The sequence below is a fragment of the Pseudomonas sp. ABa2 genome, from assembly GCF_056676075.1.
This window is the reverse complement of the sequence record NZ_CM155239.1, coordinates 2,724,980-2,782,650: the sequence shown is the minus strand read 5'-3', so window position 1 is coordinate 2,782,650 and position 57,671 is coordinate 2,724,980. Positions and strand designations below refer to the sequence as shown.

General features: G+C 59.2%; 39 protein-coding genes, 3 tRNA genes, 3 rRNA genes and 1 pseudogene (2 of these 46 running past the window's edge). 30 read left to right on the top strand and 16 right to left on the bottom strand.

What is annotated here, in order from left to right; all coding sequences use genetic code 11:
- From thrS to AC1G9C_RS13415, 15 genes are all read left to right on the top strand, one after another.
- Positions 1-1,291 carry the 3' portion of a threonine--tRNA ligase gene (gene thrS / locus AC1G9C_RS13485; protein WP_480407824.1) on the top strand. Its footprint begins 632 nt before the window's first position, so only the last 1,291 of its 1,923 coding nucleotides appear in the window; the start codon falls outside the window, past its left edge; its stop codon occupies positions 1,289-1,291.
- Positions 1,291-1,842, top strand: a complete 552-nt coding sequence (infC, locus tag AC1G9C_RS13480) for a translation initiation factor IF-3 (protein WP_177342863.1) — start codon at positions 1,291-1,293, stop codon at positions 1,840-1,842. Before thrS ends, infC begins: the two co-directional genes overlap by 1 nt.
- A gap of 60 nt (positions 1,843-1,902) precedes the next feature.
- Positions 1,903-2,097, top strand: a complete 195-nt coding sequence (rpmI, locus tag AC1G9C_RS13475; protein ID WP_031302581.1) for a 50S ribosomal protein L35 — start codon at positions 1,903-1,905, stop codon at positions 2,095-2,097.
- A gap of 29 nt (positions 2,098-2,126) precedes the next feature.
- Positions 2,127-2,483, top strand: coding sequence for a 50S ribosomal protein L20 (gene rplT / locus AC1G9C_RS13470; RefSeq protein ID WP_003243409.1), 357 nt, complete (start codon positions 2,127-2,129; stop codon positions 2,481-2,483).
- Positions 2,484-2,578: 95 nt separating this feature from the next.
- On the top strand, positions 2,579-3,595 hold the full coding sequence (gene pheS, locus AC1G9C_RS13465) for a phenylalanine--tRNA ligase subunit alpha (RefSeq protein WP_122107038.1): 1,017 nt from the start codon (positions 2,579-2,581) through the stop codon (positions 3,593-3,595).
- A gap of 42 nt (positions 3,596-3,637) precedes the next feature.
- Entirely contained in the window at positions 3,638-6,016 is a 2,379-nt protein-coding gene (pheT, locus tag AC1G9C_RS13460; protein WP_480407823.1) for a phenylalanine--tRNA ligase subunit beta, read from the top strand.
- A 3-nt stretch (positions 6,017-6,019) separates the two neighbouring features.
- Positions 6,020-6,322, top strand: a complete 303-nt coding sequence (gene ihfA / locus AC1G9C_RS13455) for an integration host factor subunit alpha (RefSeq protein WP_003243414.1) — start codon at positions 6,020-6,022, stop codon at positions 6,320-6,322.
- The gene (locus AC1G9C_RS13450) at positions 6,303-6,659 is read left to right on the top strand and encodes a MerR family transcriptional regulator (protein WP_021441988.1); all 357 of its coding nucleotides are present in this window, start codon (positions 6,303-6,305) and stop codon (positions 6,657-6,659) included. The genes ihfA and AC1G9C_RS13450 overlap by 20 nt, the downstream gene beginning before the upstream one ends.
- A 76-nt stretch (positions 6,660-6,735) precedes the next feature.
- A tRNA-Pro gene (locus tag AC1G9C_RS13445) sits at positions 6,736-6,812 on the top strand.
- A gap of 238 nt (positions 6,813-7,050) precedes the next feature.
- Complete coding sequence (locus tag AC1G9C_RS13440) at positions 7,051-9,798, top strand: DUF499 domain-containing protein (protein ID WP_480407822.1); 2,748 nt, start codon at positions 7,051-7,053, stop codon at positions 9,796-9,798.
- Positions 9,798-10,817, top strand: a complete 1,020-nt coding sequence (locus AC1G9C_RS13435) for a hypothetical protein (protein WP_480407821.1) — start codon at positions 9,798-9,800, stop codon at positions 10,815-10,817. The genes AC1G9C_RS13440 and AC1G9C_RS13435 overlap by 1 nt, the downstream gene beginning before the upstream one ends.
- Before the next feature lie 207 nt (positions 10,818-11,024).
- Positions 11,025-11,237, top strand: coding sequence for a hypothetical protein (locus tag AC1G9C_RS13430; RefSeq protein WP_480407820.1), 213 nt, complete (start codon positions 11,025-11,027; stop codon positions 11,235-11,237).
- A gap of 10 nt (positions 11,238-11,247) precedes the next feature.
- Complete coding sequence (locus AC1G9C_RS13425) at positions 11,248-14,520, top strand: DUF1156 domain-containing protein (RefSeq protein ID WP_480407819.1); 3,273 nt, start codon at positions 11,248-11,250, stop codon at positions 14,518-14,520.
- Positions 14,520-15,032: a hypothetical protein gene (locus AC1G9C_RS13420; RefSeq protein WP_480407818.1), complete on the top strand. Its 513-nt coding sequence runs from the start codon at positions 14,520-14,522 to the stop codon at positions 15,030-15,032. The genes AC1G9C_RS13425 and AC1G9C_RS13420 overlap by 1 nt, the downstream gene beginning before the upstream one ends.
- A gap of 9 nt (positions 15,033-15,041) precedes the next feature.
- Positions 15,042-17,810: a DEAD/DEAH box helicase gene (locus AC1G9C_RS13415; protein ID WP_480407817.1), complete on the top strand. Its 2,769-nt coding sequence runs from the start codon at positions 15,042-15,044 to the stop codon at positions 17,808-17,810.
- A gap of 9 nt (positions 17,811-17,819) precedes the next feature.
- On the opposite strand, the gene AC1G9C_RS13410 is transcribed toward AC1G9C_RS13415, so the two are convergent.
- On the bottom strand, positions 17,820-18,122 hold the full coding sequence (locus AC1G9C_RS13410) for a hypothetical protein (protein WP_480407816.1): 303 nt from the start codon (positions 18,120-18,122) through the stop codon (positions 17,820-17,822).
- 106 nt (positions 18,123-18,228) lie between these two features.
- On the opposite strand from AC1G9C_RS13410, the gene AC1G9C_RS13405 reads away from it, so the two are divergent.
- The 4 genes from AC1G9C_RS13405 (at position 18,229) to AC1G9C_RS13390 (ending at position 22,716) form a co-directional block, all read left to right on the top strand.
- Complete coding sequence (locus tag AC1G9C_RS13405; protein WP_480407815.1) at positions 18,229-19,332, top strand: hypothetical protein; 1,104 nt, start codon at positions 18,229-18,231, stop codon at positions 19,330-19,332.
- Positions 19,329-20,579, top strand: a complete 1,251-nt coding sequence (locus AC1G9C_RS13400) for a hypothetical protein (protein WP_480407814.1) — start codon at positions 19,329-19,331, stop codon at positions 20,577-20,579. Before AC1G9C_RS13405 ends, AC1G9C_RS13400 begins: the two co-directional genes overlap by 4 nt.
- A 2-nt stretch (positions 20,580-20,581) precedes the next feature.
- On the top strand, positions 20,582-22,405 hold the full coding sequence (locus tag AC1G9C_RS13395; RefSeq protein ID WP_480407813.1) for an Hsp70 family protein: 1,824 nt from the start codon (positions 20,582-20,584) through the stop codon (positions 22,403-22,405).
- A 137-nt stretch (positions 22,406-22,542) separates the two neighbouring features.
- A complete protein-coding gene (locus AC1G9C_RS13390; protein ID WP_480407812.1) occupies positions 22,543-22,716 on the top strand; it encodes an AlpA family phage regulatory protein in 174 nt (57 codons plus the stop codon).
- Between the two features lie 292 nt (positions 22,717-23,008).
- Here AC1G9C_RS13390 and AC1G9C_RS13385 read toward each other — a convergent pair whose 3' ends face one another.
- The 9 genes from AC1G9C_RS13385 to AC1G9C_RS13345 all read right to left on the bottom strand — a co-directional run bounded on the left by AC1G9C_RS13385 (position 23,009) and on the right by AC1G9C_RS13345 (position 33,932).
- Entirely contained in the window at positions 23,009-26,140 is a 3,132-nt protein-coding gene (locus tag AC1G9C_RS13385; protein WP_480407811.1) for a helicase C-terminal domain-containing protein, read from the bottom strand.
- Positions 26,130-27,989 (bottom strand): phospholipase D family protein, encoded by a 1,860-nt coding sequence (locus AC1G9C_RS13380; protein ID WP_480407810.1) that lies wholly within the window; start codon positions 27,987-27,989, stop codon positions 26,130-26,132. The genes AC1G9C_RS13385 and AC1G9C_RS13380 overlap by 11 nt, the downstream gene beginning before the upstream one ends.
- On the bottom strand, positions 27,979-29,157 hold the full coding sequence (locus AC1G9C_RS13375) for a DUF6361 family protein (protein WP_480407809.1): 1,179 nt from the start codon (positions 29,155-29,157) through the stop codon (positions 27,979-27,981). The genes AC1G9C_RS13380 and AC1G9C_RS13375 overlap by 11 nt, the downstream gene beginning before the upstream one ends.
- A 602-nt stretch (positions 29,158-29,759) precedes the next feature.
- Positions 29,760-29,942 carry a hypothetical protein gene (locus AC1G9C_RS13370; RefSeq protein WP_480407808.1) on the bottom strand — a complete coding sequence of 61 codons (183 nt, stop codon included), beginning with the start codon at positions 29,940-29,942 and terminating at the stop codon, positions 29,760-29,762.
- A gap of 9 nt (positions 29,943-29,951) precedes the next feature.
- Positions 29,952-30,449 carry a RadC family protein gene (radC, locus tag AC1G9C_RS13365; RefSeq protein ID WP_480407807.1) on the bottom strand — a complete coding sequence of 166 codons (498 nt, stop codon included), beginning with the start codon at positions 30,447-30,449 and terminating at the stop codon, positions 29,952-29,954.
- Positions 30,421-31,371 (bottom strand): recombination directionality factor, encoded by a 951-nt coding sequence (locus AC1G9C_RS13360; RefSeq protein WP_480407806.1) that lies wholly within the window; start codon positions 31,369-31,371, stop codon positions 30,421-30,423. Before AC1G9C_RS13360 ends, radC begins: the two co-directional genes overlap by 29 nt.
- 89 nt (positions 31,372-31,460) lie before the next feature.
- Positions 31,461-32,465 carry a YqaJ viral recombinase family nuclease gene (locus AC1G9C_RS13355; RefSeq protein WP_480407805.1) on the bottom strand — a complete coding sequence of 335 codons (1,005 nt, stop codon included), beginning with the start codon at positions 32,463-32,465 and terminating at the stop codon, positions 31,461-31,463.
- Positions 32,466-32,540: 75 nt separating this feature from the next.
- The gene (locus AC1G9C_RS13350; RefSeq protein ID WP_480407804.1) at positions 32,541-33,509 is read right to left on the bottom strand and encodes a DUF932 domain-containing protein; all 969 of its coding nucleotides are present in this window, start codon (positions 33,507-33,509) and stop codon (positions 32,541-32,543) included.
- Between the two features lie 93 nt (positions 33,510-33,602).
- Positions 33,603-33,932, bottom strand: coding sequence for a hypothetical protein (locus AC1G9C_RS13345; protein WP_480407803.1), 330 nt, complete (start codon positions 33,930-33,932; stop codon positions 33,603-33,605).
- Between the two features lie 142 nt (positions 33,933-34,074).
- Between AC1G9C_RS13345 and AC1G9C_RS13340 the strand changes: the two genes are divergently transcribed.
- Positions 34,075-35,625: a toxin-antitoxin system YwqK family antitoxin gene (locus tag AC1G9C_RS13340; RefSeq protein WP_480407802.1), complete on the top strand. Its 1,551-nt coding sequence runs from the start codon at positions 34,075-34,077 to the stop codon at positions 35,623-35,625.
- 476 nt (positions 35,626-36,101) lie between these two features.
- Here AC1G9C_RS13340 and AC1G9C_RS13335 read toward each other — a convergent pair.
- Positions 36,102-36,282, bottom strand: a pseudogene (locus AC1G9C_RS13335) (transposase); the annotation flags it as partial.
- Positions 36,283-36,536: 254 nt separating this feature from the next.
- On the opposite strand from AC1G9C_RS13335, the gene AC1G9C_RS13330 reads away from it, so the two are divergent.
- Together AC1G9C_RS13330 and AC1G9C_RS13325 are read left to right on the top strand one after the other, a co-directional pair.
- Positions 36,537-36,764 (top strand): helix-turn-helix transcriptional regulator, encoded by a 228-nt coding sequence (locus tag AC1G9C_RS13330; RefSeq protein WP_480407801.1) that lies wholly within the window; start codon positions 36,537-36,539, stop codon positions 36,762-36,764.
- Positions 36,765-37,004: 240 nt separating this feature from the next.
- Entirely contained in the window at positions 37,005-38,015 is a 1,011-nt protein-coding gene (locus AC1G9C_RS13325) for a YagK/YfjJ domain-containing protein (RefSeq protein WP_480407800.1), read from the top strand.
- A gap of 28 nt (positions 38,016-38,043) precedes the next feature.
- Here AC1G9C_RS13325 and AC1G9C_RS13320 read toward each other — a convergent pair whose 3' ends face one another.
- Together AC1G9C_RS13320 and AC1G9C_RS13315 are read right to left on the bottom strand one after the other, a co-directional pair.
- Complete coding sequence (locus tag AC1G9C_RS13320; protein ID WP_480407799.1) at positions 38,044-38,862, bottom strand: hypothetical protein; 819 nt, start codon at positions 38,860-38,862, stop codon at positions 38,044-38,046.
- Positions 38,863-38,971: 109 nt separating this feature from the next.
- Entirely contained in the window at positions 38,972-40,315 is a 1,344-nt protein-coding gene (locus AC1G9C_RS13315; RefSeq protein WP_480407798.1) for a tyrosine-type recombinase/integrase, read from the bottom strand.
- 483 nt (positions 40,316-40,798) lie between these two features.
- Between AC1G9C_RS13315 and recC the strand changes: the two genes are divergently transcribed.
- From recC to rrf, 8 genes are all read left to right on the top strand, one after another.
- A complete protein-coding gene (gene recC / locus AC1G9C_RS13310; RefSeq protein ID WP_480407797.1) occupies positions 40,799-44,215 on the top strand; it encodes an exodeoxyribonuclease V subunit gamma in 3,417 nt (1,138 codons plus the stop codon).
- Positions 44,212-47,844: an exodeoxyribonuclease V subunit beta gene (gene recB / locus AC1G9C_RS13305; protein WP_480407796.1), complete on the top strand. Its 3,633-nt coding sequence runs from the start codon at positions 44,212-44,214 to the stop codon at positions 47,842-47,844. Before recC ends, recB begins: the two co-directional genes overlap by 4 nt.
- Positions 47,841-49,868: an exodeoxyribonuclease V subunit alpha gene (gene recD / locus AC1G9C_RS13300; RefSeq protein ID WP_480407795.1), complete on the top strand. Its 2,028-nt coding sequence runs from the start codon at positions 47,841-47,843 to the stop codon at positions 49,866-49,868. The genes recB and recD overlap by 4 nt, the downstream gene beginning before the upstream one ends.
- 566 nt (positions 49,869-50,434) lie before the next feature.
- A 16S ribosomal RNA gene (locus AC1G9C_RS13295) occupies positions 50,435-51,970 on the top strand.
- Between the two features lie 85 nt (positions 51,971-52,055).
- Positions 52,056-52,132 (top strand) — tRNA-Ile (locus tag AC1G9C_RS13290).
- Positions 52,133-52,154: 22 nt separating this feature from the next.
- Positions 52,155-52,230 (top strand) — tRNA-Ala (locus AC1G9C_RS13285).
- 258 nt (positions 52,231-52,488) lie between these two features.
- Positions 52,489-55,380 (top strand): 23S ribosomal RNA (locus tag AC1G9C_RS13280).
- Between the two features lie 170 nt (positions 55,381-55,550).
- Positions 55,551-55,666: ribosomal RNA gene (rrf, locus tag AC1G9C_RS13275) — 5S ribosomal RNA — on the top strand.
- The 16S, 23S and 5S rRNA genes sit together here with 2 tRNA genes alongside, the layout of an rRNA operon.
- 218 nt (positions 55,667-55,884) lie before the next feature.
- Here rrf and queD read toward each other — a convergent pair.
- The 3 genes in view from queD to AC1G9C_RS13260 are tightly spaced (at most 54 nt apart) and all read right to left on the bottom strand, a layout consistent with a single transcriptional unit that may run on beyond the window.
- On the bottom strand, positions 55,885-56,241 hold the full coding sequence (gene queD / locus AC1G9C_RS13270; protein ID WP_021444059.1) for a 6-carboxytetrahydropterin synthase QueD: 357 nt from the start codon (positions 56,239-56,241) through the stop codon (positions 55,885-55,887).
- Between the two features lie 54 nt (positions 56,242-56,295).
- The gene (locus tag AC1G9C_RS13265; protein WP_480407794.1) at positions 56,296-57,132 is read right to left on the bottom strand and encodes a hypothetical protein; all 837 of its coding nucleotides are present in this window, start codon (positions 57,130-57,132) and stop codon (positions 56,296-56,298) included.
- Positions 57,133-57,181: 49 nt separating this feature from the next.
- Positions 57,182-57,671, bottom strand: partial view of a patatin-like phospholipase domain-containing protein gene (locus AC1G9C_RS13260; RefSeq protein ID WP_480407793.1) — the 3' end only. The gene runs 590 nt beyond the window's last position; the window shows 490 of its 1,080 coding nt (coding positions 591-1,080); the start codon falls outside the window, past its right edge; it ends in the stop codon at positions 57,182-57,184.

Sequence of the window (57,671 nt, the reverse complement as noted above, 5' to 3'; positions counted from 1 at the left end):
TGAGCAGCTGCAGCGCATCTATGGCACCGCCTGGGCGGACAAGAAGCAGCTGGCGGCCTATATCCAGCGCATCGAAGAAGCCGAGAAGCGCGATCACCGCAAGATCGGCAAGCGCCTGGACCTGTTCCATACCCAGGAAGAGGCGCCGGGCATGGTGTTCTGGCATCCCAATGGCTGGACCCTGTACCAAGTGCTCGAACAGTACATGCGTCAGGTGCAGCGCGAGCATGGTTACCTGGAGATCAAGACGCCGCAGGTAGTCGATCGCAGCCTGTGGGAGAAGTCCGGGCACTGGGCCAACTACGCCGAGAACATGTTCACCACCGAATCGGAAAGCCGCGATTACGCGATCAAGCCGATGAACTGCCCGTGCCACGTACAGGTATTCAATCAGGGGCTGAAGAGCTATCGCGAGCTGCCGATGCGCCTGGCCGAGTTCGGTGCCTGCCACCGCAACGAGCCGTCCGGGGCGCTGCACGGCATCATGCGCGTGCGCGGCTTCACTCAGGATGACGCGCACATCTTCTGCACCGAAGAGCAGATGCAGGCCGAATCCGCCGACTTCATCAAGCTGACCCAGGCGGTCTACGCCGACTTCGGTTTCACCGACATCCAGCTCAAGCTGTCCACTCGTCCGGAAAAGCGCGTGGGTTCCGACGAGCTGTGGGATCGCGCCGAGGCGGCCCTGGCGGCGGCGCTCGACAGTGCCGGGCTGGCCTATGACCTGCAGCCGGGCGAGGGCGCCTTCTACGGGCCGAAGATCGAGTTCTCGCTGAAGGATTGCCTGGGGCGCGTGTGGCAGTGCGGTACTCTGCAGCTGGACTTCAATCTGCCGGTGCGCCTGGGCGCGGAGTACGTTTCCGAGGACAACAACCGCAAGCATCCGGTCATGCTGCACCGGGCGATCCTCGGTTCCTTCGAGCGCTTCATCGGCATCCTCATCGAGCACTACGAAGGGGCGTTCCCGGCCTGGCTGGCGCCGACCCAGGCGGTGATCATGAATATCACTGACAAGCAGGCCGATTTTGCCCGCGAAGCAGAGAAAACTCTCAACCAAAGCGGTTTTCGTGCCAGGGCTGACTTGAGAAACGAAAAGATCGGCTTTAAAATCCGCGAGCATACCTTGCTCAAGGTTCCCTATCTCTTGGTTATTGGAGATCGGGAGGTTGAGACACGATCCGTTGCTGTGCGCACCCGTGAAGGCGTCGATCTGGGCTCCATGCCCCTCGAGCAGTTCGCCGCGCAATTGCAGCAAGCGGTTTCCCGGCGTGGTCGCCAAGATTCGGAGTAATAACTATTAAGCGTGAAATGAGACAGGATAAGCGGGCCGCTCCCAAGGCGCCGATCAACGAGAACATCACCGCACGTGAGGTTCGCCTGATTGGTGCGGACGGCGAGCAGGTTGGTATTGTTTCGATTGATGAGGCATTGCGCGTGGCTGAAGAAGCCAAGCTGGATCTGGTAGAGATCTCCGCTGACGCAGTCCCGCCGGTTTGCCGCATCATGGACTACGGCAAGCACCTGTTCGAAAAGAAAAAGCAGGCTGCTATTGCGAAGAAGAATCAGCACCAGCAACAGATCAAAGAGATCAAGTTTCGTCCAGGGACGGAAGAAGGGGATTACCAGGTAAAACTACGCAACCTGGTACGTTTCCTTGAAGATGGGGACAAGGCCAAGGTATCGCTACGATTCCGCGGCCGTGAGATGGCCCACCAGGAACTGGGCATGGAGCTGTTGAAGCGGGTCGAAGCCGACCTCGCCGAACTCGGCACCGTTGAACAGCATCCTAAGCTGGAAGGACGCCAGCTGATGATGGTCATCGCTCCCAAGAAGCGTAAATAACCTCCCGGGCACTGGCAGGCCTGATGGTTATCAGTTGTTAATGAATGCGGAGTACCAAACATGCCAAAGATGAAAACCAAGAGCGGCGCTGCAAAGCGCTTCCTGAAGACTGCTTCGGGCTTCAAGCACAAGCACGCTTTCAAGAGCCACATCCTGACCAAGATGTCCACCAAACGTAAGCGTCAGCTGCGCGGCAGCTCGCTGATCGGCCCGTCGGACAAAGCTAAAGTCGAGCGCATGCTGCGCGTTCGTTAATCGGTCAAGATATTTAGAGGTAATTACTCATGGCTCGTGTTAAGCGTGGCGTTATCGCTCGTGCTCGTCACAAAAAAATCCTGAAGCTCGCCAAGGGCTACTACGGTGCGCGTTCGCGCGTGTTCCGCGTCGCCAAGCAGGCGGTGATCAAGGCAGGCCAATACGCCTACCGCGACCGTCGTCAGCGCAAGCGTCAGTTCCGTGCTCTGTGGATCGCCCGTATCAACGCCGGTGCTCGCGTCAACGGTCTGTCCTACAGCCGTCTGATCGCTGGCCTGAAAAAGGCGTCGATCGAAATCGACCGTAAGGTCCTGGCCGATTTGGCAGTGAACGAAAAAGCGGCGTTTGCTGCGATTGTCGAGAAAGCTAAGGCCGTTCTGGCTTAAGTCCCCCGACAATCACCGGGCTTGCCCGGTGGCAACGTCAAAGATAGGGGAAGAGCCTTCAAGCTCTTCCCCTATTTCGTATCTGGAGTCCGTACATGGAAAACCTGGATGCATTGGTCTCGCAAGCGCTAGAGGCCGTGCAAAACACCGCAGACGTCAACGCCCTGGAACAACTCCGGGTTCAGTATCTCGGCAAGAAGGGCGAGCTGACCGCCCTGATGCAGACCCTGGGCAAGCTGTCGGCCGAGGAGCGTCCGCAGGCTGGCGCCCTGATCAACGCCGCCAAGAACCAGGTTCAGGACGCCCTGAACGCCCGCAAATCCGTGCTTGAGCAGGCCCTGCTCGCCGAGAAGCTGGCGTCCGAGCGCATCGACGTGACCCTGCCGGGCCGCGGCCAGGCTTCTGGCGGCCTGCACCCGGTCACCCGTACCCTCGAGCGTGTCGAGCAGTTCTTCACCCATATCGGCTACAACGTCGCCGAGGGCCCGGAAGTCGAAGACGATTACCACAACTTCGAAGCCCTCAACATCCCCGGCCACCATCCGGCGCGGGCGATGCACGACACCTTCTATTTCAACGCCAACATGCTGCTGCGCACCCACACCTCGCCGGTGCAGGTGCGCACCATGGAGTCGCAGCAGCCGCCGATCCGCATCGTCTGCCCCGGCCGCGTCTATCGCTGCGACTCCGATATCACCCACTCGCCGATGTTCCACCAGGTCGAAGGCCTGCTGGTCGACGAGGGCATCAGCTTCGCCGACCTCAAGGGCACCATCGAGGAGTTCCTCCGGGTGTTCTTCGAGAAGCCGCTGGGCGTGCGTTTCCGTCCGTCCTTCTTCCCCTTCACCGAGCCCTCGGCCGAAGTCGACATGCAGTGCGTGATGTGCTCGGGCAAGGGCTGTCGCGTGTGCAAGCAGACCGGCTGGCTGGAAGTGATGGGCTGCGGCATGGTGCATCCGGACGTGCTGCGCATGAGCGGCATCGATCCGGAGAAATACTCCGGCTTCGCCTTCGGCATGGGCGTCGAGCGCCTGGCCATGCTGCGTTATGGCGTCAATGACTTGCGCCTGTTCTTCGATAACGACCTGCGGTTTCTGGCGCAATTTCGCTAGTACCGCCTTCGTCATCGAATTCGTTTAAGGAGAACAGACAGTATGAAATTCAGTGAACAGTGGCTGCGCAGCTGGGTGAACCCGGACGTCTCGCGCGACGAGCTGGTGGCCCGCCTGTCCATGGTCGGCCTGGAAGTGGACGCGGTGATCCCGGTCGCCGGCCAGTTCAGCGGCGTGGTGGTGGGCGAGATCCTCAGCGCCGAGCAGCACCCGGACGCCGACAAGCTGCGTGTGTGCCAGGTCAGCAACGGCAGCGCCAACTTCCAGGTGGTTTGCGGTGCGCCCAACGCCCGTGCCGGCATCAAGATTCCCTTCGCCATGATCGGCGCCGAACTGCCGGGCGACTTCAAGATCAAGCAAGCCAAGCTGCGCGGCGTGGAGTCCCAGGGCATGCTCTGCTCGGCCTCCGAACTGCAGATCAGCGACGACAACAGCGGCCTGATGGAGCTGGCGGCGGATGCTCCGGTCGGCCAGGACATTCGCGCCTACCTGGGCCTGGACGATGCCAGCATCGAAATCGGCCTGACCCCCAACCGCGGCGACTGCCTGTCGCTGGCCGGCCTGGCACGCGAAGTCGGCGCCATCTACGCCGCCCCGGTAACAGCAGTCTCCGTCACCCCGGTCGCCGCTGCCCATGACGAAGTGCGTCCGGTTGAAGTGCTGGCGCCCAAGGCCTGCCCGCGCTACCTGGGTCGTGTCATTCGCAACGTTGACCTGTCCAAGCCGACCCCGCTGTGGATGGTCGAGCGCCTGCGCCGTTCCGACATCCGCAGCATCGACGCCGCCGTCGACATCACCAACTACGTGATGCTCGAGCTTGGCCAGCCGATGCACGCCTTCGACCTCGCCGAGATCAACGGCGGCATTCGCGTGCGCATGGCCGAAGAGGGCGAGAAGCTGGTCCTGCTGGATGGCCAGGAAGTCAGCCTGCGCGCCGACACCCTGGTGATCGCCGACCACGAGCGCGCCCTGGCCATTGCCGGCGTGATGGGCGGCGAGCACAGCGGTGTGAGCGGCAAGACCCGCGATCTGTTCCTCGAGAGCGCCTTCTTCGACAACATCGCCGTGGCCGGCAAGGCGCGCTCCTATGGCCTGCACACCGATTCCTCGCATCGCTTCGAGCGCGGCGTCGACTCGCAGCTGGCGCGCAGCGCCATGGAGCGCGCCACTGCGCTGCTGCTGGAGATCGTCGGCGGGGACGCCGGCCCGATCATCGAAGTGGCCAGTGCGGCCGACCTGCCAAACGTCGCGCCGATCACTCTGCGCGCCGAGCGCATCAGCCAGATGCTTGGCCTGGACATGGACGGCGCCGAAGTCGAGCGCCTGCTCAGCGCGCTGGGCCTGGGCGTGACCGCCGAGGGCGCCGGTCAGTGGCAGGTCAGCGTGCCGAGCCACCGCTTCGATATCAGCCTGGAAGTGGACCTGATCGAAGAGCTGGGTCGTCTGTACGGTTACAACCGCCTGCCGGTGCGTTACCCGCAGGCGCGCTTGGCCCCGCAGGCCAAGGCCGAAGCCCGTGCCGAGCTGCCGGCCCTGCGTCGCCTGCTGGTGGCGCGCGGTTACCAGGAAGCCATCACCTACAGCTTCATAGATCCCAAGCTGTTCGAGCTGTTCAACCCAGGCGTCGTCCCGCTGCAACTGGCCAACCCGATCTCCGCCGATATGGCCGCCATGCGCTCCTCGCTGTGGCCGGGCCTGGTCAAGGCGCTGGAGCACAACCTCAATCGCCAGCAGTCGCGCGTGCGTCTGTTCGAGAGCGGTCTGCGTTTCGTCGGCCAGCTCGAAGGTCTCAAGCAGGAAGCCATGCTGGGCGGCGTGATCAGTGGCGGCCGTCTGCCGGAAGGCTGGGCCAATGGCCGGGAGAGTGTGGACTTCTACGATCTGAAGGCCGATGTCGAGGCGCTGCTGGGTTGTGCCGGCGCTGCCGATGCCTTCAGCTTCGTGCCGGGCGAGCATCCGGCGCTGCACCCGGGTCAGACCGCGCGCATCGAGCGGGAGGGGCGTCTGGTCGGTTTCATCGGTGCCCTGCATCCGGAACTGGCCAAGACCCTCGGTCTGGATCAGCCGGTGTTCCTCTTCGAGTTGCTGTTGGCCGAAGTGGCGGTCGGGCGCATGCCGGTGTTCAGCGAGCTGTCGCGCTTCCCCGAAGTACGCCGCGACCTGGCACTGCTGGTCGATCGCGAACAGCCGGCCGAGGCCGTGCTCGCCGCCATTCGCGAGGCGGCGGGCGAGTGGCTGACAGACCTCAAGCTATTTGACGTCTATCACGGTAAAGGCATTGATCCGCTTAGAAAAAGCCTGGCAGTCGGCTTGACCTGGCAGCATCCATCGCGCACTCTTAATGACGATGAGGTGAGTACTACTACGCAAAATATCCTCACCTGCCTCGAACAAAGGTTCAACGCCACGTTAAGGAAGTAGCGTATGGGGGCTCTGACGAAAGCTGAAATGGCGGAACGTCTGTACGAAGAGCTCGGCCTGAACAAACGGGAAGCCAAGGAGCTGGTGGAGCTGTTTTTTGAAGAGATCCGCCAGGCTCTGGAGCTGAACGAACAGGTCAAGCTTTCCGGGTTCGGTAACTTCGACTTGCGCGACAAGCGCCAGCGACCCGGCCGCAACCCGAAAACAGGAGAGGAGATCCCGATCACGGCTCGCCGTGTGGTCACCTTTCGTCCAGGGCAAAAACTGAAGGCCAGGGTCGAGGCATATGCTGGAACCAAGTCATAACGACGAGCTACCGGCGATACCCGGCAAGCGCTACTTCACCATCGGCGAAGTCAGCGAGCTCTGCGCGGTCAAGCCCCATGTCCTGCGTTATTGGGAACAGGAGTTTCCACAACTCAATCCGGTCAAGCGGCGGGGTAACCGCCGTTACTACCAGCGCCAGGACGTGCTGATGATCCGGCAGATTCGCGCGTTGCTCTACGATCAGGGCTTCACCATCGGCGGGGCGCGTCAGCGCCTCTCCGGCGACGAGGCCAAGGACGACACCACCCAGTATCGTCAGCTGATCAAGCAGATGATCGTCGAGCTCGAGGACGTGTTGCACGTCCTGCGGAAATAGGGCAAAAGAAAAAGTTGCCTTAATTCAAAAGCTTAATGTATAGTTCTTCCCGCTTTCGGTAACACGTAAGCATCGTCGGGGCGTAGCGCAGCCCGGTAGCGCACTTGCATGGGGTGCAAGGGGTCGAGTGTTCGAATCACTCCGTCCCGACCAAAAAACCCTAGAAAATCCAACCACTTAGCGGTGGTTGGATTTTTTTATGCCCGATGGTTTTGTTGCGATTCCAGGAAAATGGCTTTCTGGTTGCCAATTGGTTGCCAATTGAGATTGGCTTATCCATGATGTCTTTTTGGCTATTTGGTCACAAAAGCCGAGCCCAAGGTCTCATGTTGGTAGTGCAAGGTGAATAGCCAGAGCCTGAGGGCCCAATTTTTGTTGGGGAGCTTGAATAATGCTTGGATTGACTTTACGGGAAGAGTTTCGAGGCAAGCGCCTCAAAGGGACAGCAATCGAGCTCTCCAACGACGCAAATACTGGTGCGACGCAAATTGCCGCACAGCAGTTTCTTGAGATCACCTATCCGACCCATGACCTGTTAAAGGGCATTGAGGCCGTAGGCCCTAACCAGGGGCGTCCGGTGGTAGTGATCGGGGAGCGTGGTCTGGGTAAGTCCCACTTGATGGCTGCTCTTTATCACGCCGTTAACGATCCAGTATCGACTGGGGCCTGGCTAAACGGATGGGCTGCCACGCTAGGTGATGCCCATGTCAGTCAGATCGCTTTGCGCAATGGAATGTTGGTCATTGGCGAGAGCCTTCACCGCCAGCGCTACAAATTTTTGTGGGATTTGTTGTTCGAGCGCCATCCTCGCGGCGAATTCATCAAAGGTAAGTGGGAGGGTATGGGGGCGGCCAAGACCGATATCCCATCTGACAAACTCATCGTTGAGCTCCTAGAGCACACGCCAACAATGTTGCTGCTGGATGAATTCCAGACCTGGTACGACGGCCTGACAAATACTAAGCAGTACCCATGGAAGAACTGGGCGTTTAACTTCATCCAGATCCTTTCGGAGATTGCCAAAGAGCGGCCAGATTTGTTGGTGCTCGTGATCTCCGTCCGTAATGGTGGCAGCGATGCCTACCAGCAGGTACACCGCGTTAATCCTGTAGCCATTGACTTCAAAGCGGGGGGCAATGCTGAGCGCATCCAGCAGGATCGGCGGCGAATGTTGCTGCACCGTTTGTTCGACAACCGTCTTCAGATAGCTGACGGCACTATTGAGTCATTGGTCGCCCAGCACGTCTCAGAATACTTCCGCCTGCTTGATGTGCCGCCGGCCGAGCAGGAGCGCAAACGCCGCGAATTCACCGAGTCTTGGCCTTATGCACCACACCTGTTGCGTCTGCTGGAGGAACAGGTGCTGATAGCCACTGACGCGCAGGAAACGCGCGACATGATTCGTATCCTGGCCAACCTTTACAAGAGCCGTGGCGAAGCAGTGCCTGTGCTCACCGCCGCCGACTTCCGGCTGGATGACGATGCCTCGGGCATTGGCGCGCTGTTGGACTCGGTGTCCAACGAGCACCATCGCACCCTGCGAGAAAAGGCACAGCACAACATCATCTCGGTAACCGAGGCAGTGTACGACCATGCAGATCTTGCGCCGCACTTGCAAGAGATTGTGGGCGCACTGTGGCTGCGGTCGATTGCCGTTGGCAATCTTGCCGGGGCCGATCCAGCCACGCTGCAGGTTGACATCACGCGTAGCAAGCCGGTAGACGGTAATGCCTTCCAGGTTGAACTGGCGACGATTATTGAGAACAGCTTCAACATCCATCAGGACGGCCCACGCCTGGTCTTCCGTGAGGAAGAAAACCCACGGGCCAAATTGATGGCTTGTGCCCGTAACGACAAACTGTTCACCGATGGCTCTGATCAGGCGCAGCTGGCCAAGCAGATTCGCTACGTAATCGGCGGCAGCGACGAGGTCGCAATAAACTTCCGTGTAATTGCATTGCCGAGATCCTGGCAGACAGACCCATGGACACCACTTGACGAAGCCGAGCAGCCTGAGCGCTGGGATGACCGTCTGCCCGTCCTGGTACTACCGGAAGAGCCGGAAAAAATTGATCAGGCACTTGGCCGCTGGCTCAAAGATCACCTGCAAAAGCGTCGTAACACCATTCGCTTCCTGCTGCCCAGATCTGGTTCCACCAATGCATTCCTGGATCGAGATCTGCTCATCCTCGCACGCGCTGAAATGAAGGCGCAGGAGTGGAGCGGCCAGAGCCCGGAATACAAAAAACTGCACAAAGAGTTCGAAGGCACCCTGCGTGAAAACCTTAAGAGGCGCTTCGACCGTTTCGCTGTACTGCACCGCTATGATCACCAGAGCCCACTGCAATCCCTTTTCAGTGTCGAGCATCTGAAAAAGCAAGGAGCACAAATCCCCGAAGGTATCGAGGAAACGCTGACCAACGATCTTTTCGTGCCTGAAGACTTCGAAGACCTCGTGCTCGAGGCCGCCTCGGAAAATGCGCCCCTTGGCAAGCTACTGCGCGAGCTGCAGGAACCCCGCCCGGCTGGCCAGGACTGCATCCCCTGGCTGGGTGAAACCACCATGAAGGAGCGCATCCTGCGCCTATGCGCACGCGGCAAGATCGCCATCAACCTGCGTAATTTGGAGCATCTGCAAACCCACGCAGGCGAAGACGAGGAATCGGCGTGGCGGCGCTTGCGGCCCAAACTGTCCTACACCGGGCGTCAACTGGATGAAGTTTTCCTCATGGAGCCCTCGGCCGTGCCCGCTACCGGTGGCACTACGCCACAGGTGCCGCAATTACCCGCAGCTGGAACCGGAGGCGACATCTTTGGGGGGGGCACCGCTTCCGGTGTACAAGAACCGCACCCCGGTACTTCGCCCGAGCCAGCCCCAGCACCTGGCGAAATCTTCGGTGGTACTGGCAGTACTACCAAACTGCGCATCCCGCTCTCCAACCCGCCAACCTCGCCGCTCAACCTGATCGGCAAGCTTGAAGGATGGGGCATTGGCCCAGCCACGCCCGTGGCAGAGGTCTCGATCAGAGTGTCTGCTGGTCAAAGCACGCAGATTACCGGTGCTCAGCTCAAGGAACTGCTCAAGAAGTTGCCAGACGGAATGACTTTCGAGCTGAGTCTTGAGAAGGAGGACAGCTGATGGCACTCGATGCAGCAATATTGCAGCGCCTAACTCAAGGTTCCGCATCGGATGCGTGGCAATTCATTATTGAGCGCACGCTTGATATCGCTTCACGACCATTGGCCGAGGGCAACGCACCGGGCGAGGTCGTCAAGCGCGACCGAGAGATCGGAGAGCTTGATCTGTTTCTCGCTTCCAGTGGTTGGGATCTGTGGCAGTGTTTCGGTCAACCCGAGATCAGCGCTGTCGAGCGCACTTCCGATCGTCTAGCTCGTTGGTGGGCCGAGCCGAGCTATGGCAATAACGCAGCCCGTGCTGTGCTGGTTCTGGATGCCTTGAGCTTGCGGGAGCTGCCTTGGTTGCTGCAGGGCGCCAAAGAGCGCGGTTTTACTCTGCAAGGTGTTACAGCTACCGCCTCTGAGTTGCCTAGTGAAACCAACCAATTCGCCCGTGCACTGGGCTTGGCAAGTCGCAGTCAATTGCAGGCCAACGGAGGTGGCTTAGCTCACAAGCTGCAACCGGCTCAGACCGAGACCATCGATCTACCTTGGAAGGACTGTGAAAGTCTGGTTCTCAGTGCGTCCGGGGCGAAGAACTGGGTGTTCTGGCATCACTGGCCGGATGCCAAGCTGCATGACTATGGCGCAGGCCAGGGGCTTGAGCTGCTGACCAAGGACGCAGCGCAGCAGCTTTCCAGCGAGGACTTTTGGGCCTTTGTTGAGCGCCTGGCTACTGGGCGGCGCTTGGTCATTACCTCGGATCACGGCTACGCCGCCACGGGTTACTTCCCCGATGCCGATGGTGAGGTCGCCGCCCACCTCAAACAGACTTTTTCCAGCGGGCGTAGTAATGCTGGTAATGGTGACCCTGGCCCCTTCGTTCCTCCGGTTGCTTTGCAAATTCAGAGTCCTCACGGGGCTCATTTGTTGGCTATGGGACGAAGAAAATGGCGTAGCCAAGGCGGTTACCCGACTCTGACGCACGGAGGCCTCTCGCTGTTGGAGGTGTTGTCGCCATTTGTTGAGCTGACCAAATAGGCGGGCACGATATGGCGGTAGCAGATTTGCCTGACGAGCTCTTCAACGAAATACAGGGCGCTTTTCGTAAAGCTCCGGTGCTCCTTGTCGGGTCTGGATTCTCTTGCGGCTATGGCCTTCCTGGTATGGGAGCTCTGGCAGAGCACTTGCAAATACCGTTGACGACGTGCTGACCACAGATGAAGCAAAAAATATCTGGAGGGGCTGATGGAGGTGCTACCGACGTTGGATGTGGGCGAGGCTGTGGTGGTGGGCGATGCCACCCTGCTGTCGACTCGTATCAAGATGTCGAAGCCCAAGCACGAACCACGTAGTGCAACGATCCGCTTCTGGACCCGTTGGGCCGCCCCAACGGCACAAGTCGATCTGGTTGCCGCCGTAGAAAACATGCGCCACCAGTCCCGCGCACAAGAAGATTAAGGAAATTTGAATGGCCACTAAAAAAGAACTACTCGCGCAGGAAGTCGCCAAGGCTGTTGGGGCAGGTAAGGCGGTTGCGCTTGAGACCGTCGACTTCAACGATCCGAATCGTCCCAAGACTTGCCTGGAGGTGGACTTCCCGATCCTGCCCGTCAATCAGGTGGCGATCATCGAGGGTAATGCGGGCAAGCCGATTTACCAGATGTCGAAGTGGTGGGCGCGTCGTCGTTCCAGTGTTTTCCGCTCCATGCTGCTCGCAGCGGCGACCAAGGCCCCAGAAGACAAATCGCACGCAGCCAAGCTGGTTTGGGAAAACTACTACGCGAACCACCAGAAAAAAGGTGCGTTTAAGAACCTGAAGGTGGCCGATATCTTCATGGGCGGCGGCACCACGCTGGTTGAAGGCTCACGTCTCGGCATGCAGATGGTTGGTAACGACCTGAATCCGGTCGCCTGGTTCGTGGTCAAGCAAGAGCTGGCCAACGTCGATTTGGAGGAAGTAAAGCGCCTTCTCGCCGATATCGAGGCTGAGGTCAAGCCGCAGATCATGCCGTACTACTACTGCGACGGCCCAGAAGGTGAAAAAGGTACGTGGACGCACCTACCAACCCAGAAGGTAATGCCAGCTGATTTCGACCCACTGACTATTCCCCGCAACGAGCGCAAGGACTACCACTACGAAGGCCCGGAGATCATCTACACCTTTTGGGCCAAGCACGGCCCTTGTCAGGTGACCGGCTGCGGCCACCGAACGCCAATCATGACCAGCCCTGTGATGGCGGTGAAGGCCCTCACCGTCAAGCACTGGGAGCACGCTTGCGGCAAATGTGGGGGACAGTTCCATATTGAAGCTGACGCAGCGCGAATGGCTGCTGATGTACCGCTATTCGTGGCGCCTACGGAGCAGCCCTATGCGGTGCTTGATCCTGTATCGGGCGTTACCTGTCCTCACTGCGGAGATATTGCAGCAGCCAATATCCACCCCAAAGACGGATTGGCTATTGCCGGCTCACGCGGCCAGATCAAGCTGGGTAAGGGTAAGAACAAGAAGGTTGAATTGAGTCTGCTGGTGCATCCGCAATGGTTGGCCGGTTCACCCAGGCAGGATGAGAATAACCACGTCTATGGTGGCTCACTCCAGGATGACCTGGCCGCGACCTCGCGCTGGGGCAGGGTGCGTGCCTCCAAGATTCGCTTGTTGGAGGTTCGTGGAACATTGCCGGAGGAGGTGACCTGCCCGGAAACCAAGGTCACTTTTTCCCCCGAAAATGGCACGGTTCCAAAAAAATCCCACTACGCTTGCGCAGCCTGCGGCACTGTGCAGGATGTATTGACCACCATCAAGGCTACCGGCAAAACCGGCCCGATGGCTGGTTACGCGGTTCATGGTTACGCGCCCGGGCGCGATGAGGCGGGTAAGCCCTACAGCGGTCGCTTTTTTGCTGCCTATGACCAGACATACACCCAGCAGTATGAAGCGGCGTTCGTGGAGTGGGAGGCACGTAAGGAGGGTGACTTAAAAGATTACTGGCCACGCTCTGAGCTTCCTTACGGCTTCATGACGCACATGAACAACGGGGGGCTACCAAATCATGGTTTCACGCATTGGTGGACGATGTTCAATCCACGCCAGTTGCTGGTACATGCGCAACTACTCAAGGCAATTGTTGAAAACGGTGACTATGACTGGACGGTGAGGGAGTTTGTGCTCGGGGCTTTTCAGCAATATTTGCGCAATCAAAGCCTGTTCACTTTATGGAATGTTCAGGGTGACAAGCTCGAACCACAGTTTGCGAATAACAACTATCACCCGAAATCGACTGTAGTTGAAAACTGTGTTTTTCCAGCATTGGGGCGTGGCAACTGGGCCTCAAGCTCCGAAGGTATTATTGAAGGCCGCGAATGGGCGATTCAGCCCTGGGAAGCCGTAAGCACCGAAGCATTGACGCGTCGCGAGCCACTGCTGGCGAAGCAGTTGAGCGGAAAGAGCGAAAAGGTCTTTCCCGGCGACCCTGTGCTGGACGTGGCGGTGCATCAAGGTTCGTCCACCGATCTTGCCCAGTTGGAGAGTGGCAGCCTAGATTTGGTTATCACTGATCCGCCTTTTGGTGGCTTGCTCCACTACTCAGAACTAGCAGACTTTTTCTATGTCTGGCTGCGCTTGGTTCTGAAGAGCAAGTACCCAGCAATTTTCGGCGGAGAGTACACTCCCAAATCGCTGGAGGCTGTGGCCAACCGAGCTAGGGAACCGGAAGACCCAGATGGCTTTTATCAGCGACTCCTGACCCAATGTTGGTGCGAGGCACATCGCCTTTTGAAGCCAGGCGGCATCCTGGCCTTCACTTTTCACCATAGCGCGGATGAGCCTTGGGTGGCGGTGCTGGAATCGCTGTTTGATGCTGGGTTCTACCTCGAAGCAACGTACCCCATTCGCTCCGATGAAACAAAGGGTGATGGGGCGAAGCCTGGAACCTTTGGCTCACAAACCATCGAATACGACATCATTCACGTCTGCCGCAAGCGTACCGAAGAGCCCAAGCCGGTTAGCTGGGGTCGGATGCGCCGTGAGGTGATGGCGGATGTGCGCCAACTGCAGGCAATGCTGGAAAACCACGCTAAGGAGGGCTTGCCTGCCGCAGACCTTCAGGTAATCCGACGCGGCAAGGCGTTGGAATATTTCTCTCGCCACTACGGCAAAGTCTATGTCGATGAAAACCGCACCATCTCGGTCAGGGATGCGCTCGTCGGTATCAACCAACTTATTGACGAAGACGCCGATAAAGGGAAAGAGCCCCCGCCGGTAAATGCTGAGCCGATCACCCGTCAGTTTCTGCGCACCTTCGGTGCTGTCAGCGAGATGAAGCGTGACCAGTTACAGAAATTTCTGCGTGGCACCATCACTACGCCCGATGATTTTGTGCAGCGAGGCTGGTGTAGTGAGGAGAAGAAGGTGTTTACGCGTACCAATCCTCTCGATTTCGCCAGAGCGTGGCATGGGAAGCAGAAGCACAAACTGGTTTCCGATCTTGATCAAGCACTGGTTCTGATCGGCGCATGTGTCGACGGTAGCGGTATCAATGCTTCGGACACGTTGAAGAACGAGAATTTTACTCCGCACGTTGCCCTCAAGCCGTTGCTGGAGTGGTTGCAGAAGAACGGCCCAGATCAAACCACCCGAAATGGAGCCTCGCGTGCGGTGTCGATCTTCACGACCTGGCAAGCCAGCCAGGCACCCAAGCCGCAGCAAGGATCGCTGTTTAATGACGATGGGGAGTATGCGTAATGAGGCAGGTGCTCGACACGGTATGGCAACGGCGCGGTACCAGTTGGCTATGGGATGAGGAAGCTCGCAATACAGTGTGCGCTGCTGGCGAAGTGTGGAGTCTTCGGCAGTTCTTATTGGCCGCCGCTCCGAATGGGGGCGGGTGGCCCGAGGATCTACCTAGTAACCAAGGCAGAACACTGGTGGTTGCTGGCCTCGAGGGTAGTCTTGATTTGCTGGCGCCTGATCAGGGTGAAGTGTGGTTGGGTGATACGATAAAACGCGCGATTCTCTCGTTTCAGGACGAATGGGGAGGCGATGGTGCGTTGATCTTCTGGATTCCGCAGGGAGATAAACGCCTCAGTGTGCAAACTACTACCGATGCAGTGTCGTGGTTGTGCGAAGCGCCGCACCGTGGAAAGCAGCTCGACTTTGGCCGATTACTCTGGGGCGAGGCCAACGAGTATCCGCAGGAAATTCTGCTACGCGAGGGCGCGAAAGCTGCGGGTCTTTTCCATTTGCGAATTACCTGAGATTGACGTGTGGAAATAGAAACACAGTTTCAACCTGGCGAACGGATCTCCCACCATGAATTCGGTCAGGGCGTAGTTCTTGACCTCGCGCATGATGGTTACGTTCGTGCCTTCTTCGGCGTGGGTGAGCGTCGTGTGCCGGTCGGTGCCGTACATCGCCAAGTCTCGCGCACTGAACGCATCCTGCGAACGGTCGATGGCAGCGCAGAGCGAGCCAGAAAGGCTTGGCTCTCTTACGAGGCCCATGCTCTGCCCGTCATGGAGAGCGCATCGGCGCTGACCTCGGCCAAGATCGACCTGCTACCGCATCAAGTGGTGTTGACACATCGGATTGCCACGGCATCTCCCAGGCGCTATCTGATTGCCGATGAGGTGGGCTTGGGCAAGACCATTGAAACTGCGCTTATCTTGCGAGAGCTGGCTAGCCGAGGCGAGTTGAATCGCGCTCTGATGGTGGTGCCCGCAGGGCTGGTGAACAACTGGCACCGCGAGCTGAACGAAGTGTTCAACCTTGATTTCGAGGTTTTCGGCTCCGAGGGTGACATCACCGACCGCAAGACGAATGCTTTTGCCAAACACGATCGGCTGATAGCCAGCATCGACACCCTCAAACGCCCGGCACGTATCAAGCGCCTGCTTGATGCCCCTTGTTGGGATCTTGTGGTGTTCGACGAAGCGCACCATCTGACGGCACACCGCATTGGGGGCAAGGTCAGGAAGACCGAGAACTACAAACTGGCTGAGGCCTTGAAGGATCATTCGCGTGATCTGATGCTGCTGTCGGCCACTCCCCACCAAGGCAATCATTTCCAGTTCTGGATGCTGGCTCAGCTCCTGAATCCCACGCTCTTTCGCAGCCCCGAAGAGATGTTGGAAAACCGCCATCGTCTCAATACGGTGATGTTTCGTCGCACTAAGGCTGATGCCTGTCAGCCTGATGGATCGCCATTGTTTGCAAGGCGTTGGGTGCATACCGAATCTTTCCTGATGAATCAGGCAGAGCGACTGTTCTACGAGAAGCTGCGTGAGTATCTGGAGGACGGCTTCGACCTAGCCCGCCGCCAGGGTAACAAGGGGCGTGCCCTAGGTTTTTTGATGGCGATCTTTCAGAAGATCGCAGCGTCCAGCTTCGCGGCTGTGCGCCGCACGCTCAAGCGCCGCTTGCTTATGCTGACCCTGCACGAAGCGCTGCTGCGGGACAAAGAGCTTGATATTGAAGGCCGTGAGCGCCTGACTGAGGAAGCGCGGGCATTAATTCATGAGGAGTTTGGCCTGCCGCATGACAGCATCGGGCGAAGTGAAGTGGATCGTGTGCTCGCCGACCTCAAATACCGCTTGGTCAAGAAGTTAGATGAGGAGGCCCTGGAAATGGCCTCCGACCCTTACGGCAGCGAGTACTCTGCAACGCACGCAGAGGAAGCTGCTTCTGCAGTCGTGGAGCTGCATTTGCCCGAGGAGCGCCTGCGTATCGGCGATTTGCTCAAGGTCTTTCCGCTCCAGCGGGAAACCAAAGCGCAGAAGTTGCTGGATGGCTTGGGCTATCTGTGGCGGCAGAATGCCGGCGAGAAGATCGTCATCTTTGCCACCTACCTCGGCACGGTCGATCTGATTGCACGTGAGATTGAGCAGGCCTATCCCGGCCAGGGTGTGGTTGTGCTGCGCGGCGGCGATCACGGTGCCAAGTTGGCGGCAGAGCGGAAATTCCGTCTGAAAGATGGGCCGCGTGTACTGGTTTGTACAGCGGCCGGCCGCGAAGGCTTGAATTTGCAGTTCGCGCGAATCCTGTTCAATTTCGATTTGCCGTGGAATCCGATGGATGTGGAACAACGAATTGGGCGCATCCACCGTTATGGACAAAATCACACGGCACAGGTCTACAACCTGGTTCTGTCCGACACTATCGAAGGACGAATTTTCCTGATGCTCGACGAGAAGCTGACGGAAATTGCCAAGACAGTCGGTAAGGTCGACGACCAAGGCAAGGTTGCCGAAGACCTGCGCGCGCAGATTCTTGGCCAGCTATCCGAGCGTCTCAATTACGACCGTCTTTACCAGGAAGCGTTGTCCGATCCTGAATTGAAACGCACACAAGTGGAACTGGAAGCGGCGTTGTCGAACTCACGCGAGGCGCGGCAGGTGGTGTTTGATCTGTTCCAAGACCTCGACGGCTTCAGTCTTGATGACTACAAGCCGTTCTCCGACGTGTCGTCCAGCCTGGATCGGCTGGTACGTTTCCTGTCGGCAGCAGTGGCGGATCGTCAGCAGCGCCTAGTCAAAATCGACGACGAAACGTACGACCTTGTGACGGTTGATGGCACACGTCGGGCACGATTTACCTTGAACCGCGATACGGCAACCAGCAGCGATAACGTGGAACTGATGGGCCTGGATCATCCGCTGATACAGGAAGAATTTGGACGCTGGCGCAGCGTTGCACCTGAAGATATTGGCATTGCGGTTTCAGGGTATGTGGACGCGCCGGTTCTACTTTCTCTCTGGATGATCGAATCGTCCGCCGGTAACGGTGAGCGCCGTGTCGTCCTTCAACCCATTGCCGTCAAGCAGGACGGCACTCGTGTTCCGGCGGTCGAGCGACAGGCGGAGCAGTACCTGAAGGCACCGGTAGCCTTGCCGATGTTCGAACCAGAGCAGCGACAGGAACTATTCGCACAAGTGGTTGAACCTACACTGCAGCGGGAGCTCAAGCACAAGGGGGCCGCGAATGGTGATGGCAGCTATTCGGCGGAGCTGATTGGTTATGTTGAGATCGTCAGCTAGCTGTATGGGCTAAAACCAGTGAGCTGGGACCTCGATCTCGTAATTCCTGGCCATGCTGGACAGTACCGATAGAATCTCTTCATGCCTCATCTGGTCATTTGGTTGCCATGTTGGGCGGCGATCCAGCAGTTCCTTTAGCTCGGCTAGGTTATACATACCAAGGCGGTGGAAGTTACCCCAGCTCGGTATGCCAAAAAGGTTATAGATGGTAATCGTAGCGTCACGCTCGCTGGCCAGACGTTTTTCACCGGTTAGTTTTTCGGCGGCTTCCTCAGCTTCGTCGCGGTCGTCGTAGGTGTTTAGGAGTTTCATGGTCTGTTGCCTGCCCGTGAGGCGGCGGAGCTTACCAAAGCACGCTCGGATCAGACCACTTCAATAAAGTCCCAAGCACTGTAGCTTGAGTTAGATGGGGAAATGGATGGCCTGGTATCTGAGCTTTATCGACCCTGGTAACGCTGGCGGCAGCGTCAGCATTCCGGAGTCGCCACCGGTGGTGTTGCTGCCGATAGTCTACGAGTGCCCGCGCTGCTCGGCGCACTTTGACAGTGCTCAGGCGCGCCGTGATCACTTTTTCACGGCACATCCATACCGTAAGCCGGAGCTCTTGCTGTGTGGGCAGCTGTTAGGTAATAGCGGAACCGTGATTCATGCACCTGTCCAGGCCACGGATTGGCTGCTGGGCAGTTGCCACAGGGTCTCTCTGAATGGGCAAACTATGGCCCCGGAAGAGCTGTTTCTGAGGCTTGCCGAGTGTCGGCAGGGCTTCCATGTCTTGGAGCTTGGCAATCAGGACACTACTGAACGACTCGATTTGCGCTTCTGTATTCCGGAGCTTGCAGAGCTGCAGCGCCTTGAGGACATTTTCAATACGCTTTTTCTTGATAACGAGCTGAGTGTCGATGATGTCCGGCGTTTTGCCGAGGCCTGCAAGTCGCTGAAGACAGCCAATGAATACCTAGAGGGGGTTTGCCAGTATCTCTACGGTGTGTTGGCCAAGGATCAGCGGGGTGGTACGCAGCTGAGTCATGCTCATTACAAGGAGCGCTTCAATCGGGCGCTGGAGGCCTTACGCTACGTGGACAGGCCGCTGGCTCGGACGATGCGCGGCATTATCAACTTTTCGTTCAACAGCTTCGTCCAGGTTACTAGCCAAGCCGATGCGCCAGCGCTAGCTGCTGCAGCTAGCCTTTTTGCAGGCTGGGCTGGAAAGCCTGTGAAGGGCTGTGCGGGAGTGCCGCAGGAGGCTCACGCGCGTTTGCCCGTTGATCACGCCACCGACAGGCTTTTGAGCTGGATGGCCCTGCCGGATAAGCGACAGGAAGGGGAGCTGGATGATTTGCAGCAGGTCAGTGTCAGTTCGATATGGACGGCAGAAGACCGAACCAAGGCTTTGGTGCTGTGGCTGGAGTGGGGACGCACCTACCGGTCGACAGATGAGCTTCGGCGGATGGCGCGCCGCTTGCTGAATGATGCGGTCTTCGCTGGCTACGCCGAGCAGGTGCTAGAGAGAATAAATCAATGAGTGACAAGATGAGCAAGCCGGGTAGCGTACCTGTGATGAGCCGGAAAACTGGGGCGAAAGAGATGCTTCAGCCGGCCAGGCGTCAGGAGGTGTCGGAGCTGGAGGTTTCGGTGGAAGTTGTCCAGGCCGCGCCAGTTGCCAGCGACTTTGTGCCAGAAGCGCTAGTAGATGAGGCCCGCAAAGCTGTAGCCGAGGCCACTCCGGATACGGTCAGCACCTTAAAGTCGAAGGACAAGGAGCAGCAGAAGATCGAGAGCCTGGCTGATTTCCTTGAGCACTTTTACGCTGGGAAGACCAAGTCGACCTTGCCGGAAGCAACACTGCGCAAGCTGGTGAAAAGCTCAAGAATCGAAGAGATCCGGCGCTACGAGCTATTGGCCCTTGCAGAGGAGAACGACCCGACCCTGGAGAAAAGCCTCAATCTGATGCTGCTAGCTGCAGACCTGAATGGTTATCGGAGTATCGAGGAGCAGTTACGCTACTTTGCCGCTGAGGTCGGGCGGCGGGTACAGGGGCAGGGTAAACGCTCTCTGGAGTCTTGGTTGCCCCGAACCACAGAGGACGGATTGAGCCTTGAAGTCATGGCTAATGAGGTCCGGGATGCCGTGCAGAAGGTGGCTGCCTCTGAGGTGTCGGCGCCGGAAAAGAAGAAGGCTCAGAAGCGTCTGGAATGCGGTTTTTATCTGGCCTGCCAGTGGCGCCTCTACCAGGGTACTGCTCCCCGCGAGCTAGCAGGTGTGCTGCGCCGCTCGATCCTTGCACCAAATCCGCTGCAACGTGAGCGGAGCGATGGGCTGGTTCGTCTGCTAGCCAGCCAGCCGTTCGGGGATGTGCCGGGCCTGACCTGGCTGCTGGATGATCAGGCGCGCATGGTTCAGCAGGCCGATGCTCGGGCTGATCAGCTCGAGCGCGAAATGCGCCAGTTGGCTGTAGGCAAGAGCCAGACTGAAGAGCAGCTGAAAGCATGCGAGGCTGAGCTTGCCGACAAGACTGCCCGGCTAGATGAGCTCCAGGCGCAACTGGGTGCTGCCCAGGAGCAGTCGCGCATCCAAGAAGTGCACTCCAATGATGACCTGTCGCGTTTGCGTGGGCAGGTTCTGCGTGTGCTGAATAGCGAGATGCCAATCCTTCAGGACGTCCTCATTGCGCTGGACCGGGAGCCGCCCAAGGTGACTGTCGCCCGTGAGTACCTTGGGAGCGTGGTCGAGAAGTTGAACAAGGAAATCAGTCGGATCAAGGACAGGTAAACATGGCCATCTACGGATTTGATTTTGGCACGACTAACAGCCTGATCTCTGTGGTCGAGGGTGACCGCTGCATTGCTTACGTGGATGAGGACAATGGTGGTTCACCTCATCCATCGGTGGTGTGCTATGACGGCGACGAAGTGGTCGTCGGGCACGAAGCCAAGGGTCGGCTGTCTAGCTCCGGGCTTGGGGTGATTGGCAACGTGGTGCGCTCACCGAAAACCCTGCTCGGCAAGCATTCGGTGCATGTGGATGGCGTGAGCCGTAGCCCGCGACAGATGGTGGCCGACATCGTCCGCTATGTGACTGGACATGCACGGGATGAGCGGCCGGGGGATTACAGTCGCGCTGTGGTGACTATCCCGGTCGACATGAGTGGTGAACGCCGCCGTGACTTGCGCGAAGCGTTTCGCCTGGCGGGTGTAACCATCGATCAGTTTGTCCATGAACCACTGGCGGCACTATACGGACATCTGCGCGATCTGCCCGACTTTGCTAGCGAGATCCGTCGCCTGGATCGCCAGTACATGCTGGTGTTCGACTGGGGGGGCGGTACGCTCGACCTGACCCTGTGCCAACTGGTCGATGGCTATTTAGTGCAGATCACCAACCATGGCTGCAGTCACTTGGGCGGTGATGTGATCGATGAGTCGATTATGCATGAGGTGGTGCGCCGTCACTGTGCCCAGCATGCGGCACTTGAAGGTGTAGATGTTGCGGCGGATGCCCAGAAAAAGCTGCTGGCGCGTGCCGAGAGGGCCAAGATCGATCTGTCGAGCCTGAGCCAGGCGCAGATCTACGTGCCAGATTGCTTCCGTATCAACCAAGCTGGCCTCGATCCCGACCTTGTCTATCAGCTGTCTCGCGAAGTGCTGGAGGAAATCGTCAGCGGCAAGCTGGCCGAGGGGCTAGAAATGATCGTCAGCCTGTTGGGGGCGGTTGGGTTCGAGGCCTCAGATGTCAGCCTGTGTCTGGCCACTGGCGGTATGGTAAATATGCCGCTGATCAAGACTCGTCTGCTGGAAATGTTCGGGCCGCAGCGGCTGTGTGTATCGGAAGAGGGGCAACTGATCATTTCCAAGGGTGCCGCCTGGATCGCCCATGACCGGGCTGATCTGCTGCTGGCCAAGAACATCGAGCTGGCTCTGGCGCGCGATACCCGCCATGTGGCGATCAAGGCGGGCACGGTGATGCCCCGCGAAGGTGCGATTCAGCAAGCCGAACGACTCAATCTCTACTGCACCGATCCTCGTGATGGCGTGGCGAAGATCCAGTTGGAAGTGCCTGCTCGCCGTCATGGACGGCATGTGCAGGCAAGTGATCCGCGCAACAATCTGGCCAGTCTCAGCGTCAAGGTGGATGAACGGAGCGGTCGTTTATTCGAGCGCGTTGAGCTGGATATGCGGGTGGATGAGAACCTGATTCTGAAGGTCGAGGCGTGCTCGACTGTTGTTAATGATCAGGATGCAACCGAAATCCATAACCTGGAGTTCGGATTGAGTCTTGGAGGACTGAAGGGTATTGGGCAGTTGGGGGATCCAGCACTAAAAAAGCCTGAAGGCCGAAGATTCTGCGACCTTAAGGGGGCGCTGTTGCTTCGGTCAAATCTGGCTCTGCGTGAGGACAAATCCCTAGTTCCCGGCGAATATCTGCATGAAGTGCAGAAGATGACACCCTACACCCAGGATGAACTTACGCCATTGCAGGTACGGGAGAAGCTCTACTACACCCCCTGTAGCGGCTGTGGACGGCGGAGCAATGATCCCTTATGCCAGTGTGCTTCTGGCAAAACTGGCAATATTCGCCGAGTGCAATTCGATTTCTGATTGGATGGATTGTTTGAGTGCGTGATCTGGCCCGAACATGTAGGCAAACCATGGGCCAGCTAAAGTCATGAGCTCCGCGTAATCAGGGCGCCGTGATCTTCTTACGCTTCTGTGAGCTATTTAGAGGGTTGCGTATCATGAAAATTTTACGGTTAGGCGCGGTTATCGAGTCAACCGGGCAACTCATTGGTTCAGGCGAGTTTCCGAAGCCCGTTCCACTTGTGGGTCGCAGTGTCGGCTGGGTAGAAAACGAGGTCCACGAGTGGATCAAAGGCAGGATTGCCCAGCGAGATCTTAAAGCTCGTCGATAACATGATGCTTGAGCGGCGGTTGCCTTGCCCTTGCGGCGGCGGTTCACAGTTTTGCCTCTACCGGGTATTCCAATTCAGAGAGGGGCCGCGCTTGTTCATTCTCAACGGCGATCTCACTCAGCACGTTCACCTCAAACCTACGGATTTTCGGGCCAGTTTCCGGAGTTTCGAGGGATGAAGCTCGGTTAGGAGCAATCCCCCGCGGGTGCCTGATGTTTCGGTTTTTCGAGCAAAGCCGATGCTCTGCGTCTGGTCAGGCATGAGCTAATCCTGCCCTTGCTGCCCTCGTAGCTTAGGGCTGAAGTCTGATCTGCAACGCCTCAAGTTCATCCATCGTCATATCACCCACTAGAAGCCCGCCGAGGTAGTCGAGCAGATCATCTTGGCGAGGCTGGCCGAACGCTAGCCGGTAGACAGTGAGGCTGCGCTTTAGCCATTCGAGGCGCTCGGTTTCGCGGCTGAAGGGTAGGATCGGTACACGTCGTTCTACCTTAACCGGCCCCTCACATAGCCAATAGGGAGCGAGGTCCGTGTCGGAACCAGCGGACGCCCTAGCTGCAGCGAACATCTGCGCCCAGGGGTCAGACGAAGCAGCGCCGTGCGCCCAAAGCTGATGAGCATGATTGTGGGCTACGTTCATACGGACGGCGTGACCCTTAAAGCGATGAACTCGCCCCTCCCGCTGCTCCAAGTCGACCGGATTGCCAGGTAAGTTCCAGTGGTACACACGGTAGCAGTAAGGGTGGAAATCGAGTCCCTCTTGACCTATCGAGGTCGTGGCTAGCACAAAGGGGCGGAACGGCGAATTGAAGGCGTCGCGCACGCCGCCCAGCCGTGCGACCACTCCCTCTTCGTCACGATAGTCCGCCAGGCGCATGGCGAACCGGCCACGCATTTGGAATTTGTCCACTTTCAAGCGCCCCTCGGTAATCGTAGGGTTATCGACATCAATCTGCGAGGGGCGGATCGAGAGCGCGTCGGCCATGGCTTTTCCGAGCCCGATTACTCGTTCTACTGGTGAAACTGCGCTTAGGCCCTGAGCATCCACGAGGTAGTGCGCATACTCGTCGAGAACTGCCTGGAGATTATGCTCCGCCGAGAAGGTGAGTACCCGGTGCCAATAACGATCTTCTTCGCCACGTCGGAGCAACGCGATGGCTTCATGCTGATTGAACAGAGTACGGAAGCCCCACGCGACGTTTGCTGCGGCGCTCAGTAGGTTCGGATCGTCCCATGCTAAATCGGGCGCCACGCGTCGCAGTGCGCGAAGCGCGGAAATGGCAGGGCTTCCCAAGGCCACATCAACCAGAAGGTCCAGTGCATCGGTACTCACTGGGCCAAGATTGCCAACTGCTGCCACCTTCATGGCTGCGACGTGATCCTTATAGGCGTCCTCGCTGGCCAAATTACCCATCCCATCCGACGCGTCTATCCACCGCAGGGCGCCATTCTCCGCCATGGCGTCAATGGCCACCGGCAGTGCCCATTCGGCAAAACTACCTTCTGACTCGGCCGATCCTCGCGCGACCAGATCGGTCAATTTCCCCCTCAGTCGTTCGGCAACGTGTGATCGCATGTCGGTATAGGACAGGCGTTCGCAAGCGCCAGCGATTACCGCTAGGGGGTCGCCGAGTTCGGCCAAAACAGGAGACGGATAGATCAATAGCAGGGCCCGCAAACCTGCCAGGCGGCCGTCGGCCAGCCGGAACTGAAGGGGGCGTGGCCGCTTTGGATCAAAATATCCACGGCCAGTTTGCCCTGCGCCCATGCGTCGCTCGGCCTCGTAGGAAAGTACCGCGGCAATGGCGTCCGGTACCATTGTCCAAGACGAAAATATCAGCGCCTTGGTCGGCCGGCTATCCGGAGTCTGATCACCGTAGTAGGGGAGCGCTGGTGGGATCCAGAGGTTCTGCTCGAGACCGTCCGTAAAGAGGTCCTCCATCAGTGCGCGCATACGGCCGTTAGCGGGCTCTAAAGGCGCATAAGCATTGAGCTGTTCGTAGTCAAGGCAGGCACTCTTGGCCGTCGTCAAGGCGCTGATTAGGGCTGCGGAAGGCTTAGTTCCCTCCTTTTCCTTCATTATCCGCTTCAGCGCGTAGTCGCGCATGAAGTTGAGCAGGTAGGGCGCCGACTTCCAATATTCGATGACGTTAGGAGCATCGAGGGCTCGAGCTACGCCGGCGGCTGCCATCGCTTGGTGCAGATCGTCAACGTGGACGGTAAGGGCCATTTTCGGCTCACAGACCATGGAGTCGCGGTCGATGGTGCTGGAGACCCGTTCGGTACGGCACATGACCTGCTTCAGAGCAGATTCCACCTTGGTCTTCTGGGTCATGGCCTTGCCCCAGGCAGCGGGAAGACCATGAAGGGCGGTTCGGAAGTCACGCATTTCTTGGTCCAATGCGCTAACCATTGCCTGACCTCGGACCGGTCCAAAGAGGAAGGTCAATGTCTCTAGGAAGTCGCCATAATGGTCGCCGTCTTCGGTTTGATCTCCTTGAAGCGTGAGCATTCGGTACGGTGTTGCTGAGAGCAGCAGGGTGCGAACGGCGTTGCCTTTATGATCTCGGTAGTTGAACAGCTCCCGCGCTAAGTAGGCGGCGTCGCTTTCACCGTGCAGTAGATCCGGGAAGCGCTGAAACTCGTCCATGATGATGAGATCAGGCTGCAGCGCCTCCACGCAGGCGTGGCTGAGTTTGCCTCGTAGACGGGCGATCACTGCGTTTCGAGTGCTGGTCATGGCGGAGGGGTATCGTGCCCGCCGCCGACGGAAGAGTTCGATGGCCTTCTCCAGGTTGCCGGCCAGAGCCTCGTCCTGGATGACATCCCTTCGGAAGCGGTCGATCAGGGCAGTATCGATCCCTTTAAGCGAAACGGAGTGCTTGATCCAAGACTCCCAACGCTTGGTGCCGACGTCGCACTGCAACAGGTTCTGCAGGCCGCGCGGAGAACTGACCTTGGGCCGTAGCAAGTGGAAAAGTAGGGCGCGCTCTTCGGCGATACCAGTTGATGATCGAAGGTCGAACGTCGTGCCTGGGGTCAGACTGATAAAGTTGACTTTGTTTGTTCTGAGCGAGTTTTCGCCCCTCATTTGCAGCGGCACCAGCGTCATACGGGTCGGCAGAGCCAGAGCTTGGCGGCCAAGGACGTTCAGCCGGTTGAGGTTCTGAGCAGCGATGGCTTGGTTCGAGCAGATGTAGAGGATATCGATCCGTTCGGTTTTGTCCCAAAGATACTCGATGGCACGGGCGATAACGCCGCGCGCGACCATCGTCTTGCCAAGGCCCACCTCGTCGGCGACGAGGAATTGTAAGGCGGGATTTTCAAGGTTGTAGAAGCGGTCAAAGATGTAGTCGACCGTGCGACGTTGGAAGGCTTTCAATGACTGAAGTGCTGACGCTGCCTTGAACGGATCAGTCGACATAGTTTGCCTCTTCGGGTATCGCCAACCGGAAGGCTTCCCAAAGTGCGCGAAACTCCGTCGGAACTGGATCGGCAGTGGAGTCTTGGGCAGTCAGGCGTCTGATCAATCGCTCGACTGCGGATAGGCGGCCATCGCCTGCGCAGAGGGCGCGTACTAGATCTTCGAGTAGGGGGGCGTCTTTTGCTCCCCCGCAGCCCCATTCGCCATTACTACCGCCAGACTGCACTGCCAGGGCCGCGGCGAACGGGTCGCCAAGTTCAGAAAGCAGTAGCCGCAGATAGCGGAAGAAGGTCTCACTGTTGGTGATGATCGAGCGGAAGATTGCAGAATGGCGCTCAGCCGGAAGGCCCTCCATTGGTAAGCCGATGCTGAACAGCAGTCTGGCGCCACTGCCGGCGTCAGTTAGTTGAAAGGCGATGAACCGGGTGACGTCTGCCAGAGGCATGACGCCAAGATCGACATCCTTCCCAGTGAGCAGCGCAGCCAGTACATCGCGCTGATGCCCCTCGCCGCGGGTGATTGGCCAAACGAAGGCACTGGTCAGGTCGGGGAAGGTCATCGATTGCGCGCAGATCAGCCAGACCCGCCACCCAGCGGAGTCCTCACCTTCAGCAAGGGCGCGTTCGCAGCGCAGCGCCAATCCAGCCCTGCAGATTCCACGACGAGCATTCTCCAGGCGGCGCTCTGCTGCCTTATCCGCATTGGCGTCCGCCGAGACATCGCCGGCAACGAAGGGGCATAGCAGTCGTCCGAAGCCCTGAGCGCCCAGGATGTTCTCAACACTGCCTACTTTTGAGGTCTTGCCCGTTATGGTTGCAAACACCTCGACGTTGTTGGCCGACTTGCGCTTAGCAAGCGCCGCTTGGGTCGCGTTGCCAGAGCCAACTGTCAGGACGGTGTCCCAGCCGACCTCCTGTATGAATGCCTTAGCGTGGAGGCCTTGCAGGCTTTCCGGCACCGCTTCTTCACCATCTTCGCTGGCTGCCATTTCATCGAGCACGCTGACGCGCTCATAAAGAGCTAGGGTCTCGGCCGAGCAAGACGCCAGTTCGTCGCTCCGCCCCACCAGTACCGGCTTCTCACGGCTTAGCTTTGCCAGTTGAATAAGGGTAGTGTCGTCACAAAACGGGGAAATGACGCCCATACGAGCACAAGCCGATGGCGACCAAAGCTCAGGCCCGATGCCGTTAACTGCCAGGCTCAGGGTATCAAAATGTTCGGGTAGCACCCACGCAGCTCGATTGAGATCGCCGGCGACATCGAGGGTCAGTGCCCTGATATCCTCGGATACTGGCTGCACGGTTATCCGCGGTAGGCGTTTTAGGAGTTCGACGATCGGCTTATTGCCCTGCACCACTCGACGGGTAACGTCGCCATCCAGACAAAGGGAAATGTCCCACGAGCGGTCTTGGGTCAGATTCCGCGACAGCACCAACAGGCGCATTTTTGCAGCGCCGCTTCCCGATTGTGGTTTGAAGCGCAGGACCCAGATTTTTGGGTGGAAGGCGCCGCCTTGCGGGGCTGAGACTTCTATGATCATCTTTTCCAACAGACTGCAGAGCCGGGACTGAGGCTGGGTCTGGGCGTGGATATGGCCTGCGTCGTAATAGACGGCGAGCCGATCAGTGATACGTTCGGCGCCCTCCAGCAGGGCCAAGGGCTGGCCGAGAATCTCATCGCGATTCTCGGCGGCGAACAGCGCTAGGCTTACCGGCGCGGCCAGGGCTGTCTCAAAGTCGAGGGAGTAGGTAGTGGCGATTGCTGCGTCGAACACATAGCCGGACGGCGCCGACAGACTTTCGCCGTAGAGGACGCGTGCTTCGGGATCAAGGCTGGCTCTATTGGGCATTTAGCAGATCCTCCAGATGAGATTGGGCCTGTCCCCATCGGAACGACAGCTGGTTTGCCCCAGAGGCTCCGCCCCAACGGTCCAGAGCGGTGCGATTGGCAAAGCGCGACTGTGAAGTCTTCAGTCGCCGCTCCCTCTCTCGGACTAGTGCCCTGGCCGCTTCGGAGTCCGGCAGACTAGCTGCCCCCACTTTAGTTAACGCTACCCAGTCTTGGACGAAGCGAATCAGCGCAGGGCGGATGGTGTGGGTGGGATGCGAGACCTCACGCCAAAAGTCCCCTAGGGACCAGGATGCGAGGCGTTGCTCGTCCAACTCAGCCGCCCATTGGGCCAATCGGTCTCGATAGTGTTCGATCCAGTCTTCGCGGTCCCGCAGCTCCGCAAGCTGAAGGTTGTAGAGCAGAGCCGCACCATGGATTACACCGGAAAATATCTCCGCATGCTGAACTAGACGTCGCGCCTCTGCTGGAAAGTCGCCGAGTGCGGGGTGCTGCCAGATGTAGGTGCATTGACCGTTGTGCAACTGGCCAGCGAGCCAGGTCAGGAGTGAGGTTCGCGCCGATGCAACTAAACGATCCCGAATAAACTGGGCTTCGTCGCCAGTGAGTCTGAAAGATGCGGTCTCAAGAAGATTTACAGGGGCGGGGGGCAGGCCCGGATGCCAGTTGCTGCTCTGAATGTATTCGGAGCCTTCAGCCCCGACGTCGGAACGCTGTCGGCGACGTCGGACTGCTGGTAGCACCGCGTAATAAGTCTCGCGAGATCCGGGGAACTGGCGGATACCCCAGGCTCCTAGGCCTGCCCAATAGACTGAACTGGGAAGTCGCTGAAGTCGCGCCCCGGCGTCTCGACCTATGACACCCTTCGTCTCTCCGCCGGCCTTCAGGGCGTCAGCGAGGCGGATCTCTAAGTTTCGGCCCTCTACGTTGAGTTGGCTGGCCGTGCTGTCGCGTCCTTCAAGCCGGCTTAGGAGCCAAGGAATGAACAGCATGTAGCGGAGCCGAGTCTGGATTGTGCTGGTGCCTGGGAACAGGTGGTCGGCGATTGAATCGCGGATTGCTCCCAAACCCAGTTCGTCACGGCTCTCGCGCTCCTGGAAAAGAGCCATGATGCGTTGCGCGCGTTGGCGCTCCGCTTCATCAAAATCAATCCACGCTAAAGACGACATCAGCACTCCCGATAGCCAACGCACAAATTATTCACGCGCGGCGAATAATTACCTGCGGACCGCACCAACGTCACCAGGTGGAAACTGGAAAATTGTTTGCTTCGGCGACGGAAATCCACGGATAGGCCTGGCTTTCGACTTTAGTCAGCCGTAACCACCGGCAAAACACAAGGGCGTAGCCAAAGGTTTCAGGTTGGCTCTGAGGTCTTGTTGGTTTGATCTTGGGGCACGTTTGGATTGAGGGCTCTTAGGGCTTTCTTATCCAGTCGCGCATTGCGTCTGCTTTCTGCGGTCTGTTACGCCACTGGCAATCAGTTCTGGCAACCCAAGCATCTGCTACGGTGCTAGCCGAACGGCCATCAAGGCCAAATACATGGCCGGATCATCTGAGTTACGCTAGATATGACCAGGGCTCTCCAATGTCGCGACCAGCAGGGGAGCGGCCTGAAATGCTTACAAACTGACGACTGAAAGGCGCCTTTGGACAACAATGGCTTCCGCTTCCCAATGGCATTTACCGAAGAGCCAGAGACCACAAAAGAAAAAATAACCAGGTCACCAGCGTTGGCAGCCGTTAGGTTGCCAACGCTGGTGTATGCAGCTTATCGATCTGGCTTCTCTGTGTTGCTCGTCAGCCAACTGAAGATCCAGCAGGCCATTAGCACGGCAATCAGCAGCGGTGGAAAGCGCACCAGCAGAATCACCACTAACAGCATTGCCAGGCAGCCAGCAAGGATGCCGGCAAACACAAGTGCTGCGGCGAAGATGCGAAATAGGAGCTTCATGCCGCCTCCTTATAGGTAGCCCTGTTCTGCCAGTGATACACATCCCTCATGCCCCACCACGATGTGGTCTAGAGTGCGCACGCACACCAGGTTCAGAGCGTCCTGCAGTTTCGTGGTGAGTGTGCGATCAGCCTGGCTAGGCTCTGGATCACCTGAGGGATGGTTGTGCACCAGAATCAGTGCTGCGGCGTTGTGTTCCAAGGCGATCTTCACGATCTCCCTAGGGTAGACGCTGGCTCCGTCCAGGGTGCCGCGAAACACTTCCTCGAACGCAATCACCCTGTGCCTGCTATCGAGCATGAGCAGGGCGAATACTTCATGCTCATAGTCGGCCAGTAGAGCCTGCAAGTGGCTGAACACTTCCTTGGGGGAAGTCAGTGAGCGGCCCTTGCGCAGCCGCAGACTCGCCAGTTGTTTGGCCATCAGCAAAATGTCGCTTTCTGTAACCGGCGACTCGACCAGGTAGGCGCCGGTCGATTCATTGGCTTTGAGCTTGTGCAGGCGCATGGCGGACTCCTTGGTCTTGGTCTGATGGTGGGGTTTGGCGAGCAGCTTGTGCGTCGAGTTTTTCAGTCAGGCTGGGTTTTGTTGGATTGAGTGGAGAGGTGTTCGCTGCTGCGGGTGCTTCAATCTCGAGGTAGAACTCCTCGACGATGGCGCTGACATCCTCCTCGCTGTCCTCGAAGGCACCGTTGCCGAATCCGCGTCGTGCAGCTTCATCCAAAGCGGCCTGATTGAAGCCTGCAGCCTGGCGACGAGAATTGAGTTCACTGGCGGTCACCAGTGCCTCGGCCATATCCATACCGCCGCGTACCGTCAGGTCGACGTAGAAGATCGGCGTGCCATGGCTTTGCCGTGTCGACTTGCCGCGCAGGCGTAGCTCCAGTGGCAGGCACGCCAGGCGGTTGCCGGAAATGGCCTGGAAGTAGTGCAATCGTGCAGCAAGGGTGCGGATGCTGTTGAAGCCAGTGGTGCGAAACACAAAACTGCCCAGCGGATCGTCATCGCCAATGACCACGTTCAGTCGACCGTAGGGTTTGCAGGCGCCACCCTTGGCCAGCGGACAAGCATCCGGCGAGGGGCAGGGCAGCGACTGCATACCTTCCGGGGTGACGCGCTTGCAGGTCTCCCCGTTACCCACGCAAACAGGCCTACCGGACTGCCGATCGAACAGCGTGTAGTCAGCCCGGAAATTCAGCTCCGGCTCGTTGAACAGCAGGCGTACCGGGATGCTGCGCAGCTTGTCGTCCTTGCTCTGACGCAGCTCATCATTGAGCGGATGCAACAGCCAGCCATCTTTGCCTTGGACCTGGGAGGTGATGGTGAACTGGTCATCCTTCTCCGGCAGGCGCTTGCCGTTCTTCTCGATGACCTTGCCGATGGAAATCCGCCCGAGTACCGGTGGGGTGATAGCCAGACCTTTAAGCATGGTGGTTCTCCTGGAGATGAAAAAAGACCAGCCACGCAGCGCGAGCTGCATGGACTGCCAAGGGGAGGGAAGCGGGATGGAGATGGAAATCAGCCGACTAGAAAGCGCCGCGCACCGGGTTTCAGCAGCGGGTACTTGGCCTGCAGGTGGGGCTTGTCCTTAAGCAGTTGCACGACATCGAGGCCGATGCTGTCCTTGGCCTTGCGCCAGGAGACGTAGCCGCTGGAGAACTCCGCCCGGCTGGCTTCGCCCATCGCCTGTTGCAGCATCTGCTTGAGCTCAGCCTCGCGCTTTTCCTTGTCGGCAATCGACTGGCGAACGGCCTTGAGTTCAATGAAGGCCGCGCTCAGTCCGGCATGACTGCTGAAGTCGACGACCTGGCCGTTGTCCTCCGGATAAAGGCAGCGCAGCGCAAATTCAGCGGAGTCCGTGCCATCGGCCGGTGGAGGCGTGTCAGTTTCCACGTACTGCCAGAAGCGACGCTCCAGTTCGATCAGGCGAGCAATCATTTGCTCGTCCCGTTCGATGCGGTGGATCTCCAGGCTTTGGCCACCGAGCAGCAGCGCTACATCCGCCGCCTGCTTGCCGGTGACGGCGAGCTGGTGCATCACCTGCAACTGCACATACTCGGGCACACCTTCCTTCCAGAGGCATGCACCGTTGATGCCGGCGGTCTTGCATTCAAGGATCTGCACAGCGTCGGTACCGATCACCTCGCGGTCGATGTTGGCCAGCATCCAGGGCAGCTCAGGATCAGGGTGCTGCAGCACTGCGTTGAGGCGGCGTACCTTGTTCTTAGTGCGTTTGCTGTAATGCCAGGCCACGATGGGCTCCAGGACGTTGCCCCAGTACATCGGGCTTTCCTCATCCTGGGGATCGGCCTTGGGCATGCCGGCATCACGACCGGTCTTCTCCAGCCACAGTTCCAGCTGCGATTTATAGGGATTCAGGCCCACGGCCGCCGCGGCATCCGAACTGCCGATGCCTTGCTTGCGGATCTGCAGCCAGTCCTCGCGCGGCAGCTCCTTGGTGCTGACCAGGCGCAGGGCAGGGCGTTTCTTGCTGGTGCTGCCGTTCAATGACGTTGCTTTCATCGTATTCACCTGCAGACATAAAAACGCCCGACCAGCACAAGGCTGACCGGGCGCAAGGGTTGATGTGAGTGAGGGTTAAGCGGTGAGCTGCAGCGCGGCATCCAGGGCGCGTTGCTTGATCTGCGCGCCCTGGCCGAACCAGGCCGAGTCCATGCGGTACTCGTTGCTGCGCGCACGGCGCTCGTGGTCGACGTACTCGGTCACGGCGTTTAGCAGGCCCCAGGCGGTCCCGCGTGCCGAGTCCAGCTGACTACCGCGACCACGGCCTTCGTAAAGCTCCTGAACCTTGCGCAGGGCGCGCTCGTTGGGCAGTTGCTCCGGCAGCGCAGCGGTTGGGCTGGTCTCGCACATCACGTTCATGAAGAAGCCCAGTGCCTCATGCCACTGCACCTTGCGCTCGGCCAGCGCGCGCATGCGGTACATGAAGTCGTCCCATTGCGAGACGGCGATGCCGAGCTGCTTCTTCACCGCCTTCGGATCGAAGCGGGTGTTATGCGGCACCTTGATTGCCCGACTGGTGCCGTCCAAGGCGATGGTCAGGGTGTTGTTGCACACCACCCGCACGGTGGTCGGGGTTGCCGTGGTGGCCAGGGTGCCGTCGCAGGACGTGGCCAACAGCAGGTACCCGTTGACCTGGTCGTTGCCCTTGAGCGCGGCGCCTTGCCCGGTGCGCGCCAGCGCCCAGAGCTTGCGTCCGCCTTTGAGCACACCAGCGGTTTCCAGCTCGTAGCCGGAAACCTCGGTGAGGTCTCGGTAAAACTCGAGCACTTCCCGAGGTTGCACGGTGTGGTAGCGCTGCGAGACCACCGACAGCGGCGCCTTGGTGTCGGAGCGGAAGAGCACCTTCTGCTCAGGGAAGGAGTGGATAGCGCCCAGATGCCCAGCGACTTCTGATTTGAAATGCACAGGGCTTTCCAGTAGCTGCCAGTCCATCCCGGCTTCGCGTTGCCAGACTTCGATGGGCTGTTTCTGGGTGAGCTGATTGCCCAGGCCGTGCCACGGGGTAGCGCCAGCGTAGGCCATGGTTTCGACGAGATGTGCCATGAGGATGGTTCCTTTGGATGCACGCCGGAATAAAGCGCCGCGTGAGGCGCCGCACCGGCGATCAGAGACGAATAAGAGGAAAGGGCAGCCGGATCAGGTCGGCAGGTTGAAGCGGTGACCGCAGAGCAGGCAGAGGTTGTGCGCTAGGACGTGACGGTCTAGCGACTCGCCGAGCTTCGCGCCGAGCGCACAGCCGCCCACGCCACCGGCCAGGCCACCGAGGATGGCGCCGGATACTGAGCCAAGCGTAATACCGACTGGCCCAGCGAGTGAGCCGAGTGCTGCACCAGCCTTGCCACCTGCCAGGGCAGTGCTGACGCCACGTGCGAGGCCGCCTACGGCGCCGATGGCCGCGCTGGCTTTCATTGCGTGATGGAAAGAAGCGACATTGGGGGAGTGACAGCGAGGGCACTGCAATGACATGGGGTGAACCTCCTTGGGACTGATGTCATTGCAGTTATGTAGTTCTGAGATTTTTTTGAATTCATATCAAATTGGAATCACATCTTTGGCTTGAATTACACTCCAGATCCCTCACACTTTTCTGACCGGCAGGTGCTGGCTCGTGAATAAGGAGATTCTGGTGTTTTTCAATTCCCGTCGCTGCTTCGCATTGAGTGCTATCGCCCTAGCATCCCTCAGCCTCACCGGCTGTTTCACTGAAGAAATTGATTTCCGCCAGGCCCATGAGCTCCAGGGCCTGCTGTACAAGATCCACGACGAAGACCCGTTTACCGGACGAGTGATCAACTTCCCGATGTCAGTGCTCGGAGTGTTCAACGTTGGCTCCTGCGCCGCGGACTTCAAGAAGGGGCTGCCTGACGGCGAAATTCGCTGCTCAGACAACGCCGGCAATTTGCTTGCCACCGGTGAACTCAAGGAAGGCAAACGCAATGGCAAAGAAGAGAAGTTCGACGCCAAGACCGGTGAGAAGACCGAGATCAATCATTGGGTAAACGGTCTACAGGATGGTGTGCAGGAGCGATTCAACCCACAGAATGGCGAGCGCATCCTGGAAGTGCACTACACCGCAGGTAAGAAGGATGGCCGCGAACGTGCCTGGGACGAAAAAGGTGACAAGCTGGTCGCCGATCTGGAATGGGAGAACGGCCTGCAAAGTGGCTTTGACAACCGTGGCTTCGACCACAATAACTTCCTCAACGGCAAGAAGCATGGCCCACAGAAACATTTTAAGCTCAACGGCAACCGTATCTATCTGGCCAGTGAGGAAAACTACGAGAATGGCTTACTTCACGGCGACGCGAAGGAGATCGACCCGAACGGCAACGTGACCAAGCTTAGTGTCTACGAGCACGATAAGCTGCGCACCCGCACCGAAGACGAGTACGACTCCACGGGGAAGCATCGGCATCACGTCAACATTGTGCCGCTGAATGACGACGTGGGCCAATACGACACTTACCAAATGGGTAAAGACGGCGCCGAGCAATACTGGGACGAAAATGGCCGTCTGATCCGTGAAATTCATTGGCGCAAAGGCGAGTTCCTCGGCGCAACCGCTACGGCTTGGGCTGGCGACCGTCAGGCGGGCCAGTTCCAAGGCGTCATGGGTTCCCAGGGCACCATGGGCTTGGGCTCTCTGGTCAAGCACGGCCAGGAGCGGCTGTTCAGCGACAATGGGGAACTCCAGGCGGTGATCTTCTGGGACAAAGGCGAGGTCCGCCAGATTCTCGCCAAGCTGTTGCCTGAGCAACGTAGCCAGTACCCCGGAAAGATGGGGGTGGTAGAGAGTTTAATTTCATCTCGCAACCCGGTTAACGATGATCCTAGATTCGTTGAATCCAGCGACTATGTTCCAGCACGTGAAGGTGCCCTCTACGAGCGGTTTGTGGATATCCCTGCCCCCGGCCAGGCGGCGCCTACCATCGATGCCCCAGTCAACGTCCCAGTGGCCACCCACGAGGACTACCCCCTGACAAATGCTATGGCTACAGGCAATGCACCAAGCAACGACCAAGCGACTGCCGCCCAGGCCGATACCAACGGCGACTTGAGCAGCTGCGTGCAGCGTAGGGTCGATGCCGTGCATGCCGAAGACCCGGAAGCGTTGGTCCGTGCCGACATGCTCGAAGAGTTCGAGCAGGAATGTCTCTAAGCACGTTCCCTGGTAGCGCTGTTATTGGGATGCCGAGAGTCGATCATTGTGATCGGCTCAAAGCCAGCGCCAAACTCAGTGCCCGCAATTGCAAAGCGCCACCGGATAGTTGTTGCAGTGTCGGCTACCGCGCGTTGGTCTCAGCGGTTCTATTTTGCCGTTCGAGTTGGTTCCTCTGCCCCGGTGTTGGTTCCTTTCTTGGATTTGCTCCCTTGATCCGACCTCAAGAGATGGTCTGAAGTAGCCATGTATCTCTGATCGGCTTCGTCTCTCGCCGGTTTTTGAAGGCGGAGAGCCGATCAAAAGCAACCAGGTCACCCGCTCATCGCTGTAGTTTTAGCCGCCGCGAGCACCTTACGGCGGCCATTCCCCACCTCGCAGGCGCACCTCTCCTGCATTCGTCAGTAAATCTCGGCGCGCCATCCACAGGTTCGACAGAGCGAACAGCGTTACCAACTGCCTGGTGTTCTTGACCACTCATGCTTCTCCAACAGGTGGCGGAAGTGGAGGGTGGTTTCGTCGGGGATGCGCTCCAGGCTCAGGCCGGCGAACTGGCGCAGGATGGTGGTCTTGTACAACGCCTCCTCCATCGCTGGATCGCTGTTGCCGAAACCAGTTCTGCATCAAATGCACGCGCAGCATCGCCATTAGCGGATATCTGTAGCTCACAGCTGCATGAGCCTGGCTGTGCACTGTTCTGCTCAATTTTCCGCAGATGTTGAGGAGGTCGGGGATTCTGCGTCAGAAAGGCGAGCGAACGTCCAATGCTACGCTGCGTGGATGGAAGAAAACTTCTTTAGGATCATGCGCTTACGAGGTGAAAAAAATTACACGTCGTATCAGGGATAGTTGGGCGGTGGAGCTGGAGGATACCTTTTTCACATCGCTTAGGACGTGAAAGGAGAGATGCGATGGCAATTGGTATCAGCGGTTCACCCTGCATTCTGAGGGTACGGCACGTGACCGCACAGCTGGGTATCAGTCGGTCTGCGGTGTACGACTGGCTGGATCCTAACTCGCCAAGGTACGACAGTACCTTTCCAAAACCTATCCGGCTTGGCAGGGCTTCGATTGGCTGGCTTTCAACTGATATAGAGGCTTTCATCGAACTGCGTATTGCATTGCGAGATGGCCAGTAATAGTCGGCTTTTTATAGTTAGATCCTGCACTAACTTCGTATATTAAAACTTCTTGGATATTCTTTCTGGGGGCTGTGTTTTTGTGGCTCTTGTTAGGGTGTTCGTTGGGTTTTGTTTTTGGTTTGTATGTTATTTGGTTATTTGGTTGTTCGATTAAATTAATTATTCAATTATTCAATTATTTTGTTAATTTGAATGATTGGTCATATTGGTGGTGATTTGTGAGTGGGGAGAGCTATTGTGAGTAGAGAAGAGTTTGTTGCCTTGGTTAGTAAGGGGGCTATGGCTAGCGGGGATGATGGGTTGTTCAAGGCAGGTGGTGTAGATGTGGGGAGCATCTTGTTCATAAAGAGATTTTCTGAATTGGCTAGAGCGTTCGTTGAGGCTTCAGGTAAGGCTTTTCAGTTTAAAGAGGGTAGAATCGTTCCTGCTGCGGCAGGGGGGCGATTTATTAAGTTAATCAGAAAAGGCTATATGTCTTTTGATGATGTGTATGCCTTGGAGCCATACTCGGCGTTGGTTATGGAGGAAATAAAATGGCCAGAGGTTTATTCTTTACTAGAATATGTTAAGTGTGGTGGGAATAGTCCGATGGCGCTTGAGGCCCTAAATGGGCTTGCTGATCACATTCGTGATAAAGGGCGGATGCCGGCGTTTCAGAGGAAATTGAATAGTTACCACCGGTCTGCTAATAAAAATTATAAAGGGGTCCTAAGATATGAGGAGGCATTGTTTGGTTGCTACTCAAGGATGCTTGTGCTTCGCATAGATTTATCCTATCGAAAGGATTTTTGTAAGGTCAGGCAAAAGGTGGCCCTAGAACATCGAAAACGGCTATTTGATAATGCTAGGTCTAATAAGTTGTTCAGGCATATGCTGGGCTATGTGACAAAGCTAGAGCATGGGATGGAAAAAGGATTTCACTTTCATTGCATGTTTTTCTTTGATGGCTCGAAGGAAAGAGAAGATATTACTCTGGCAAGGCGAATAGGCGAGTACTGGGTTTCAGTTATTACTGAGGGGGTGGGCGGTTACTACAACTGCAACTACGCCAAAGAAAAATACAGATGCTGTGGCATCGGGATGGTGACCCACAGCGATCTAGAGAAGCGGGAGGGCTTGAGGATGGCGATGGTGTATTTGACCAAGACGGATCTGTATATGAAGCTAAAAGCCAAAGGGCGTGCGCTCACGAGAGGGGTAATGCCTGGTGTCCACAGTGGAAAGGGGCGGCCGCGCAGGACTGCCTAGGTTGATGGGGGGGGTAGGGAAATCCTATTCACCCTCCGAAGGACTTTCGCACGGTTTCTTTTAAAGCGTTCTTGATTGCATCGCACTCATACATCCAAGTGCTGCGAAGGAGATCATAAATGCTTTCTCCCGTGATGCGTGGGATTTTGTGTTCTTGGATGAATACTTCAACTAGGGTCGGTGGTTGTGTGTTTTTGTCATTCTCATTCGCTGGTGATTTAAGTGAGGTGACCGCTCGAATTGCGGCTGTTTTGGATGGCCAGCCGTTTTTAGGCGCATGTGTGAGAATTAGGTTGGAGATGAATGCTTGCAGAAGCTCATATTTTTTTGTTATGGATTTGCTGTTGGAGCTATTTGTTTTTGAGGTTTTCTCTATTGTCAGGATGTCTAGATCGATAATTGAGTTTGCGACTATCTCTCCACAGCAATAGCTTGCCTTGCAGGCGTACGCCCATGCTTGATTAAGCTTGCTTTCACGGTATGCTTTTGATGCTAGTTCGATGTAGAGCGTGGCGTACTTGATAGATATGGCGAAAGCTGGCCTTGTGATTTTATTCCGGACGTTTTTTTTGTTTGCTTTTTTGCTGTTTGGTTTTTCCTGCTCGCGCTCTACCTCCTTGTTCCATTCAATGATTAATGCTGCGAGATCTGGTTCGCTATCTAGCGTGTTGCGGATGCAGGCTTTCAGTTCGTCGTGGCAGGAAGTGATTACACTGCCGGAGTATAGGTCTTCTAAGATGAGTTCTAATCTGTTCAGGTTCTCTTCAAAGGTTGTGCGGCTTATTTCATTTGGTTCGTCGATAATTATTCTCTCGCGAGGATATTGTGCGAGGAACTGTAAATCCATTTTTAAAATCCTCTAGTGTGATGGTTGTAAGTGTTTGTGAATTGCTGTGCCCTATGGCTTAGTCGGTGTGGTGGAGGTTAATGGTGAAATTTCTACCATTGGATTGGCGTTAAGATGACGTCAAAAGGTCTAGGTGGTTTCCAAGCTTAAGCCAAGCCTCTGCCATTTCGCTCGCATAGCTGTGACGTTGGTAGGTACGCTTAACCTTGTTCTCCTCGGTGTGATTAAGGCAGCGCTCAGCCACTTCAGGAAGGACGCCAAGGGCGGTCATGATTGTGGCTCCGGTTCGTCTCAAATCGTGTGGGGTCCACTTTCCTCCTGGGAGGAGTAGTGCCTGAGCATTAGCGCTCCTATTGCTCAGGATTCGTTGATCTGGCAGGCGTTGTCGATCCCCCAGCTGTTTGGTCACAGTCTTTGGGCAGACTGGGCCGCTATTTTGGACGTTGGGGTAGCACCACTCACTGGAAGAGCTGAATTCGCGGACAGCCTTGAACTGCTGGATGGCGAACGGTGAGAGGGTTACGTTGTGGGCCTTACCGTTTTTGCTTTGCTCTGAAGGGATGTACCAGTTGCCTTTGATAAGGTCGACGTTTTCCCACCGGGCACTCAGCAGTTCGCCGATGCGGCAGCAGGTCGACAAGGCAATCCAGATGGCAGCCTCTGAGGAGGGGAGTAGACCGGCTTGTGGAGTGAGTCTTGCTAACGCGCGGATTTCTTCCTCGCTCAGTACTCGATCTCGTTCGATGTCCTTGCCGCCAATTTTGGCTTTGCGAATGCTCGCAGTCGGATCGTGATCAATCAGGTCCCGGTCTACGGCGAATCGGAACATCTGACGCATCAGGCTGAAGATCATCTTCGCCATCCGGTTGACGCCACGAGCGAGTAGGGCATCCGTTACCTCGGTAATGTGGCCTTTTTTCACATCTTCGACAGCCATTTTGCCGAGGAACGGCAGGACATCTTTCTCGAACATGCGGCGCACCTCTGCGCCGCCGTCCTTGCGGTTGATCAAGTCGACCTTGGCCCAGTGGTCGAACAAATGCTGGACGTTTTTTCTGGCGGCTTGTCGAGCCTGAGCCGCCTCCAAGGCTGCTTTCTCCGCAGCGATTCGTGCACGTTCTGCGTCACGTGCAGCAACACGTGCGGCCTCCTCAGCCTCAAGGTGTTCCTTTACGTCTCTGACACCTGATTTATGAAGCCCAGCGAGCTCTTTAGCTCGTTGGCCAGCTTCGGCGAGTGTCATGGTGCCTTCGGAGCCATCGCGACTATATGTGCCGATGGGGAAGGTGATGCGTTCACTGCTACCGTTGGAGTAACGGAAATAGAAGAGGCGTTCGCCGCTTGGGGTGATGCGGGCCACCAAGCTACCGTGCCCCCAGATGGCGACTTCGCTCAGCCACTTGTCGTTCGTACCAGGTTTGGCAGTCATCTGGCGGTCTGTGATCTTGGCCATTTAGTCCCTTATCCCGTTGCCAATTGGTTGCCAATTGAGAGTCTCTGGTTGCCAATTCGTTGCCAATTGAGATCGGCTTAGTTCGAGTCGTTTCGAGCTATTTTGGACGAGAAAATGGCTGAAGGCCAGTAAAATAGGGGGTTGTAGAGATATGCTTCGGATTGCTCTGGATTCGCTCGCACAGGTTTTTACCTGCATGGGGTGCAAGGGGTAGAGTGTTCGAATCACTCCGTCCCGACCAAAAATCCCTACATCAAAGCCTGGTCAGTGATGACCAGGCTTTTTTGTGTCTGCGAATTCTTTCATCCGCCTCAATACTGTCGGTGCCGATCTGCGGGGCTCGGTAACCAATCCCCCGCAACTGCATCGTGCAATGACAGTTCCCCGTCAGTTGGCGACGCTTGAAATGGCCAAACGTTCTCGACGCACCTGGTCGCCAATTACTGGCAAACTTGCCCATCGTTATTTGCAAGGAGCCAGTCGATGCTCGCCAGCCCGGAGCTTTCCCCCGGTCTTATCGTGATCCACGGCAACCATCTGGAAGAGTTGCGCGCGTTGGCGGTGCAGTGGATGCGTCGTTATCCGCTGCGGCCACTGGAGAACGAGGTGCTGCTGGTGCAGAGCAACGGCATCGCCCAGTGGCTCAAGCTGGCGCTGGCCGAGCGCGAAGGTTGCGGTATCGCCGCGGCGTTGGACGTGGATCTACCGGCTCGTTTTCTCTGGCAGGCCTACCGCGGCGTGTTGGGCAAGGATGCGATACCGTCGCAGTCGCCGCTGGACAAGGCGCCGCTGACCTGGCGCCTGATGCGCCTGTTGCCCGCGCTGCTGGCGGACGACGACTTTGCTCCCTTGCGGCGTTTTCTCGCCGACGACGGCGACCTGCGCAAGCGCCACCAGTTGGCCGAGCGCCTGGCGGATCTGTTCGACCAGTACCAGGTCTATCGCGCCGACTGGCTGGCGGATTGGGCGGCGGGGCACGATCGCCTGCGCACCTCGCGTGGTGGTGAGCGCTTGCTGGACGAGGCCTCGCGCTGGCAGCCGGCCTTGTGGCGGGCATTGCTGGCGGATGTCGGCGCGGAGCACATGGCGGACAGCCGCGCTGGCGTGCATCCGCGCTTCGTCGCGCGTCTGGCCGAGCTGGACGCGCCGCCGCCCGGTCTGCCGCGGCGCATCACCGTCTTCGGTATCTCCTCGCTGCCGGCCCAGGTGCTGGAGGCGCTGGCGGCCATGGCGCGCTTCAGCCAGGTGATGCTCTACGTGCACAACCCCTGCCAGCACCACTGGGGCGACATAGTCGAGGACAAGGATCTGCTGCGCCACGAGTACCGTCGTCAGCAGCGCAAGGGCAAGCCGGCCGGGCAGATCGGCCTGTTCGACCAGGAAGAGATGCACCAGCATGCCCAACCGCTGCTGGCCGCCTGGGGCAAGCAGGGTCGCGACTACATCAACCTGCTCGATCAGTACGACGAGCCGCAGCGCTACCGCGAGCAGTTCGAGCGTATCGACCTGTTCAGTCCGGCGCGCGAGGACAGCCTGCTGGGCCAACTGCAGAACGACATTCTCGATCTGCGCCCGCTGGCGGAAACCCGCACCACCTGGCCGCCGCTGGATCCGGCGCGGGACCGCTCGCTGCGCTTCCACGTCGCCCACGGCGCCCAGCGCGAGGTGGAGGTGCTGCACGACCAGTTGCTGGCCTGCTTCAGCGAGGACCCCACGCTGCGCCCGCGCGACGTGATCGTCATGGTGCCGGACGTGAACACCTACGCGCCGCACATCCAGGCGGTGTTCGGCCAGTTCGCCAGCGACGACCCGCGCTGCATCCCCTTCACCCTGGCGGACCAGGGCCTGCGCGGCAAGGAGCCGCTGCTAATCGCCCTGGAACACCTGTTGCGGTTGCCGGACAGCCGTTTCAGCGTCAGCGAGGTACTCGACCTGCTGGACGTCGCCGCCCTGCGCGCGCGCTTCGGCATCGCGGAAGAGGAGCTGCCGACCCTGCGCCGCTGGCTGGAAGGCGCCGGCATCCGCTGGGGCCTGGATGCCCGCCAGCGCGAATCCCTGGGGCTGGGGACAGGCTTGGAACAGAACACCTGGCGTTTCGGCCTGCGCCGCATGCTCCTGGGCTACGCGGTGGGCGGGGCGGGGGCCTATGCCGGCATCGAGCCCTATGACGAGATCGGCGGCCTCGACGCCGCCCTGATCGGCCCGCTGACCCGTCTACTGGAGGCACTCGAACGCCAGCTGGAAGCGCTGCGTGAACCGGCCAGCCCGGCGCGTTGGGGCGCGCGTTTGCGCGACCTGCTGGAGGGCTTTTTCCTGCCCCAGGACGACCGCGAGGAGGTACTGCGCACTCAGCTGCTGGACGCCCTCGACGCCTGGCTGGCGCTGTGCGAAACCGGCGGCCTGGCAGAGCCGCTGCCGCTGCCGGTGGTGCGCGAAGCCTGGCTCGGCGATCTCGATCAGGGCCGCCTCAGCCAACGCTTTCTCGCCGGCGCGGTGAACTTTTGCACCCTGATGCCGATGCGCGCCATTCCCTTCCGTCACGTCTGCCTGCTCGGCATGAACGATGGCGACTACCCGCGCAGCCAGGCGCCGCTGGACTTTGACCTGATGGCCGGCGACTACCGCCCCGGCGACCGCTCGCGTCGCGAGGACGACCGCTACCTGCTGCTGGAGGCGCTGCTGGCGGCGCGTGAGCGCCTCTATATCAGCTGGGTGGGCCGCAGCATCCGCGACAACAGCGAGCGCCCGCCGTCGGTGCTGATCGGCCAGCTGCGCGACCATCTCGGCGCCGCCTGGAGACTGCTTGGCGGCGGCGACCTGCTGCCTGCGCTGACCACCGAACATCCGCTGCAGCCCTTCAGTCGTCGCTACTTCGGCGCCGAGCCGGGGCTGTTCAGTTACGTCCACGAATGGGCCGCGCTGCATGGCCAGGCCGCGTCCGCCGTGGCCCAGGGGGCGTTGCCGGCCTGGGAGGATGGCCAGCAGATCGGCCCCGAACTGTTGCAGAGTTTCCTCCGTGATCCGGTGAAGTGCTTCTTCACCCGCCGCCTCAAGGTGTTCCTCGATGAAGAGGAGCAGGCCCGGCTGGACAGCGAACCCTTCGCCCTCGACGCGCTGGAACGCTACCAGCTGCAGGAGCGTTTGCTGAAAGCCGCCGTGTTGACCCCGGACGGCGATGCCGAGGACGCCCTGCTGGCGGCCGCCGACCGCCTGCAGCGCAGCGGCGTGCTGCCGCTGGCCGGCTTCGGCGCGCAATACCGCGATGCCTTGCTGGCACCGTTGCCGGCGCAGCTGCAGCGTTATCAGGGGCTCTGCCTGTTGTGGCCGGAGCTGCTGGAGTCGCCGCAGCGACTGAGCTTCAGCGCCGCCGACGTGCAGCTGGACGGCTGGCTCGGCGGCCTGCGGCGCCAGGCCGACGGCAGCCTGGCGCGCCTGGAGCTGCTGCCCGGCGCCCTGGCCAAGGACAAGACCTGGAAGTGGCATCGCCTGCTGCGCCCCTATGTGCTGCACGTGATCGCCGCCGCTTGCGACGCGCCCATCAGCACGCTGTTGGTGGGCGAGGACCAGGCCCTGGTCTTCGAGCCGCTGCCGACCGAGCATGCGGCGCAGCTGCTCGCCGGCTGGCTGCAAGCCTGGAATGCCGGCATGCAGGCGCCGCTGCCGGTGGCGTTGAAGACGTCGCTGGCCTGGCTGCAGGAGGAGAACGACGACAAGGCCAGAGCCGTCTACGAGGGTGGCTACAACCTCAGCGGCGAAGTGGCCGGCAGCGCCAGCCTGGCGCGGCAGTTCCCCGACTACGCGGCGCTGACCGCCGATCGCCAGTTCCCGGTCTGGAGCGAGCGACTGTACCGGCCGCTGCTGCAAAGCCAGCCGATTGCCCTCGAGGAGGATAGGCCATGAGCCCGTCACGACGTCCCCTGGCCCTGAGCTTTCCGCTGCACGGCAGCCGCCTGATCGAGGCCAGCGCCGGTACTGGCAAGACTTTCACCATTTCCGCGCTCTACCTGCGCCTGATCCTCGGCCACGGTGGCGACGCGGCCTTCCGCGAACCCTTGCTGCCGCCGCAGATCCTCGTGGTGACCTTCACCGATGCCGCGACCCGCGAGCTGCGCGACCGTATCCGCGCACGCCTGGTGCAGGCGGCGGCGCTGTTTCGCGGCGACGGCGAGGCCGATGCGCTGCTGCACGAGCTGCGCGCGGACTTCCCCGCGGCCCAGTGGCCCGACTGCGCCCGCCGCCTGGAGTTGGCCGCGCAGTGGATGGACGAGGCGGCCGTCTCCACCATCCATGGCTGGTGCCAGCGCATGCTGCGCGAGCACGCCTTCGACAGCGGCAGCCTGTTCAGCCAGACCCTGGAGACCGACCACAGCGAACTGCTCGCCGAAGTGGTGCGCGACTACTGGCGGCAGCACTGCTATCCGCTGCAGGGCGCGGCGCTGGCGTGGGCGGCGCGTCACTGGGGCGCGCCGGCCAACCTCGGCGCGCGGCTGCGGCCGCTGCTGGGCGAGGAGGGCGCGCCCGGCGACCAACCGCTGGGCGAGCTGCTGGAGCGAGCCCTGGCCGATCGCCAGCGCGAACTGGAGGCCCTCAAGACGCCCTGGCGCATCTGGGCCGACGAGTTGCAGGCGCTGCTGGATGCGGCCGTCGCCGCCAAGCAGGTGGATGCCCGCAAGATCCAGGCGCGCTACTACAACCCCTGGCTGAGCAAGCTGCGCGACTGGGCGAGCGGCGAGGAGGATCGCCTGGAGCTTGGCACCGGCTTCAGCCGCTTGACCCCCGATGGCCTGGCCGAAGCCTGGAAGGGCGCGCCGCCGGCTCATCCCGCACTGGAGGCCATGGCCGTGCTGCCCGAGCGCCTCGCCGCGCTCAGCGATCCGACCGAAACCGCACTGCGCCATGCGGCGGCCTGGGTGCGCCAGGGTTTCGACCGGGAGAAGCGTCAGCGCGCGGAAATGGGCTTCGACGACATGCTCAGCCGTCTGGACGCCGCCCTGCAGGGTGACAACGGCCCGCGCCTGGCCGAGGTGATCCGTCGCCAGTTCCCGGTGGCGCTGATCGACGAATTCCAGGACACCGACCCGCTGCAGTACCGCATCTTCGACACCCTCTATCAGGTGGAGATCAATCGCGACGACTGCGGCCTGTTCATGATCGGCGACCCCAAACAGGCCATCTATTCCTTTCGCGGCGCCGACATCCACACCTACCTGCGCGCCCGGCGTGCCACCACCGGGCGCCACTACAACCTGGAGACGAACTTCCGCTCCAGTGAGGACATGGTGGCGGCGGTGAACGGCGTATTTTTGCGCGCCGAACAGCGCGAGGGCGGGGAGGGGGCCTTCCTGCTGCGCGACGATCTGCCATTTATCGACGTGAGCGCGCAGGGACGCAAGGAGACCTGGACGCTGGACGGCCAGGCGCAACCGGCGCTGAGCCTCTGGCACCTGGCGAGCGACGAGCCGCTGGCCAAGGGCGCCTACCTCGACGCCCTGGCCGGCGCCAGTGCCGCCGAGATCGTGCGCCTGCTGGATCTGGGCCAGCAGGGCCGCGCCGGCTTCAGCGGGGAGGATGGGCTGGTCGCGCTGCGCCCCAGCGATATCGCCGTGCTGGTGCGCGACTTCAACGAGGCCCAGGCCATCCGTGGCGAGCTGGCCGCCCGCGGCGTGCGAAGCGTCTACCTGTCGGACAAGGATTCAGTGTTCGCCGCCCAGGAGGCCCGCGACCTGCTGCTGTGGCTGCGTGCCTGCGCCGAACCGGACCAGGACCGTCCGCTGCGCGCGGCCCTGGCCAGCGCCACCCTGGGCCTGGCGCTGGACGAACTGGAGCGGCTCAATCTCGACGAGCGCATCTGGGAGCGCCGGGTCCTGCAGTTTCGCGACTATCGCCAGCGCTGGCAGCGGCAGGGCGTGCTGCCGATGCTGCGCCAGTTGCTGCAGGACTTCGCCCTGCCGCAGCGGCTGATGGGCCGCGAGGACGGCGAACGGGTGCTGACCAATCTGCTGCATCTGGCCGAGTTGCTGCAGCAGGCCGCCGCCGAGCTGGACGGCGAGCTGGCGTTGATCCGCCACCTGGGCGAGCTGCTGGCCGGCGAGAGCCAGGCCGCCGAGGAGCAGGTGCTGCGCCTGGAAAGCGACGAGGCGCTGGTGCGGGTGGTGACCATCCACAAATCCAAGGGCCTGGAATACCCCCTGGTGTTCCTGCCCTTTATCTGCGCCTTCCGCCCGCTGGACGACAAGCAGCCGCTGCAGGTGCATGACGGCCAGCGCCGGCGCCTGGTGCTCAAGGCCGACGAGGACACCCTGGCGCGGGCCGAGCGCGAGCGGCTGGGCGAGGACCTGCGCCTGCTCTACGTGGCCCTGACCCGCGCGCGCCATGGCTGCTGGCTGGGCGTGGCGGACCTGAAGATCGGCAATGGCAAGAAATCGCGGCTGCACGATTCCGCCCTCGGCTACCTGCTGGGAGGCGGCGTGCCGCTGGCCGCTAGTGCGGATCTTGCCGGCTGGCTAGCGCCATTCGCGGACGCGCCGCGAAGTGCGCTGGCCCCGGTACCGCAAGCCGGCGAGCAGCGCTATCGGGCGTCGGACGACGAACAGTTCGTCCCCCGTTGGCGCACCCCGGCGCGGCGCGCCGCTGAGCACTGGTGGATCGCCTCCTACAGCGCCCTGCGCCTCGACGAGGACGCGCCGGCCAGGGTCAACCGCTACGAAGACGCCGCACCGGACAGCCTGGCCATGCAGAACGCCAGCGACGACGAGAGCTCGGAACTGGCCCTGCCGCCGCTGCCGGCCGCGGCCCAGGGTCTGCATCGCTTTCCCCGCGGCCCCAATCCCGGCACCTTCCTCCACGGGCTGCTGGAAATGGCGGCGCAGGAGGGCTTCGCCCAGCTCGCCGCAGATTCCCTCGCGCTGCGCGAGGCCCTGGCGCGGCGTTGCCAGCGGCGCGGCCTGGAAAGCTGGATCGATCCGCTGCAGCAATGGCTGCAAGGATTGCTGGTGCAGCCGCTGCCGCTTGGCGACGACGAGGCGGTCTGCCTGGCCGAGCTGTCGCAGTACCAGGCGGAGTTGGAGTTCTGGTTCGAGGCTCGGGCGGTCGACGTGCGCCGCCTGGATGAGCTGGTGCAGCGCTGCGAGCTGCCCGGCATCGCCCGGCAACCGCTGCGCGCGGACACCCTGAACGGCATGTTCAAGGGCTTTATCGATCTGGTGTTCGAGCACCAGGGGCGCTACTACGTGGCCGACTACAAGTCCAACTGGCTGGGCGTCGACGATGGCGCCTATACCCACGACGCCATGGCGGCGGCCATGGCCAGCCACCGCTACGACCTGCAGTACGTGCTCTACGTGCTGGCCCTGCACCGACAGCTGCGCCTGCGCCTGGCGGATTACGACTACGACCGTCACCTGGGCGGCGCGCTCTATCTGTTCCTCCGCGCGCCGGCACACGGCGTCTACCTGGCGCGGCCGCCGCGTGAGCTGATCGAGCAGCTCGATGCACTGTTTATGGGTGAAGCCGAGGAGGCCGTGGTATGAGTCCGACCCTGTCGCCGGCGCTGCGCGAGCGCGCCGAACTCTTCGTCCTGCTGGCCGCCTGGAGCGAGCGCGGCTGGCTACGGGAATTGGACCGCGCCCTGGCGCAGTTCCTCGCCGAGCTGGACCCGGATGCCTCGCCGCTGCTGATCCTAGGCACCGCGCTGGCCAGTCATCAACTCGGCCAAGGGCATGTCTGTTTGGATCTGGCGGCGACCCTGGCCAACCCGGACTTCACCCTGTCCCTGCCGCCGGAAGGCGAGGATGCCGAGACCGCGACGCTGCTGCCGTCCCAGGTATTGGCGGGGCTCGAACTGGGTCAGTGGCTGGCGGCCTGCGCCGGCAGTTCGCTGCTGGAGGACCCAGGCGCGCCGCTGGTGTTGGCCGGTTCCTGCCTCTATATGCGGCGTTACTGGGACTACGAGCGCCGCGTGGCGAGCAATATCGCTCAGCGCCTGCAAGCAGGCTCCGCGGCGCCGGCCGATCTCTCGGCGCGTCTGGCCACGCTGTTCCCCGAGCCCCTGATCCTGGCTGGCGAGCGCCTGACCGACTGGCAGAAGCTGGCCTGTGCCCTGGCAGCTCAGGGGCGCTTCACCCTGATCACCGGCGGCCCCGGTACCGGCAAGACCACCACCGTGGTGCGCCTGCTGGCGTTGCTGCAGGAGGCGGCGATGGCCGCCGGGGCACCGCTGCGTCTGAGTCTGGCGGCGCCCACCGGCAAGGCGGCGGCGCGTCTTACCGAGTCCATCGGCGGGCAGGTGGCCTCGCTGCCGGTGGCGGACGCCGTGCGGCAGCAGATTCCCAGTACGGTGACCACGCTGCATCGTCTGCTAGGCAGTCGCCCGGACAGCCGCCACTTCCGCCACGACGCCGGTAACCCGTTGCCGCTGGATGTGCTGGTGGTGGACGAGGCGTCGATGATCGACCTGGAGATGATGGCGAGCCTGCTGGACGCCCTGCCGGCTCATGCGCGGTTGATCCTGCTGGGCGACAAGGATCAGCTCGCCTCGGTGGAGGCTGGGGCGGTGCTGGGCGATTTGTGTCGGGAAGCGGAGGCCGGTGGTTACAGTTCCGCGACCCGCGCCTGGCTGGAGGCGCAGACCGGCGAGCGGATGGCCGATCCGGCGCTGGTACCCGGCGAGCAGGCGCTGGCCCAGCATATCGTCATGCTGCGTCACTCGCGGCGCTTCGCCGGCGCCTCCGGCATAGGTCGCCTGGCCCGTGCGGTGAACCAGGCCGATGCCCAGGCCGCTCGCGCCACCCTGGCGGCCGGCAGCGACGACTTGCATGTGCTGCGTCTTGCCGGCGAGCAGGACCGCGCCCTGGAGCGTCTGCTGCTGGAGGGGCTGGTGGACGGCGAACGCCGAGCCCAGGGCTATGCCCATTACTTGCAGGTGATGCAAGCGGAGCGTCCGGCGCCGGACGCCGATATCCAGGCCTGGGATGGCTGGGCCGGCAGGGTGCTGGCGGCCTTCGATCAGTTCCAGTTGCTTTGCGCGGTACGCAAGGGGCCTTGGGGCGTCGAAACGCTGAACCAGCGCATCGCCCAGGCGCTGCAACGTCGTGGGCTGCTGGAGCAGGAGCATGGCTGGTACGAAGGGCGACCGGTGCTGGTGACCCGCAACGATTACAGCCTGGGGTTGATGAACGGCGATATAGGTATCGCCCTGCGTCTGCCCGAGCCGCCGGAGTTCCCCGGTGCGCCGCTGCGCCAGGTGCTGCGTGTGGTGTTTCCGCGCAACGACGGCAGCGGCGCGTTGCGTCATATCCTGCCGAGCCGGTTGAGCGCGGTGGAGACGGTGTTCGCCATGACAGTGCACAAGTCCCAGGGCTCGGAGTTCGCCCACTGTGCGCTGATCCTCCCGGACAGCCTCAACCCGGTTCTGACCAAGGAACTGGTCTACACCGGCATCACCCGGGCGCGGCATTGGTTCAGCCTGGTGGAGACCCGCGCCGGCATCTTCGAGCAGGCGGTGCTGCGGCGGGTCGAGCGGCGCAGCGGTCTGCGCGAGGCCCTGGAGAGCTGAGGGCGTAATTCTTTTCAGAAAGGTGTTGACGTGCCTTCATCAGGCGGTAGAATGCGCGCCACTTCAGCGCTGAAGCTCTTCTAAAACCTCTTGTTAATCAATGAGTTAAGTTTAAAAGAGGAGTTGCAAGGCTGGATCTGGTGTGTAGAATGTGCGCCGGTCGACGGGGTGGTGGTTGGATCCTGTCGGTGCTTCGGTCGAGTGGATCGAAGGCGGTAAAAGAGGTGGTTGACAGCGGTTTTGAACGCTGTAGAATGCGCCTCCCGCTGACGAGAAGATGTTCGGATCGAAGGCGCAAGCGGTTGAGTAGAAAAGAGTTTCTCTGGAAACAAATTCGAAAAACAGCTTGACGGAAAGATGGGGTGCTGTAGAATGCGCGCCTCGGTTGAGACGAAAGACTTGACCAACTGTTCTTTAACAACTGAATCAAGCAATTCGTGTGGGTGCTTGTGGGGTAAGACTGGTAGTCGACTGATTATCAGCATCACAAGTAACACTCGTGAATTCGAGAGTTTTTTGCGATTGCTGAGCCAAGTTTAGGGTTTTCTCAAAACCCAAGCAGTATTGAACTGAAGAGTTTGATCATGGCTCAGATTGAACGCTGGCGGCAGGCCTAACACATGCAAGTCGAGCGGATGAGAGGAGCTTGCTCCTTGATTTAGCGGCGGACGGGTGAGTAATGCCTAGGAATCTGCCTAGTGGTGGGGGATAACGTTCCGAAAGGAACGCTAATACCGCATACGTCCTACGGGAGAAAGCGGGGATCTTCGGACCTCGCGCCATTAGATGAGCCTAGGTCGGATTAGCTAGTTGGTGAGGTAACGGCTCACCAAGGCGACGATCCGTAACTGGTCTGAGAGGATGATCAGTCACACTGGAACTGAGACACGGTCCAGACTCCTACGGGAGGCAGCAGTGGGGAATATTGGACAATGGGCGAAAGCCTGATCCAGCCATGCCGCGTGTGTGAAGAAGGTCTTCGGATTGTAAAGCACTTTAAGTTGGGAGGAAGGGTATTCACCTAATACGTGAGTATTTTGACGTTACCGACAGAATAAGCACCGGCTAACTTCGTGCCAGCAGCCGCGGTAATACGAAGGGTGCAAGCGTTAATCGGAATTACTGGGCGTAAAGCGCGCGTAGGTGGTTCGTTAAGTTGGATGTGAAAGCCCCGGGCTCAACCTGGGAACTGCATCCAAAACTGGCGAGCTAGAGTACGGTAGAGGGTGGTGGAATTTCCTGTGTAGCGGTGAAATGCGTAGATATAGGAAGGAACACCAGTGGCGAAGGCGACCACCTGGACTGATACTGACACTGAGGTGCGAAAGCGTGGGGAGCAAACAGGATTAGATACCCTGGTAGTCCACGCCGTAAACGATGTCAACTAGCCGTTGGAATCCTTGAGATTTTAGTGGCGCAGCTAACGCATTAAGTTGACCGCCTGGGGAGTACGGCCGCAAGGTTAAAACTCAAATGAATTGACGGGGGCCCGCACAAGCGGTGGAGCATGTGGTTTAATTCGAAGCAACGCGAAGAACCTTACCTGGCCTTGACATGCTGAGAACTTTCCAGAGATGGATTGGTGCCTTCGGGAACTCAGACACAGGTGCTGCATGGCTGTCGTCAGCTCGTGTCGTGAGATGTTGGGTTAAGTCCCGTAACGAGCGCAACCCTTGTCCTTAGTTACCAGCACGTTATGGTGGGCACTCTAAGGAGACTGCCGGTGACAAACCGGAGGAAGGTGGGGATGACGTCAAGTCATCATGGCCCTTACGGCCAGGGCTACACACGTGCTACAATGGTCGGTACAAAGGGTTGCCAAGCCGCGAGGTGGAGCTAATCCCATAAAACCGATCGTAGTCCGGATCGCAGTCTGCAACTCGACTGCGTGAAGTCGGAATCGCTAGTAATCGTGAATCAGAATGTCACGGTGAATACGTTCCCGGGCCTTGTACACACCGCCCGTCACACCATGGGAGTGGGTTGCTCCAGAAGTAGCTAGTCTAACCTTCGGGGGGACGGTTACCACGGAGTGATTCATGACTGGGGTGAAGTCGTAACAAGGTAGCCGTAGGGGAACCTGCGGCTGGATCACCTCCTTAATCGAAGACACCGGCTTTCTCATAAGCTCCCACACGAATTGCTTGATTCATAGTCGAAGACGATGCTGTAACGCGACCCTGTTATAGGTCTGTAGCTCAGTTGGTTAGAGCGCACCCCTGATAAGGGTGAGGTCGGCAGTTCAAATCTGCCCAGACCTACCAATTGCTTGGTGCAGATGATTACGGGGCCATAGCTCAGCTGGGAGAGCGCCTGCTTTGCACGCAGGAGGTCAGCGGTTCGATCCCGCTTGGCTCCACCACTCTCGCGCGTTGCGGTAGCAGAGAAAGAGTTCAGAAATGAGCGCTTCAGGGTAGACCTGGTGAGTGCTGATTTCTGGTCTTTTGACCGGTACGAAAATCGTTCTTTAAAAATTTGGGTATGTGATAGAAGTGACTGATTAATTGCTTTCACTGGCAATTGATCTGGTCAAGGTAAAATTTGTAGTTCTCAAGACGCAAATTTTCGGCGAATGTCGTCTTCACGATTGAGATCGTAACCAGATTGCTTGGGGTTATATGGTCAAGTGAAGAAGCGCATACGGTGGATGCCTTGGCAGTCAGAGGCGATGAAAGACGTGGTAGCCTGCGAAAAGCTTCGGGGAGTCGGCAAACAGACTTTGATCCGGAGATCTCTGAATGGGGGAACCCACCCAGCATAAGCTGGGTATCACACACTGAATACATAGGTGTGTGAGGCGAACCAGGGGAACTGAAACATCTAAGTACCCTGAGGAAAAGAAATCAACCGAGATTCCCTAAGTAGTGGCGAGCGAACGGGGACTAGCCCTTAAGTTGATTTGAGAGTAGCGGAACGCTCTGGAAAGTGCGGCCATAGTGGGTGATAGCCCTGTACGCGAAACTCTCTTGTCAATGAAATCGAGTAGGACGGGGCACGAGAAACCTTGTCTGAATATGGGGGGACCATCCTCCAAGGCTAAATACTACTGACTGACCGATAGTGAACCAGTACCGTGAGGGAAAGGCGAAAAGAACCCCGGAGAGGGGAGTGAAATAGAACCTGAAACCGTATGCGTACAAGCAGTGGGAGCCCACTTTGTTGGGTGACTGCGTACCTTTTGTATAATGGGTCAGCGACTTATATTCAGTGGCGAGCTTAACCGAATAGGGGAGGCGTAGCGAAAGCGAGTCTTAATAGGGCGCTTTAGTCGCTGGGTATAGACCCGAAACCGGGCGATCTATCCATGGGCAGGTTGAAGGTTAGGTAACACTGACTGGAGGACCGAACCGACTACCGTTGAAAAGTTAGCGGATGACCTGTGGATCGGAGTGAAAGGCTAATCAAGCTCGGAGATAGCTGGTTCTCCTCGAAAGCTATTTAGGTAGCGCCTCGTGTATCACTGCTGGGGGTAGAGCACTGTTTCGGCTAGGGGGTCATCCCGACTTACCAAACCGATGCAAACTCCGAATACCGGCAAGTGTCAGCACGGGAGACACACGGCGGGTGCTAACGTCCGTCGTGAAAAGGGAAACAACCCAGACCGTCAGCTAAGGTCCCAAAGTTATGGTTAAGTGGGAAACGATGTGGGAAGGCTTAGACAGCTAGGAGGTTGGCTTAGAAGCAGCCACCCTTTAAAGAAAGCGTAATAGCTCACTAGTCGAGTCGGCCTGCGCGGAAGATGTAACGGGGCTCAAACCATACACCGAAGCTACGGGTTCATCTTAGGATGAGCGGTAGAGGAGCGTTCTGTAAGCCTGTGAAGGTGAGTTGAGAAGCTTGCTGGAGGTATCAGAAGTGCGAATGCTGACATGAGTAACGACAATGCGAGTGAAAAACTCGCACGCCGAAAGACCAAGGTTTCCTGCGCAACGTTAATCGACGCAGGGTTAGTCGGCCCCTAAGGCGAGGCAGAAATGCGTAGTCGATGGGAAACGGGTTAATATTCCCGTACTTCTAGTTACTGCGATGGAGGGACGGAGAAGGCTAGGCCAGCACGGCGTTGGTTGTCCGTGTTTAAGGTGGTAGGCTGGTTTCTTAGGTAAATCCGGGAGATCAAGGCCGAGAGCTGATGACGAGCGTTCTTTTAGAATGCGAAGTGGTTGATGCCATGCTTCCAGGAAAAGCTTCTAAGCTTCAGGTAACTAGGAACCGTACCCCAAACCGACACAGGTGGTTAGGTAGAGAATACCAAGGCGCTTGAGAGAACTCGGGTGAAGGAACTAGGCAAAATGGCACCGTAACTTCGGGAGAAGGTGCGCCGGTGAGGGTGAAGCATTTACTGCGTAAGCCCATGCCGGTCGAAGATACCAGGCCGCTGCGACTGTTTATTAAAAACACAGCACTCTGCAAACACGAAAGTGGACGTATAGGGTGTGACGCCTGCCCGGTGCCGGAAGGTTAATTGATGGGGTTAGCGCAAGCGAAGCTCTTGATCGAAGCCCCGGTAAACGGCGGCCGTAACTATAACGGTCCTAAGGTAGCGAAATTCCTTGTCGGGTAAGTTCCGACCTGCACGAATGGCGTAACGATGGCGGCGCTGTCTCCACCCGAGACTCAGTGAAATTGAAATCGCTGTGAAGATGCAGTGTATCCGCGGCTAGACGGAAAGACCCCGTGAACCTTTACTATAGCTTTGCACTGGACTTTGAGCTTGCTTGTGTAGGATAGGTGGGAGGCTTTGAAGTGGGGACGCCAGTTCTCATGGAGCCATCCTTGAAATACCACCCTGGCAACCTTGAGGTTCTAACTCTGGTCCGTTATCCGGATCGAGGACAGTGTATGGTGGGTAGTTTGACTGGGGCGGTCTCCTCCCAAAGAGTAACGGAGGAGTACGAAGGTGCGCTCAGACCGGTCGGAAATCGGTCGTAGAGTATAAAGGCAAAAGCGCGCTTGACTGCGAGACAGACACGTCGAGCAGGTACGAAAGTAGGTCTTAGTGATCCGGTGGTTCTGTATGGAAGGGCCATCGCTCAACGGATAAAAGGTACTCCGGGGATAACAGGCTGATACCGCCCAAGAGTTCATATCGACGGCGGTGTTTGGCACCTCGATGTCGGCTCATCACATCCTGGGGCTGAAGCCGGTCCCAAGGGTATGGCTGTTCGCCATTTAAAGTGGTACGCGAGCTGGGTTTAGAACGTCGTGAGACAGTTCGGTCCCTATCTGCCGTGGACGTTTGAGATTTGAGAGGGGCTGACCTTAGTACGAGAGGACCGGGTTGGACGAACCTCTGGTGTTCCGGTTGTCACGCCAGTGGCATTGCCGGGTAGCTATGTTCGGAAAAGATAACCGCTGAAAGCATCTAAGCGGGAAACTTGCCTCAAGATGAGATCTCACTGGAGCCTTGAGCTCCCTGAAGGGCCGTCGAAGACTACGACGTTGATAGGTGGGGTGTGTAAGCGCTGTGAGGCGTTGAGCTAACCCATACTAATTGCCCGTGAGGCTTGACCATATAACACCCAAACAATCTGCAAGGGCATGAGCCTGCGACAGAGGGTGTCGATGGTGAAGTCGACTGAATGCCGAAGATTTGCACGAGAGCTACAGGCCCAAGGGCCAAGCCAAACGACTGTCACATACCCAATTCGCTGTAACGGCTAACCCCGCGACAGCAACAAATTGCTTGACGACCATAGAGCGTTGGAACCACCTGATCCCATCCCGAACTCAGCAGTGAAACGACGCATCGCCGATGGTAGTGTGGGGCTTCCCCATGTGAGAGTAGGTCATCGTCAAGCTCCTATACGAAACCCCAGATCGCCAACGCGGTCTGGGGTTTCTTCTTTGTGCCGGGAAAACCTGGAACAGCGCTGGCGCAGCTAACGGCCCGGTGCGTGCGGGGCATCCTAAGGCTATCGGGCTGGCTAAAGGTACTCCTGCAGGGGGCAACGATTACCTATTGCATAGCCAAAAAAAGGCCACCTCGAAGGTGGCCTTGTCGTTTCTGCTCTATGACTCAGTCGCCGCGGTATTCGCAGCCGCTGGTACAGGTCTCGTGGATGCGCACGCGCGACAGTTCCGGGAGCAGGGGTTTGACCTGTTGCCAGATCCACTTAGCCAGCACTTCGCTGGTGGGGTTTTCCAGGCCGGGGATGTCGTTCAGGTAGTTGTGGTCGAGTTGCTCGTAGATCGGCTTGAAGATTGCCTTGATCTCGGAGAAGTCGCGAATCCAGCCGGTATAGGGGTCGACCTCGCCTTCGATATGCAGGGCGACGCGGAAGGAGTGGCCGTGCAGACGACCGCATTTGTGGCCTTCCGGCACATGGGGCAGGCGGTGGGCCGCCTCGAAGATGAACTCTTTGAACAATTCCACAGTACAGCGCTCGCGTGAGATGGCCGTCGATCAGGCCCTGAGCCGCGCAGTTTATCAGGTCTGCCCAGGCGCCTGGGCGTTCAGCAGTCGGCGGATCTGCTGCGTCAGGTAACGGTGGAAGCGCCGATCGTGCCAGTAGGCCATATGGCTCAGTGGTGTATGGCGTTTGTACCAGGGGCCGACGGGCAGGGCGCGATCTTCGTGCACCAGGGCGGCGTAGGCGGGGATTGCGCGCAGCGGGTAGCCGAGTGGGTCGGCCGGTGCGTAGACGTTCAACCAGCGGGCCTGCTGACGCACCGCGTCGCTCAGGCAGTGGCCGGGAAAGCGGATTGGCAGCACCGGGTCGTAGGCAAAGGTGAACAACGGGATGTTGCAGCCGAAGGTGACGATGCCGGCCAGGGTTTCCAAGGCCAGGAAGGGGTCGTGCGGGCAACTGGGGGTAGCGTTGAGTTTCTGCTGGTCCCAGGCGAAGTTGGAGAAGATGTGCCCGCCCAGGGAGTGAGTCAGCACCAGCAGCGGGGTCTGTGGATCGACCTGGGCGCGCAGGGCATTGAGGCCGTTGCGCAGGCACTGGTGCACTTCCTGGTAGGTGGTGTCGTAGGCCTCGCTGACCTTGCGGTAGCCGGCGGCGTCGCCGAGAAACAGGGTGACGATGCGGCGTAACCAGCGCCAGCGCACGGGTTCGCGCTCGAGGCGGGCGAGGAAGGCGTGTTCGCGTTTATCCAGCACGCTGGCCCAGTACAGGGTCTGGAACGCCACCTGCTGGGCGTCGTCGCCCAACTGGCGGCGCAAACCGCGGATCAAACCCTGGGCGAACTGGTGTTGTCCCTCGTGGTCGCGGCTGTCGGGCTGGTTGCCGATGCCGTGGATGATTGCGACTGCCAGCTTCATGCATCCTCCCTGATTGCAGCAGCCTAACCATCGGCGCTGGCCGCGTCCATCACAAGGGCAGCAGGCGTTCGCCCAGGCGCCCGCTGTCGACCAGTTCGAGGAATTCGTCGCCGAGTCGCACGCTTTCCGCCATCGCCTGGCGCCAGTAGCGTTCACGGCCGGCGTCGTCACCCAGGTAGCGTTTGAAGTCGCTGCGGTCGGGCAGCTTGCCGTGGGGCAGGCGTGCCAGGTACTCGCGTGATGGCGCGAGCAGCAGCACGTCCTGCAGGCGAGTGCGGTCGCCGCGGCGCCAGGGCATGCTCTTGTCGAACCAGCCGGGGATTACCCGGTCGGTGAAGTGCGGGTAAAGCACGATGTCCTCGCCGCTGTAGGGCAGGTCGAGGTGATAGTCGAGCAGGCCGCCGTCGCGGTAGGCGCCGGGCTCCAGCCCGGGAATCTCGCGGATCGCTTCCATCACCATGGGGATCGAGCCGGACGCCAGCAGGGCGTGGCGGAGGTTCTCCGCGGTGAGGGCGTGAAAGTGCGAGCGGAAGTCGCGC

Coding starts and splice junctions, on each gene's coding strand:
- rplT (WP_003243409.1), top strand. CDS start 2,127: ATGGCTCGTGTTAAGCGTGGCGTTATCGCTCGTGCTCGTCACAAAAAA.
- AC1G9C_RS13320 (WP_480407799.1), bottom strand. CDS start 38,862: ATGGATTTACAGTTCCTCGCACAATATCCTCGCGAGAGAATAATTATC.
- AC1G9C_RS13385 (WP_480407811.1), bottom strand. CDS start 26,140: ATGTCGACTGATCCGTTCAAGGCAGCGTCAGCACTTCAGTCATTGAAA.
- AC1G9C_RS13420 (WP_480407818.1), top strand. CDS start 14,520: ATGAGGCAGGTGCTCGACACGGTATGGCAACGGCGCGGTACCAGTTGG.
- pheS (WP_122107038.1), top strand. CDS start 2,579: ATGGAAAACCTGGATGCATTGGTCTCGCAAGCGCTAGAGGCCGTGCAA.
- AC1G9C_RS13395 (WP_480407813.1), top strand. CDS start 20,582: ATGGCCATCTACGGATTTGATTTTGGCACGACTAACAGCCTGATCTCT.
- ihfA (WP_003243414.1), top strand. CDS start 6,020: ATGGGGGCTCTGACGAAAGCTGAAATGGCGGAACGTCTGTACGAAGAG.
- AC1G9C_RS13350 (WP_480407804.1), bottom strand. CDS start 33,509: ATGGCACATCTCGTCGAAACCATGGCCTACGCTGGCGCTACCCCGTGG.
- AC1G9C_RS13355 (WP_480407805.1), bottom strand. CDS start 32,465: ATGAAAGCAACGTCATTGAACGGCAGCACCAGCAAGAAACGCCCTGCC.
- AC1G9C_RS13265 (WP_480407794.1), bottom strand. CDS start 57,132: ATGAAGCTGGCAGTCGCAATCATCCACGGCATCGGCAACCAGCCCGAC.
- AC1G9C_RS13330 (WP_480407801.1), top strand. CDS start 36,537: ATGGCAATTGGTATCAGCGGTTCACCCTGCATTCTGAGGGTACGGCAC.
- AC1G9C_RS13405 (WP_480407815.1), top strand. CDS start 18,229: ATGGCCTGGTATCTGAGCTTTATCGACCCTGGTAACGCTGGCGGCAGC.
- AC1G9C_RS13435 (WP_480407821.1), top strand. CDS start 9,798: ATGGCACTCGATGCAGCAATATTGCAGCGCCTAACTCAAGGTTCCGCA.
- AC1G9C_RS13450 (WP_021441988.1), top strand. CDS start 6,303: ATGCTGGAACCAAGTCATAACGACGAGCTACCGGCGATACCCGGCAAG.
- rpmI (WP_031302581.1), top strand. CDS start 1,903: ATGCCAAAGATGAAAACCAAGAGCGGCGCTGCAAAGCGCTTCCTGAAG.
- AC1G9C_RS13380 (WP_480407810.1), bottom strand. CDS start 27,989: ATGCCCAATAGAGCCAGCCTTGATCCCGAAGCACGCGTCCTCTACGGC.
- AC1G9C_RS13315 (WP_480407798.1), bottom strand. CDS start 40,315: ATGGCCAAGATCACAGACCGCCAGATGACTGCCAAACCTGGTACGAAC.
- AC1G9C_RS13400 (WP_480407814.1), top strand. CDS start 19,329: ATGAGTGACAAGATGAGCAAGCCGGGTAGCGTACCTGTGATGAGCCGG.
- radC (WP_480407807.1), bottom strand. CDS start 30,449: ATGCGCCTGCACAAGCTCAAAGCCAATGAATCGACCGGCGCCTACCTG.
- AC1G9C_RS13370 (WP_480407808.1), bottom strand. CDS start 29,942: ATGAAGCTCCTATTTCGCATCTTCGCCGCAGCACTTGTGTTTGCCGGC.
- AC1G9C_RS13375 (WP_480407809.1), bottom strand. CDS start 29,157: ATGTCGTCTTTAGCGTGGATTGATTTTGATGAAGCGGAGCGCCAACGC.
- recB (WP_480407796.1), top strand. CDS start 44,212: ATGAGCCCGTCACGACGTCCCCTGGCCCTGAGCTTTCCGCTGCACGGC.
- pheT (WP_480407823.1), top strand. CDS start 3,638: ATGAAATTCAGTGAACAGTGGCTGCGCAGCTGGGTGAACCCGGACGTC.
- recD (WP_480407795.1), top strand. CDS start 47,841: ATGAGTCCGACCCTGTCGCCGGCGCTGCGCGAGCGCGCCGAACTCTTC.
- AC1G9C_RS13345 (WP_480407803.1), bottom strand. CDS start 33,932: ATGTCATTGCAGTGCCCTCGCTGTCACTCCCCCAATGTCGCTTCTTTC.
- AC1G9C_RS13360 (WP_480407806.1), bottom strand. CDS start 31,371: ATGCTTAAAGGTCTGGCTATCACCCCACCGGTACTCGGGCGGATTTCC.
- recC (WP_480407797.1), top strand. CDS start 40,799: ATGCTCGCCAGCCCGGAGCTTTCCCCCGGTCTTATCGTGATCCACGGC.
- AC1G9C_RS13410 (WP_480407816.1), bottom strand. CDS start 18,122: ATGAAACTCCTAAACACCTACGACGACCGCGACGAAGCTGAGGAAGCC.
- AC1G9C_RS13440 (WP_480407822.1), top strand. CDS start 7,051: ATGCTTGGATTGACTTTACGGGAAGAGTTTCGAGGCAAGCGCCTCAAA.
- AC1G9C_RS13425 (WP_480407819.1), top strand. CDS start 11,248: ATGGCCACTAAAAAAGAACTACTCGCGCAGGAAGTCGCCAAGGCTGTT.
- AC1G9C_RS13390 (WP_480407812.1), top strand. CDS start 22,543: ATGAAAATTTTACGGTTAGGCGCGGTTATCGAGTCAACCGGGCAACTC.
- AC1G9C_RS13430 (WP_480407820.1), top strand. CDS start 11,025: ATGGAGGTGCTACCGACGTTGGATGTGGGCGAGGCTGTGGTGGTGGGC.